This is a genomic window from Kosakonia oryzae (assembly GCF_001658025.2).
In the GTDB taxonomy this organism is placed as follows: domain Bacteria; phylum Pseudomonadota; class Gammaproteobacteria; order Enterobacterales; family Enterobacteriaceae; genus Kosakonia; species Kosakonia oryzae.
The window spans coordinates 4,879,520-4,937,190 of the sequence record NZ_CP014007.2 but is presented as its reverse complement, the minus strand read 5'-3'; the positions used below and the strand labels follow the sequence as shown (position 1 = coordinate 4,937,190).

General features: G+C 54.5%; 55 protein-coding genes, 4 tRNA genes and 1 pseudogene (1 of these 60 cut by a window edge). 39 read left to right on the top strand and 21 right to left on the bottom strand.

The features are described 5' to 3' along the window. The 7 genes from AWR26_RS23430 to aspA all read right to left on the bottom strand — a co-directional run. Positions 1–868, bottom strand: partial view of a type VI secretion system Vgr family protein gene (locus AWR26_RS23430; RefSeq protein WP_064568727.1) — the 5' end (the start) only. It extends 1,415 nt beyond the left edge of the window; 868 of the gene's 2,283 nt are visible here — the first part of the coding sequence; its start codon is at positions 866–868; the stop codon falls past the left edge of the window. Positions 869–1,331: 463 nt separating this feature from the next. Further along, positions 1,332–1,407, bottom strand: a tRNA-Phe gene (locus AWR26_RS23425). 105 nt (positions 1,408–1,512) lie between these two features. Beyond that, the gene (locus AWR26_RS23420) at positions 1,513–2,088 is read right to left on the bottom strand and encodes a transcriptional regulator (RefSeq protein ID WP_064568726.1); all 576 of its coding nucleotides are present in this window, start codon (positions 2,086–2,088) and stop codon (positions 1,513–1,515) included. Positions 2,089–2,135: 47 nt separating this feature from the next. Continuing rightward, complete coding sequence (locus AWR26_RS23415; RefSeq protein WP_064568725.1) at positions 2,136–3,839, bottom strand: protein-disulfide reductase DsbD; 1,704 nt, start codon at positions 3,837–3,839, stop codon at positions 2,136–2,138. Next, the gene (gene cutA / locus AWR26_RS23410; RefSeq protein WP_064568724.1) at positions 3,815–4,138 is read right to left on the bottom strand and encodes a divalent cation tolerance protein CutA; all 324 of its coding nucleotides are present in this window, start codon (positions 4,136–4,138) and stop codon (positions 3,815–3,817) included. Before cutA ends, AWR26_RS23415 begins: the two co-directional genes overlap by 25 nt. Before the next feature lie 85 nt (positions 4,139–4,223). Next, the gene (locus tag AWR26_RS23405; protein WP_064568723.1) at positions 4,224–5,525 is read right to left on the bottom strand and encodes an anaerobic C4-dicarboxylate transporter; all 1,302 of its coding nucleotides are present in this window, start codon (positions 5,523–5,525) and stop codon (positions 4,224–4,226) included. 113 nt (positions 5,526–5,638) lie between these two features. After that, entirely contained in the window at positions 5,639–7,075 is a 1,437-nt protein-coding gene (gene aspA, locus AWR26_RS23400; protein ID WP_007372704.1) for an aspartate ammonia-lyase, read from the bottom strand. Positions 7,076–7,413: 338 nt separating this feature from the next. On the opposite strand from aspA, the gene AWR26_RS23395 reads away from it, so the two are divergent. Further along, positions 7,414–7,884, top strand: a complete 471-nt coding sequence (locus AWR26_RS23395) for an FxsA family protein (RefSeq protein ID WP_035886948.1) — start codon at positions 7,414–7,416, stop codon at positions 7,882–7,884. 30 nt (positions 7,885–7,914) lie between these two features. Here AWR26_RS23395 and yjeH read toward each other — a convergent pair whose 3' ends face one another. Then, complete coding sequence (gene yjeH / locus AWR26_RS23390) at positions 7,915–9,171, bottom strand: L-methionine/branched-chain amino acid transporter (RefSeq protein ID WP_064568722.1); 1,257 nt, start codon at positions 9,169–9,171, stop codon at positions 7,915–7,917. A gap of 253 nt (positions 9,172–9,424) precedes the next feature. On the opposite strand from yjeH, the gene AWR26_RS23385 reads away from it, so the two are divergent. Continuing rightward, on the top strand, positions 9,425–9,718 hold the full coding sequence (locus tag AWR26_RS23385) for a co-chaperone GroES (RefSeq protein ID WP_064568721.1): 294 nt from the start codon (positions 9,425–9,427) through the stop codon (positions 9,716–9,718). Between the two features lie 39 nt (positions 9,719–9,757). Further along, positions 9,758–11,404 carry a chaperonin GroEL gene (gene groL, locus AWR26_RS23380; RefSeq protein ID WP_064568720.1) on the top strand — a complete coding sequence of 549 codons (1,647 nt, stop codon included), beginning with the start codon at positions 9,758–9,760 and terminating at the stop codon, positions 11,402–11,404. A gap of 109 nt (positions 11,405–11,513) precedes the next feature. Here the strand turns inward: groL and AWR26_RS23375 are convergent, their stop codons facing one another. Then, positions 11,514–12,071 (bottom strand): winged helix-turn-helix domain-containing protein, encoded by a 558-nt coding sequence (locus AWR26_RS23375; protein ID WP_167351159.1) that lies wholly within the window; start codon positions 12,069–12,071, stop codon positions 11,514–11,516. A gap of 651 nt (positions 12,072–12,722) precedes the next feature. On the opposite strand from AWR26_RS23375, the gene AWR26_RS23370 reads away from it, so the two are divergent. Both AWR26_RS23370 and AWR26_RS23365 read left to right on the top strand, forming a co-directional pair. Next, the gene (locus AWR26_RS23370) at positions 12,723–13,079 is read left to right on the top strand and encodes a DUF4156 domain-containing protein (protein ID WP_064568718.1); all 357 of its coding nucleotides are present in this window, start codon (positions 12,723–12,725) and stop codon (positions 13,077–13,079) included. Positions 13,080–13,492: 413 nt separating this feature from the next. Further along, positions 13,493–15,001, top strand: a complete 1,509-nt coding sequence (locus AWR26_RS23365; protein ID WP_407658736.1) for a methyl-accepting chemotaxis protein — start codon at positions 13,493–13,495, stop codon at positions 14,999–15,001. A gap of 56 nt (positions 15,002–15,057) precedes the next feature. Here AWR26_RS23365 and epmB read toward each other — a convergent pair whose 3' ends face one another. Beyond that, on the bottom strand, positions 15,058–16,086 hold the full coding sequence (epmB, locus tag AWR26_RS23360; protein WP_064568717.1) for an EF-P beta-lysylation protein EpmB: 1,029 nt from the start codon (positions 16,084–16,086) through the stop codon (positions 15,058–15,060). A 41-nt stretch (positions 16,087–16,127) separates the two neighbouring features. On the opposite strand from epmB, the gene efp reads away from it, so the two are divergent. The 3 genes from efp to ecnB all read left to right on the top strand — a co-directional run bounded on the left by efp (position 16,128) and on the right by ecnB (position 17,138). Further along, on the top strand, positions 16,128–16,694 hold the full coding sequence (gene efp / locus AWR26_RS23355) for an elongation factor P (protein ID WP_007372714.1): 567 nt from the start codon (positions 16,128–16,130) through the stop codon (positions 16,692–16,694). A 58-nt stretch (positions 16,695–16,752) separates the two neighbouring features. Next, positions 16,753–16,884, top strand: coding sequence for an entericidin A/B family lipoprotein (locus AWR26_RS23350; RefSeq protein WP_064568716.1), 132 nt, complete (start codon positions 16,753–16,755; stop codon positions 16,882–16,884). A gap of 107 nt (positions 16,885–16,991) precedes the next feature. Beyond that, the gene (gene ecnB / locus AWR26_RS23345; RefSeq protein ID WP_014168289.1) at positions 16,992–17,138 is read left to right on the top strand and encodes a lipoprotein toxin entericidin B; all 147 of its coding nucleotides are present in this window, start codon (positions 16,992–16,994) and stop codon (positions 17,136–17,138) included. 29 nt (positions 17,139–17,167) lie between these two features. Here ecnB and AWR26_RS23340 read toward each other — a convergent pair whose 3' ends face one another. Then, positions 17,168–17,770, bottom strand: coding sequence for a helix-turn-helix transcriptional regulator (locus AWR26_RS23340; RefSeq protein ID WP_064568715.1), 603 nt, complete (start codon positions 17,768–17,770; stop codon positions 17,168–17,170). Positions 17,771–18,033: 263 nt separating this feature from the next. On the opposite strand from AWR26_RS23340, the gene sugE reads away from it, so the two are divergent. After that, positions 18,034–18,351 carry a quaternary ammonium compound efflux SMR transporter SugE gene (gene sugE, locus AWR26_RS23335; protein ID WP_043955485.1) on the top strand — a complete coding sequence of 106 codons (318 nt, stop codon included), beginning with the start codon at positions 18,034–18,036 and terminating at the stop codon, positions 18,349–18,351. Here sugE and AWR26_RS23330 read toward each other — a convergent pair. From AWR26_RS23330 to frdA, 5 genes are all read right to left on the bottom strand, one after another. Beyond that, positions 18,348–18,878 carry a lipocalin family protein gene (locus AWR26_RS23330; protein WP_064568714.1) on the bottom strand — a complete coding sequence of 177 codons (531 nt, stop codon included), beginning with the start codon at positions 18,876–18,878 and terminating at the stop codon, positions 18,348–18,350. The two genes, sugE and AWR26_RS23330, sit on opposite strands and share 4 nt — an antisense overlap. An 86-nt stretch (positions 18,879–18,964) precedes the next feature. Further along, positions 18,965–19,324 carry a fumarate reductase subunit FrdD gene (frdD, locus tag AWR26_RS23325; RefSeq protein WP_064568713.1) on the bottom strand — a complete coding sequence of 120 codons (360 nt, stop codon included), beginning with the start codon at positions 19,322–19,324 and terminating at the stop codon, positions 18,965–18,967. A gap of 10 nt (positions 19,325–19,334) precedes the next feature. Continuing rightward, complete coding sequence (frdC, locus tag AWR26_RS23320) at positions 19,335–19,730, bottom strand: fumarate reductase subunit FrdC (RefSeq protein ID WP_043955479.1); 396 nt, start codon at positions 19,728–19,730, stop codon at positions 19,335–19,337. A 10-nt stretch (positions 19,731–19,740) separates the two neighbouring features. Then, positions 19,741–20,475, bottom strand: coding sequence for a succinate dehydrogenase/fumarate reductase iron-sulfur subunit (locus AWR26_RS23315; protein ID WP_007372723.1), 735 nt, complete (start codon positions 20,473–20,475; stop codon positions 19,741–19,743). Then, a complete protein-coding gene (frdA, locus tag AWR26_RS23310) occupies positions 20,468–22,258 on the bottom strand; it encodes a fumarate reductase (quinol) flavoprotein subunit (RefSeq protein WP_064568712.1) in 1,791 nt (596 codons plus the stop codon). Before frdA ends, AWR26_RS23315 begins: the two co-directional genes overlap by 8 nt. A gap of 306 nt (positions 22,259–22,564) precedes the next feature. Here frdA and epmA point away from each other — a divergent pair, with 306 nt between their 5' ends. Continuing rightward, entirely contained in the window at positions 22,565–23,542 is a 978-nt protein-coding gene (gene epmA, locus AWR26_RS23305) for an elongation factor P--(R)-beta-lysine ligase (RefSeq protein WP_064568711.1), read from the top strand. Between the two features lie 53 nt (positions 23,543–23,595). Here epmA and mscM read toward each other — a convergent pair whose 3' ends face one another. The 3 genes from mscM to rsgA form a co-directional block, all read right to left on the bottom strand. Then, entirely contained in the window at positions 23,596–26,928 is a 3,333-nt protein-coding gene (mscM, locus tag AWR26_RS23300; protein ID WP_064568710.1) for a miniconductance mechanosensitive channel MscM, read from the bottom strand. Between the two features lie 23 nt (positions 26,929–26,951). Then, positions 26,952–27,920: an archaetidylserine decarboxylase gene (gene asd / locus AWR26_RS23295; protein ID WP_064568709.1), complete on the bottom strand. Its 969-nt coding sequence runs from the start codon at positions 27,918–27,920 to the stop codon at positions 26,952–26,954. 99 nt (positions 27,921–28,019) lie between these two features. Then, a complete protein-coding gene (rsgA, locus tag AWR26_RS23290; RefSeq protein ID WP_064568708.1) occupies positions 28,020–29,075 on the bottom strand; it encodes a small ribosomal subunit biogenesis GTPase RsgA in 1,056 nt (351 codons plus the stop codon). A 94-nt stretch (positions 29,076–29,169) separates the two neighbouring features. Between rsgA and orn the strand changes: the two genes are divergently transcribed. The 4 genes from orn (at position 29,170) to AWR26_RS23270 (ending at position 30,333) form a co-directional block, all read left to right on the top strand. Further along, positions 29,170–29,715 carry an oligoribonuclease gene (gene orn / locus AWR26_RS23285; RefSeq protein ID WP_064568707.1) on the top strand — a complete coding sequence of 182 codons (546 nt, stop codon included), beginning with the start codon at positions 29,170–29,172 and terminating at the stop codon, positions 29,713–29,715. Positions 29,716–29,969: 254 nt separating this feature from the next. After that, positions 29,970–30,045 (top strand) — tRNA-Gly (locus tag AWR26_RS23280). A gap of 63 nt (positions 30,046–30,108) precedes the next feature. Further along, a tRNA-Gly gene (locus AWR26_RS23275) sits at positions 30,109–30,184 on the top strand. Positions 30,185–30,257: 73 nt separating this feature from the next. Beyond that, positions 30,258–30,333, top strand: a tRNA-Gly gene (locus tag AWR26_RS23270). Between the two features lie 269 nt (positions 30,334–30,602). Here the strand turns inward: AWR26_RS23270 and queG are convergent. Next, positions 30,603–31,742 (bottom strand): tRNA epoxyqueuosine(34) reductase QueG, encoded by a 1,140-nt coding sequence (queG, locus tag AWR26_RS23265; RefSeq protein WP_064568706.1) that lies wholly within the window; start codon positions 31,740–31,742, stop codon positions 30,603–30,605. 14 nt (positions 31,743–31,756) lie between these two features. Between queG and nnr the strand changes: the two genes are divergently transcribed. The 25 genes and pseudogenes from nnr (at position 31,757) to AWR26_RS23140 (ending at position 56,224) form a co-directional block, all read left to right on the top strand. Then, positions 31,757–33,268, top strand: a complete 1,512-nt coding sequence (gene nnr, locus AWR26_RS23260) for a bifunctional ADP-dependent NAD(P)H-hydrate dehydratase/NAD(P)H-hydrate epimerase (protein WP_064568705.1) — start codon at positions 31,757–31,759, stop codon at positions 33,266–33,268. Beyond that, positions 33,261–33,722, top strand: a complete 462-nt coding sequence (gene tsaE / locus AWR26_RS23255; protein ID WP_007372735.1) for a tRNA (adenosine(37)-N6)-threonylcarbamoyltransferase complex ATPase subunit type 1 TsaE — start codon at positions 33,261–33,263, stop codon at positions 33,720–33,722. Before nnr ends, tsaE begins: the two co-directional genes overlap by 8 nt. 16 nt (positions 33,723–33,738) lie before the next feature. Next, entirely contained in the window at positions 33,739–35,061 is a 1,323-nt protein-coding gene (gene amiB / locus AWR26_RS23250) for an N-acetylmuramoyl-L-alanine amidase AmiB (RefSeq protein ID WP_064568704.1), read from the top strand. An 11-nt stretch (positions 35,062–35,072) separates the two neighbouring features. Beyond that, complete coding sequence (gene mutL, locus AWR26_RS23245; RefSeq protein ID WP_064568703.1) at positions 35,073–36,932, top strand: DNA mismatch repair endonuclease MutL; 1,860 nt, start codon at positions 35,073–35,075, stop codon at positions 36,930–36,932. Continuing rightward, positions 36,925–37,875 carry a tRNA (adenosine(37)-N6)-dimethylallyltransferase MiaA gene (miaA, locus tag AWR26_RS23240; protein ID WP_043955464.1) on the top strand — a complete coding sequence of 317 codons (951 nt, stop codon included), beginning with the start codon at positions 36,925–36,927 and terminating at the stop codon, positions 37,873–37,875. Before mutL ends, miaA begins: the two co-directional genes overlap by 8 nt. A 96-nt stretch (positions 37,876–37,971) precedes the next feature. Continuing rightward, positions 37,972–38,277 carry an RNA chaperone Hfq gene (gene hfq / locus AWR26_RS23235; RefSeq protein WP_007372739.1) on the top strand — a complete coding sequence of 102 codons (306 nt, stop codon included), beginning with the start codon at positions 37,972–37,974 and terminating at the stop codon, positions 38,275–38,277. A gap of 75 nt (positions 38,278–38,352) precedes the next feature. Further along, positions 38,353–39,633, top strand: coding sequence for a ribosome rescue GTPase HflX (gene hflX, locus AWR26_RS23230; RefSeq protein WP_064568702.1), 1,281 nt, complete (start codon positions 38,353–38,355; stop codon positions 39,631–39,633). A gap of 84 nt (positions 39,634–39,717) precedes the next feature. Continuing rightward, on the top strand, positions 39,718–40,974 hold the full coding sequence (hflK, locus tag AWR26_RS23225; protein WP_064568701.1) for an FtsH protease activity modulator HflK: 1,257 nt from the start codon (positions 39,718–39,720) through the stop codon (positions 40,972–40,974). A gap of 2 nt (positions 40,975–40,976) precedes the next feature. Next, a complete protein-coding gene (gene hflC / locus AWR26_RS23220; RefSeq protein ID WP_007372742.1) occupies positions 40,977–41,981 on the top strand; it encodes a protease modulator HflC in 1,005 nt (334 codons plus the stop codon). A 73-nt stretch (positions 41,982–42,054) separates the two neighbouring features. Next, the gene (locus tag AWR26_RS23215; RefSeq protein ID WP_035886960.1) at positions 42,055–42,252 is read left to right on the top strand and encodes a DUF2065 domain-containing protein; all 198 of its coding nucleotides are present in this window, start codon (positions 42,055–42,057) and stop codon (positions 42,250–42,252) included. 102 nt (positions 42,253–42,354) lie between these two features. Further along, complete coding sequence (gene purA / locus AWR26_RS23210) at positions 42,355–43,653, top strand: adenylosuccinate synthase (protein WP_043955460.1); 1,299 nt, start codon at positions 42,355–42,357, stop codon at positions 43,651–43,653. A gap of 151 nt (positions 43,654–43,804) precedes the next feature. Then, positions 43,805–44,230 carry a nitric oxide-sensing transcriptional repressor NsrR gene (gene nsrR, locus AWR26_RS23205; protein WP_043955458.1) on the top strand — a complete coding sequence of 142 codons (426 nt, stop codon included), beginning with the start codon at positions 43,805–43,807 and terminating at the stop codon, positions 44,228–44,230. A 38-nt stretch (positions 44,231–44,268) separates the two neighbouring features. Continuing rightward, positions 44,269–46,713, top strand: coding sequence for a ribonuclease R (gene rnr / locus AWR26_RS23200; protein ID WP_064568700.1), 2,445 nt, complete (start codon positions 44,269–44,271; stop codon positions 46,711–46,713). Between the two features lie 185 nt (positions 46,714–46,898). Next, positions 46,899–47,915, top strand: a complete 1,017-nt coding sequence (cuyA, locus tag AWR26_RS23195) for a D-cysteate sulfo-lyase (RefSeq protein WP_064568699.1) — start codon at positions 46,899–46,901, stop codon at positions 47,913–47,915. Then, on the top strand, positions 47,908–48,660 hold the full coding sequence (gene cuyB / locus AWR26_RS23190; protein ID WP_064568698.1) for a cysteate racemase: 753 nt from the start codon (positions 47,908–47,910) through the stop codon (positions 48,658–48,660). The genes cuyA and cuyB overlap by 8 nt, the downstream gene beginning before the upstream one ends. A gap of 56 nt (positions 48,661–48,716) precedes the next feature. Continuing rightward, positions 48,717–49,721 carry a taurine ABC transporter substrate-binding protein gene (locus AWR26_RS23185; RefSeq protein WP_064568697.1) on the top strand — a complete coding sequence of 335 codons (1,005 nt, stop codon included), beginning with the start codon at positions 48,717–48,719 and terminating at the stop codon, positions 49,719–49,721. Continuing rightward, a complete protein-coding gene (locus AWR26_RS23180) occupies positions 49,718–50,488 on the top strand; it encodes an ABC transporter permease (protein ID WP_064568696.1) in 771 nt (256 codons plus the stop codon). Before AWR26_RS23185 ends, AWR26_RS23180 begins: the two co-directional genes overlap by 4 nt. Continuing rightward, positions 50,488–51,267 (top strand): ABC transporter ATP-binding protein, encoded by a 780-nt coding sequence (locus AWR26_RS23175; RefSeq protein WP_007372751.1) that lies wholly within the window; start codon positions 50,488–50,490, stop codon positions 51,265–51,267. Before AWR26_RS23180 ends, AWR26_RS23175 begins: the two co-directional genes overlap by 1 nt. 99 nt (positions 51,268–51,366) lie before the next feature. Then, a complete protein-coding gene (rlmB, locus tag AWR26_RS23170; protein ID WP_035886963.1) occupies positions 51,367–52,101 on the top strand; it encodes a 23S rRNA (guanosine(2251)-2'-O)-methyltransferase RlmB in 735 nt (244 codons plus the stop codon). Positions 52,102–52,221: 120 nt separating this feature from the next. Beyond that, positions 52,222–52,623, top strand: coding sequence for a YjfI family protein (locus AWR26_RS23165; RefSeq protein ID WP_064568695.1), 402 nt, complete (start codon positions 52,222–52,224; stop codon positions 52,621–52,623). Between the two features lie 20 nt (positions 52,624–52,643). After that, a complete protein-coding gene (locus AWR26_RS23160; protein ID WP_064568694.1) occupies positions 52,644–53,342 on the top strand; it encodes a PspA/IM30 family protein in 699 nt (232 codons plus the stop codon). Then, positions 53,342–54,000, top strand: a pseudogene (locus AWR26_RS23155) (DUF2491 family protein). Before AWR26_RS23160 ends, AWR26_RS23155 begins: the two are co-directional and overlap by 1 nt. A 14-nt stretch (positions 54,001–54,014) precedes the next feature. Continuing rightward, complete coding sequence (locus AWR26_RS23150; protein WP_064569094.1) at positions 54,015–54,413, top strand: DUF350 domain-containing protein; 399 nt, start codon at positions 54,015–54,017, stop codon at positions 54,411–54,413. Between the two features lie 9 nt (positions 54,414–54,422). Beyond that, complete coding sequence (locus AWR26_RS23145; RefSeq protein WP_007372757.1) at positions 54,423–55,058, top strand: DUF1190 domain-containing protein; 636 nt, start codon at positions 54,423–54,425, stop codon at positions 55,056–55,058. Between the two features lie 2 nt (positions 55,059–55,060). Further along, on the top strand, positions 55,061–56,224 hold the full coding sequence (locus tag AWR26_RS23140; protein WP_064568693.1) for a glutathionylspermidine synthase family protein: 1,164 nt from the start codon (positions 55,061–55,063) through the stop codon (positions 56,222–56,224). A 34-nt stretch (positions 56,225–56,258) separates the two neighbouring features. Here AWR26_RS23140 and AWR26_RS23135 read toward each other — a convergent pair whose 3' ends face one another. After that, positions 56,259–57,548 (bottom strand): MFS transporter, encoded by a 1,290-nt coding sequence (locus AWR26_RS23135; protein WP_064569093.1) that lies wholly within the window; start codon positions 57,546–57,548, stop codon positions 56,259–56,261. Between the last annotated feature and the right edge of the window lie 123 nt (positions 57,549–57,671).

Sequence of the window (57,671 nt, the reverse complement as noted above, 5' to 3'; positions counted from 1 at the left end):
TCAGTTCGCGTTCGTGATGAATTCGCGCATAGAATGCGCCGCTCTCAGTGGCGGGCTCCGGATCAGTACCGTCACCGTCTTCCAGGTATGTTTCACCGTAACGGTAATGCTCACCTGCTGTCACCGCATCACTGCGCACGGAGACTCTGGCATACATAGGCGTGGTGGCGGTACGGTAGTTTGCATACACCCCGCCTGGTACCACGTTGTGCCATGTGCGCACTCCCCAGACACACTCTTCCGCCGAAAGACCCGGGGGCTCCCGGTATGGCAGTCTGACATCAAACACATACTGAAGCTGGGTATCACCAAAAATAACAACGTCCAGTTCTGTTGTGTCGTTCATTTCAAAACGGAACCAGATGCCCACTTCGGCCAGCAGTCGCTGGATAAATTCGAGGTCAGTTTCGCGCCATTGAGTGATGACTTCACGGCACGGATAGGCACGGGATAGGCGGAATTCAAAATCCGGCCCCTCCAGCCCGTGAGTACGCAGCACCTGTTCCACCACCTCCGGTACCGACAGATTCTGAAAAACGGCACAGTGGCGGGAGTGGGAGAGCAGGGCAAGGCGGGATTCAAGAGTAATGGCGTAATGAGACTGGTCGGCGCTGGTGGAGAGCCATTCGAAAGCGGTAATCATACCGTGAACGGCTTTACGTCCGTTCATGTCGAAGCTGGCATATTTCATCAGAACACTTTCACCCTGCACGGTCTGCGGCGTGGTGAACTCGATATGCCACGAGAAAGGCTGGCTCAGGGCCTCCCGGCCTCTGAATCTCAGCACATCAGCAGTAACCGTGCTGTCATTAATATCCAGCCTGTAGAGCGATAAAGATTTATTCAGGGCGAGTGCAGTTAAATCCATTAACGGGACACCTTCCGGGGTGAAGAGCAAGCCACAGCCTGTTAACACGCAAAATAAATGTGGGTTATTGTCTTTTATATGCACCACCAGACAATGATTTTTTGATTAACACTCTGAAAATCAGAATATTGCCGCCTGTAAAACGATGGTAGCGAGACCGGAGGGGCAGGACATCACTAAAGGGCAATGCCAAGACTGGATGGAATAATTGAGTTGTAGCATCTGCGGTCATCACGCCCACAAATCTACCGGAACCCCAGCAAGCAAAAACCCGCCTTTTGGGCGGGTTCTCTGAAGAAGTGGTGCCCGGACTCGGACTAACGCCGTCAGGCGTTGAACAGCGCGCTTGTCGCGCTGGCCCCGAAGGGGTGAGCCGCTTGCGGCGAATAATCGAACGAAGTTCGATGGAGAGTCCGGAAGCAGAAAAGCAAAAACCCAGCCATAGGCTGGGTTCTTTAAATAGTGGTGCCCGGACTCGGAATCGAACCAAGGACACGGGGATTTTCAATCCCCTGCTCTACCGACTGAGCTATCCGGGCAACGGGGCGCATTAAACCCTAATCGTCTTAAGGCGTCAACCTTATTTCTAAAAATGCTATCCAGTTGCTCAAGTTTGCGGCAATCAGCGCGATTGCGCAGCGAAATCAGGTTAACGCGCCGCCCTGGCGGCAGCAGGCGAAACGCAGAATATCTTCTGCCAGCCGCTGCGCCGTATCGACATCGGCCTGGCTGCGCTTAACCAGCATCCGGCTCAGACACCCTTCCAGCACCAGTTCCATCTGCTTCGCCACCATCGCCGGATCGTCAACTTCCAGCTGCGTCAGCACCTGGTGCGTAAAGTCGTAAGCATCGCGCTTTTGCTGATCCGCCAGTTGATGGATTGGGTGTCCAGGATCGGGAAAGAACGTACATGCGGCGATAAACAAACAGCCGGGATAGCGGTTGTTGCTGACGCATTCAGTCAACGCGCCGTAGCGCGCCAGCAGCTTCTGCTCATGAGTCAGCGTCTCATCCAGCAACAGCTGTCTGCGCCAGGCATCAATCTGCTGGCTCAGATAACGCAGCGCATCATAGAGCAGGGCTTCTTTATCCGGCCAGAAGCGGCGCAGCTCATTGAGGGGATAGTCGATGCGATCGGCAACCATTTCAAGGGTGGTTTCGGCAATCCCTTTTAGCTCAAGTAATTGCAAAGTCTGGCTCAAAACGTCTTCGCGTTGCACGGTGTTCTCCTCCGTTATCTGAAGCGAGCTCCCCCAAACAGTGTTGTTTATAGGGTGCGATTGCGCAAATGCGCGGCAAAGGTTGCCGCATCCATAAAACCGGTCACCCGGTCGGCGGGCTGTTCGACGCCTTGCGCGTCGAAAAAGAGGATCGTCGGCAGACCAAGCACATTCAACTGGCGCAGCAGCGCGGCATCCTGCGCGTTGTTCGCCGTCACGTTGGCCTGCAATAACACGCTCTCTTTCAGCGCCGCCTGCACTTGCGGGTCACTGAAGGTGTACTTCTCGAACTCTTTACAGGCTACGCACCAATCCGCATAAAGATCCAGCATTACCGGGCGACCTTTTGCCTGCGCCAGCGCCTTGTTCAGATCATCCACGGTCTGGATCGCGGTAAACGCCAGCGGCGAATGCGTCTGTACAGTGGGCGCGCCAAACGCCCAGTCCTGCAACGGACGAGCACACACCAGCGCAGCGCCGAGCAGGGCAATTTGCACGACACGTATTACCGGGCGCGTCACGTTGAGGCTGGAAATGAACGCCCAGGAAAAAAACGCCAGACCCAGCAGCGACCAGAGCCGTAATCCCCATGTATCACCCAGTACGCGCTCCAGCAGAAAGACGGGCAGGGCGAGGATGACAAAACCAAAGGCGATTTTGACCTGCTCCATCCATGGCCCGCTTTTCGGCAGCAGCCGGTTGCCAAACACCGTGACCAGTATCAGGGGTAAACCCATGCCCAGCGCATACAGATAAAGGGTGCCGCCGCCGAGCCACAAATTACCACTCTGGGCAATATAGAGCAGAATGGCGCTCAGCGGCGCGGTAGTGCAGGGTGAACAAATCAGCCCGGCGATTGCGCCCATGGCGAACACGCCGCCAGGCGATCCGCCCTGCTGGCGGTTACTCCACAGCGTTAAACGGGTTTGCAGTGCGGACGGCAGTTGCAGGGTAAACAGGCCGAACATCGACAGCGCCAACAGGCTAAAGAGCACAGAGAGCCCAATCAGCACGTAAGGATGTTGTAATGCCGCCTGAAACGATAATCCGGCAGCGGCGACAATCAGCCCCAGCGCGGTGTACGTCAGCGCCATTCCCTGTACGTAGATAAACGCCAGCAGCAGCGCACGCGGGGTGGACAGGCGCTGTTTGCCGCCCAGCACAATGCCGGAAATCAGCGGATACATCGGCAACACACAAGGGGTAAACGCGATGCCAATACCGATAAGCAGCGCCCAGAGTGCGGAAAAAGGCAGTGAGGCTGCAGGCGTGTCGTTTGCGGTAACCGGCTTTTCGGCGGGCGCTGGCGCAGTGGATTGTGCGGCGGCAACCTCCATCAACGGCACGACTTTGGTTTCCGGCGGATAGCAGAACCCGGCATCGGCGCAGCCCTGATAAGTCACCGTCAGCGTCGCGCCTTTCGTCGCCTGCGTAACGTCAAGCGGCAGCGTGAGTTGCTGGCGGTAGATCTCGGTTTTGCCGTAGAACTCATCTTCATGCATCTCCCCGTCTGGCAATGCCAGCGTGCCAATGCGGGCCTGATTCGGGGTGACGCGAATCTGTTGGCGGTAAAGGTAGTAACCCTCTTTCACCTGCCAGTTGAGCGTAAGATTGTGCTGATGTTGCTGAAAATCAAAAACAAACGCTTGATCGGCAGGGACAAAACTGGAGCGACCAGGCGCGTCGAATAATCCGGCAAAAGCGGTTGTGCTGCACAGCAGCAGGATCAGCGTAAAGATGCGTTGAGCCATGAGAGGTAATCGTAATCTCCGTGGGTAACGGGCAAAGCCAGTAATTCCGGGGTCTGGTACGGGTGGTGCGATTTAATACAGGCGAAAAGATCTTCCAGATGCGCGACGTCAGTTTTCAGCAGGAGCTGAACTTCGTACTCCTGCTCCAGTTTACCTTCCCAGTAATAGAGCGATGTCGCGCCCGGCAGAAGAGTGACACAGGCGGCAAGCTTATCGGCCAGCACTTTGGCGGCCAGATCCTGGGCAGTGGCTTCATCCGGGGCAGTGCAGAGTACAACAACGGCATCAGGCGTGTTCATCGTCAACCTCGTAGCAGCGAAAGTACCGACTATACCACGCGAAGGAAAAGGATCGGGCCGCAAGGCGACCCGATTTTAAGGACTTTTACAACAGGATACCGCCAAAGATGAAGCCCAGAATGACGCACAGGGCAATAGCGATCACGCCTGGGATGAGGAACGGGTGGTTAAACACGAACTTGCCGATGCGCGTTGAACCGGTATCGTCCATCTCAACCGCCGCCAGCAGCGTGGGGTAAGTGGGCAGCACAAACAGCGCGGAAACTGCCGCGAACGATGCAACGGCGGTCAGCGGCGAAACACCCAGCAGCAGCGCGGCGGGCATCAGTGCTTTAGTGGTTGCCGCCTGCGAGTAGAGCAGTGTCGCGGCGAAAAACAGTACCACGGCCAGCAGCCACGGATAGTTATGCAATAAGTCACCGGCCACCACCTGGATATCTTCAATATGGTGCTTCACAAACGTATCACCCAGCCAGGCAACGCCCAACACGCAGATACAGGCGCTCATACCCGATTTAAATGTACTGGCGTTCAGCACTTCGCCGGTGTCGATTTTGCAGGTCAGGCAAATCAGCGTGGCGATGGTCAGCATAAACACCACAATCGCTTCGTTACGCGGCAGTACCGGATGAGCAATCAGCCCTACGGTTGGGCTGATTGCAGTGGCGTACAGCATCACCGCCACGATGCCAATCAGGAACAGCAGCACCGAACGCTTAGCGTGGGGTTTCAGTTCAAATACCTGGCTACCGCGCAGCTTCACTTCACCTTTCGCCAGACGCTCCTGGTATACCGGATCGTCTTTCAGCTCGCAGCCGAGGAAATTACACACCACGGCGGTGATCATCACGGCAATCAGCGTGACAGGAATACAGATCGCCAGCAGCGTCAGGTAACTGACGCCCAGCGGTTCGAGGATACCGGCAAAAAAGACCACCGCGGCAGAAATAGGCGAGGCCGTAATGGCGATTTGTGAGGCGACTACGGCAATCGACAGCGGACGCGATGGGCGAATACCTTGCTCTTTCGCCACTTCGGTAATCACCGGCAGCGTCGAGAAGGCGGTGTGCCCGGTTCCGGCAAGGATTGTCATAAACCAGGTGACCAGCGGCGCAAGAAAGGTGATGTACTTCGGGTGGCTACGCAGCATGCGTTCAGCCAGGCTCACCAGGTAATCCATGCCGCCCGCCACTTGCATTGCGGCGATAGCGGCAATAACGGCCATGATGATTTCGATGACGTCGAAGGGAATGGCGCCAGGCGGGATTTGGAAGAACAGGGTCAGGACAAGAACGCCAAGGCCACCCGCAAACCCAATACCGATACCGCCAAGCCGGGCGCCGAGGTAGATGGCTAATAAGACGAGGACAAGCTCTGCTGCAAACATAATTGGCTTCCTTGTTTAACTAAGTGATATCGAATCGTTATATTTTAGTTACTATCCATAAGAAAAAAGGCACGTCGCGAGTGACGTGCCTTTTATGTATTTACGTGCTGAATTTATTGTTCACTTTCATCGGTATAACGTTTTGCTTTATAGGCCGGATGCATTAAGTTTTGCGCGGAAAATATATCATCCAGTTCCGCTTCGGTCAGCAGTCCGCGCTCCAAAACCACTTCCCGCACGCTTTTCCCCGTTTCGGCGCAAATCTTGCCGACGATATCGCCGTTGTGATGGCCGATAAACGGGTTGAGGTAGGTCACGATGCCGATAGAGTTATAAACATAACCTTCACACACTTCTTTGTTGGCCGTGATGCCGTTGACGCATTTTTCCAGCAGGTTGTAGCAGGCGTTGGTGAGAATATGGATCGACTCAAACATGGCCTGGCCAATTACCGGCTCCATCACGTTCAACTGCAACTGGCCCGCTTCGGAGGCCATGGTGACGGTGGTATCGTTGCCGATCACTTTAAAGCACACCTGATTCACCACTTCCGGCACTACCGGGTTGACTTTGGCTGGCATGATAGACGAACCCGCCTGCAACTCCGGCAGGTTGATCTCATTCAGCCCGGCGCGCGGCCCGGAGGAGAGCAGACGCAGGTCATTACAAATTTTGGAGAGTTTCACCGCCAGACGTTTCAGTGAACTGTGTACCATCACGTACGCGCCGCAGTCGGAGGTGGCTTCAATCAGATCTTCCGCCGGAACGACCGGCAGGTTACTCACTTCCGCCAGTTTCTGCACCGCCAGTTGCTGATAGCCGTCCGGCGTGTTGAGGCGAGTACCGATGGCGGTAGCGCCGAGGTTCACTTCCAGCAGCAGTTCTGCGGTGCGCAGCAGGTTTTTGGTCTCTTCATTCAGCAGCACATTGAAGGCGTGGAATTCCTGACCGAGGGTCATCGGTACCGCGTCCTGCAACTGGGTACGGCCCATTTTCAGGATATCCTTGAACTCCACGGCTTTGTTTTCAAAACCTTCACCGAGTTGTTTGATGGCATCAATCAACTTAACGATGGAGGCATAGACCGCGATGCGGAACCCGGTAGGGTAGGCATCGTTCGTGGACTGGCATTTGTTGACATGATCGTTCGGGTTGAGGAACTGGTAGTCGCCTTTCTGGTGGCCCATCAGTTCAAGCCCAATGTTGGCCAGCACTTCGTTGGTGTTCATGTTGACGGAAGTACCCGCGCCGCCCTGATAAACATCTACCGGGAATTGATCCATGCATTTGCCATTGTTCAGGACCTCATCACATGCGGCAACGATAGCGTTCGCGATATTTTTAGGAATGGTTTGCAGCTCTTTGTTCGCCAGGGCAGCCGCTTTTTTTACCATTACCATGCCACGGACAAATTCAGGGATGTCACTGATTTTGCTGTTGCTGATATAAAAGTTTTCAATCGCTCTCAGAGTATGCACGCCATAATAGGCATCCGCTGGCACTTCCCTGGTACCCAACAAATCTTCTTCGATACGAATGTTGTTTAACATGTGAACCTTCTTTTGCAAGCTACGAATGAATACACCAAACACACAGTATTTATGTGGATATGTGTCTTTTTCGACCGACGATTATGCCCTTAATCGGCCGGATACCCGAGATTATATGCTGGCTATGACCAAATGCCGTAATCTCGATCACTTATTATCCTTGTGAATGCATCATTATTAATAATATGTGAAATGTGTCACCGCTTCGTAACAGACAAAACTTTACATCGCGGCGGAAATTGAATTTTTTCGATCTGCCGCCATCTCAGGACTATGCGATTCGCAAACCCTTACTGACAGACGCCACAGGGCGTCTGTTTTTTTCACAGGAGAAGCCAGTGCGCTGGATACCGTTTATTGCTTTTTTCTTATACGTCTACATCGAGATATCGATCTTTATTCAGGTTGCCCATGTTTTTGGCGTCCTGATGACGCTCATTCTGGTGCTCTTTACCTCAGTGATAGGCATGTCGCTGGTGCGTAACCAGGGCTTTAAGAATTTCATGCTGATGCAGCAAAAAATGGCGGCGGGTGAAAGCCCGGCGGCGGAGATGATCAAAAGCGTATCGCTGATCATTTCCGGTCTGTTGCTGCTGCTGCCGGGGTTCTTTACCGATTTCCTCGGCCTGTTGCTGCTGTTGCCGCCGGTGCAAAAACACCTGACGCTGAAGCTGATGCCGCATCTGCGCTTTTCGCGGATGCCAGGCGGCGGTTTTTCGGCAGGAGGCGATGCGGGCCAGACCTTTGAAGGCGAATATCAGCGCAAAGACGATCAGCGTAATCGGCTGGATAATAAAGACGACCGCTAATGTTGATGCCCGGCACCGCCGGGCTTTTTTTTATGGCTGTATCGAGCGGATCGTGGTGGTGCGGCGCTTCGGCAGCAACAACCACAGCACGGCCAGCATGATCACCGCGTACAAACTCTTCCAGCCCGGGATTACCAGCAGTAACAGGCACAGCGCGCTGCCGACTATCGCCAGCGCTTTATAGCGCCCTTTCAGCAAGCGGCAACCTGCCAGCATGCACAGCAGGTAGATCATGATGAAAATGCCGTTGGCATAGATAATCAGCGTATCCAGATTAATGCTGAAAGCGTAGATGGCGATGGTGCACACCATGCAGCAGAACAGCACGGCGTTGAGCGCATTCACTGGCAACTGGCGTTTAGAGAGCTTTGCCAGCGCGCTCTCGGGTTTATATGCCGCCTGCGACCACACCAGCCGGGCGAAGCTCTGGATATAAATGTTCAGGCTGGCGAAGCAGGCCAGATAGCCAATAATGCAGGCTATCCACAACGCCTGTTTACCGAACAGTTCAACGACGATCGCCGGAAGCGATGCTGCTGCGCCAAGGGTGCGCCAGACATCAAAGTGCAGCACCACCACGGTACAGGCCCAGTAGACTGAACCCGCCAGCAGCAGGCCAATCATCAGCGCACGCGGGAAATCCCGCTCCGGGTTTTTGAATTCCGAAGCCAGATGGGCGAAAGCCTCCAGGCCGACAAAACACCAGAACATTACCGCCAGCGATGCCGACATGGCGGAAACCGACACTTGCGGCAGAGGCGGGAAAGGAATGTCGCGGAAAGTGATGCCGCCACGCCACCAGATAGCGACGATTAACGCCACAATCAGCCCGGCGATAAGCGACTGTAAATTGGCGCTGGAACCTGCGCCGCGCGTACCGATAAACCAGATCAGCGCCAGCGTGCCAAGTTCAGCCATCAGTAATAGCGGCCCTTGCCAGCCAAACATGCCTTGCCAGAAGCCCGCCGCAATATGCAGGGCTGCCGGCAGACCGACCGGGATCACCGAGAGAAACAGCCAGCCGGTAACCCGCTCAAGCCGTGGGCCGAACGCCAGACCGACAAAGTGGGCGACGCCGCCCGCGCTGGGGAAATGACGGCCAAGCGCCGCAAACACAATCGCTACCGGAAACACCAGTAAAATGAGCACTGGCCATGCCCACAGGCTGCTGTTGCCAGCGGCCAGCGCTGCCAGCGCGGGTACGGCGAATACGCCGGTGCCGAGTAAAGACGTTGATAACAATCCAATGCCCTGCGCCAGCCCCAGCTCCTGTTTTAATCCACTCATTGTCTTCGTCTGTCGAATGTCGGTTGCGCCGATGTTATCACAATCGGTTTTACTTATGGCTGCGCCAGCGCCTGCCAGCAAGGGTGGGAATCAGCCTGGTTTAGCGGGTGAGTCAGATTTCATAAATTTTTTTTGTTGTTCCCCCTTGAAGGGTGAAACAGCTAACCCCATCTCTCAGGTCACCAGCCGGAGAACCGTTTGCGGCCCGGCGCCATCCATAACTGATAAAGACTTTCTCAAAGGAGAGCTATCAATGAGTATTCGTCCGTTACATGATCGTGTGATCGTCAAACGTAAAGAAGTTGAATCCAAATCTGCTGGCGGCATCGTTCTGACCGGTTCTGCTGCAGGTAAATCAACTCGTGGCGAAATCATCGCTGTCGGTAAGGGCCGCATCCTGGAAAACGGTACTGTTCAACCACTGGACGTGAAAGTGGGCGATACCGTGATTTTCAACGAAGGTTACGGTGTGAAAACTGAAAAAATCGACAACGAAGAAGTGCTGATCATGTCCGAAAGTGACATCCTGGCAATTGTTGAAGCGTAACAACGCGCGCGAACCTGAACGAATTTAAGGAAAGAGAAAATGGCAGCTAAAGACGTAAAATTCGGTAACGACGCCCGTGTAAAAATGCTGCGCGGCGTAAACGTTCTGGCAGATGCAGTGAAAGTTACCCTCGGCCCGAAAGGCCGTAATGTGGTTCTGGATAAATCTTTCGGTGCACCGACCATCACCAAAGATGGTGTTTCCGTAGCACGTGAAATCGAACTGGAAGACAAGTTCGAAAACATGGGCGCGCAGATGGTGAAAGAAGTGGCCTCCAAAGCGAACGACGCTGCGGGCGACGGTACCACCACTGCAACCGTTCTGGCGCAGGCAATCATCACTGAAGGTCTGAAAGCCGTTGCTGCGGGCATGAACCCGATGGATCTGAAACGTGGTATCGATAAAGCTGTTGCTGCTGCGGTTGACGAGCTGAAAGCACTGTCCGTACCGTGCTCTGACTCTAAAGCTATCGCTCAGGTAGGTACTATCTCCGCAAACTCCGACGAAACCGTGGGTAAACTGATTGCGGAAGCGATGGATAAAGTGGGTAAAGAAGGCGTGATCACCGTTGAAGACGGTACTGGCCTGCAGGACGAACTGGACGTGGTTGAAGGTATGCAGTTCGACCGCGGTTACCTGTCTCCTTACTTCATCAACAAGCCGGAAACTGGTGCCGTAGAACTGGAAAGCCCGTTCATCCTGCTGGCTGATAAAAAAGTCTCCAACATCCGCGAAATGCTGCCGGTTCTGGAAGCCGTTGCGAAAGCAGGCAAACCGCTGGTAATCATCGCTGAAGACGTTGAAGGCGAAGCGCTGGCAACGCTGGTGGTTAACACCATGCGCGGCATCGTGAAAGTTGCTGCAGTTAAAGCGCCGGGCTTCGGCGATCGTCGTAAAGCTATGCTGCAGGACATTGCAACCCTGACCGGTGGTACCGTGATTTCTGAAGAAATCGGTATGGAACTGGAAAAAGCGACCCTGGAAGATCTGGGTCAGGCTAAACGCGTTGTGATCAACAAAGACACCACTACCATCATCGATGGCGTGGGTGAAGAAGCTGCAATTCAGGGTCGCGTAACCCAGATTCGTCAGCAGATCGAAGAAGCGACTTCCGATTACGACCGTGAAAAACTGCAGGAACGCGTAGCTAAACTGGCTGGCGGCGTTGCCGTTATCAAAGTTGGCGCAGCAACTGAAGTTGAAATGAAAGAGAAAAAAGCACGCGTTGAAGATGCGCTGCACGCGACCCGTGCTGCCGTTGAAGAAGGCGTGGTTGCTGGTGGCGGCGTTGCGCTCATCCGTGTAGCAAGCAAAATTGCCGATCTGAAAGGCCAGAACGAAGACCAGAACGTCGGTATCAAAGTTGCGCTGCGCGCAATGGAAGCACCGCTGCGTCAGATCGTGCTGAACTGCGGTGAAGAACCGTCTGTAGTGGCGAACACCGTTAAAGCTGGCGACGGCAACTACGGTTACAACGCTGCGACCGAAGAGTACGGCAACATGATCGACATGGGTATCCTGGATCCGACCAAAGTGACCCGTTCTGCTCTGCAGTATGCGGCGTCCGTTGCTGGCCTGATGATCACTACCGAATGCATGGTAACCGACCTGCCGAAAAGCGATGCGCCTGATTTAGGTGCGGCTGGCGGTATGGGCGGCATGGGCGGTATGGGCGGCATGATGTAATTGCTGCCTGACGCGCGAGCAGGGCGACCTGTCGCGGGTTCAACGAAAAAGAGCGGGCATTGCCCGCTCTTTTTTTTGCTTTCTGCTTTGCTCATGAATGTGCATGAAACTATACCAGTAACACTAACTCTGCAGGCGTCTGCACGTTCTGGTGCCAGCTCGCGCCAGGCTGAAGACCTGTGGAAAAATTGCAAATACCTGTGCGGCTCTGCCAGACGCCAGCAAATAGCATGAAAAGCACTATCAGTAGCAACAATAACCCTAACTTTTTACAGTTTCTGCATATTAGCGGTGCGTCTGCCCTTACCCCACTATTGGCGAATTCTTTATTAGCAACAATATGTATATCCGTACTCAGTAAAAATCCTGTCTTAGGAATGGTTTTAATAACTTGAACTCCTAAGCCAAAATTAGATAACATTCTACGTAACAGCGAAATATATTGATTTAGCGTATTGTTTGACGAATGCTGGCCATATTTACCCCAAACTGCTTTCAAAATATCATTGCGCGTTAAGATTTTTCCTTGATTCTCAATTAAAAACGTCAACAACCTACTGCTGGCGCGAGTCAGCGTTAAATGGCTTTTTTCGCTTTCAACTTCGTTATTCCAGATAGTGCCATCGGCAGGCCTGAAATGGATTTTGTGATTAATGATAAATATCATAGTCATACCTTGCATGGCGATGCTTATTATGGTTTTAGTTATCCTGCATTAATGAGTTAATTAAGGGTTGTTGTTACCACAAGATATTATAGCGCTCGTGATCTTCTTTTAATGAATGTCTCATTTGCGATTCCGTTCAACGAATTTTTTTGGATGTTACCATACTGTCTATATAATATATATTGTCAATGGTTTTGGTGGTTATTTACCCAGGCGGAGGAGTTAATCAGATTATTATGAGCTCCAGGGTTTTAACGTGTTACGGTTTGCAGATTCAGACGATACGCTTGATATTCTTTTCTTCGTTACCCGGCATATTATTTCATTGCCAATTATCGGTTGGTATATAATCGCTTAACACGTTGTATTCAGCCCCGGGTACTGTTTGAGTCGATGAGAGCTGACGGTGAAAAAACAGGCAGAACGCCGTACGCGAAACCTACACCTCAATCAGCGCGGCTGCGTTGAAGCGCAGCCAGCCTCTCAGAACGTTGTTCCCTCTCCAGCCTAATCGTTGCAATACGCTTTCCTGGCACTATTTTCCGCGATTTGTGCGGCTTATGCTGAGGATGTTTTTCTTTTAGTCATCTTTTTAGTATAAGGTTTACACACGGGCGGCATGCGTCCAGCTCATTGATTATGGGGAATAACATGTACGTAAAACGTTTGGCTGGGATTATGGGCGGCGTGCTGCTGTTAGCGGGTTGCAGCAGCAGCAACAGTGAACTAAGCACTGCAGGGCAAGGTGTGCGCTTTGTGGAAGATAAACCGGGCGCGCAGTGCCAGTATCTTGGTACCGCCACTGGCTCGCAGAGCAACTGGCTCGCTGGCCAGCATGGCGAAGAGGGCGGCTCAATGCGCGCTGCGGCGAATGCGCTGCGCAACCAGGCGGCTGCAATGGGTGGCAACGTTCTTTATAACGTTTCCAGCCCGACACAGGGTTTCTTATCCAGTTTTGTCCCGACCGCCAGCGAAATGAACGCGCAGGTCTATAAATGCCCTAACTAAGTTGTTGCTGCGGGCTCCCGCTCATGCTGGCGGGAGTTCGTTAATCGCTTCACTCCTTTATTTATTCCTCTTCTCCTGATTCTTTTTTCATAACTTTTGTTATTTCACCCACCTTGAATATTAAGTTTTCTTAAGGTTAAACACTATTTCGTGTTTCTTTGCTGAGAAGATACCGCGATCACTAAAGTATGCGGTTTTATTGTCGATATAGTTGGCTGGACGTAAAAATAAAAGGATTTTAAAACGGGGTGCTTTTGATGGGTTTGATGGGGGTCGGAAAGTCGATGAATATTACAAAAAAGTTGTTGCTTGCATTTTCGTTATTAATCTTAAGCTTAATTGGAACAAACCTTATCGCTGTTTTTTCGCTATCAAAAATTAGTAACGCGCAAGATTATTTCCAGGCAAATATTTTGCCGAGCCTCGACACCATGAACAAAGAGATGCTGAAGGTCACCAACATCCGTAGCCAGCTTTATCTACACGGCCTGACGCAAGACGCTGATGGTATGAATGAAGTCCAACAAAAAGCGTTAAAAATGTATGATGAATTATACGCCATGCATCAACATTACCTGAAGGAACTTATTTCCGATCAACATGATCTTGATTTGTCGAATAAAACGTTAGGTGATTTAGAAAAATTCCGTGCGGTAATGGATCAATATTTTAAAATATCAAATGCTAACGATCGTGATGGCGTGGTTAAAGCCATGCATTCTGGAGGACTGGTTGCGAGTAATATTACTCAATTAGTCAATGATTTTGACGAGCAAATTGCCTATAACACCTCGTTGGTGGCTGCGGCCAACAGTAATAATAGTGCGTTGATTTCTCGCGCGATGACGTTATCTCTGATTGCCACACTGGCGGCGACGATTATTCTGGGACTGTTTGGTTTATTCACCGTGTTAAATATCAAACGTCGTCTGAATGCGATGAAAGACGGGATGGTCAGCATCAGCGAAAAACTGGATCTCAGCCATTCATTACCAACGGGGCGTCTGGACGAGATTGGCCGGGCCGTTGGGGCATTCAATCTGCTGATTGAACGGGTCGCGGAATCACTGAGCATGGTGCGCAGCGCCTCTGGCTCGGTGAATACCGCCGCCAATGAGATTGCGCTCGGCAACAATGAACTCTCTGCACGTACCGAGCAGCAATCGGCCGCCGTGGTGGAAACGGCGGCGAGCATGGAAGAGCTGAGTTCAACGGTGAAACAGAACGCGCAGAACGCGCATCAGGCCAGCCAGTTAGCTACGACAGCGGCAGATACGGCGGTAAAAGGCGGCACCGTTGTTGGCGTGGCGGTGAACCGCATGAAGGATATTATCGAAAGCTCGAAGCGCATTTCCGAAATCACCTCTGTGATTAATGGCATTGCGTTTCAGACCAACATTCTGGCGCTTAACGCAGCCGTTGAAGCAGCCAGAGCGGGCGAGCAGGGGCGCGGTTTTGCGGTGGTAGCAGGAGAAGTGCGAAACCTGGCGCAGCGCAGTGCCCAGGCGGCCAAAGAGATTGAAGCCCTGATCCATGAGTCGGTTAACTATGTCGAAGAAGGTTCCCGGCAGGTCGATCTGGCGGGGGAAACGATGAGCGGCATTGTACATTCCGTGCAGCAGGTTAAAGATTTAATGCAGGAGATCGCCGCCGCGTCCGATGAGCAAAACCGTGGCATCTCGCAGATTGCCCAGGCGATGTCGGAAATGGATACCACCACGCAGCAGAACGCCGCCCTGGTACAGGAGTCTTCTGCCGCCGCCGGTAGCCTGGAAGAGCAAGCCAGCAAACTGCAACAGCTGGTTGATGTGTTCCGCTTGCCAGGACAGCAACTGGAGAAAGTGAAAAAGTCGGTTGGGAAAATGCATCAACCAAAACAAGCTGTTGCTACTACGGGACAGGATGGTTGGGAGACGTTTTAAACGGCAATTTTCAAACGGCAATGACGAGCCTGCATAGGCTCGTCATTATTTACGGCTTAGCTCTGGCGTAATTGCAGATCCAGCGGCGTCTTACTGGGTTCGCCGCCAATCTCGCGGGCAAGTTTCGGCACCATATAGCCGGAAACCAGCGTCAGAAGCTCGCGCATAATCAAACGTGCTTCGTCATCGCTCACCATAAAGTGCGCTGCTCCCTGAACTTTATCCAGCACATGCAGATAGTAGGGCATCACCCCCGCATCAAATAACGCATTACTCAACTCCGCCAGCGTTTGCGCATTATTATTCACGCCACGTAGCAGCACGCTTTGATTCAGTAAAGTGACGCCCGCCTGCCGCAGTGCGGCCATCGCCGTGCGGAACTCATCGCCGATCTCCTGGGCGTGGTTAATATGATTGACCAGCAAAATTTGCAGAGATGAACGGGCGAAACGCGCGACCAGCGTATCAGTGATGCGCGCCGGGATCACAATCGGCAGGCGGCTGTGAATACGCAGGCGTTTAATGTGCGGAATGGCTTCCAGCTGTTCCAGCAGCCAGTCCAGCTCATGATCTTTCGCCATCAGCGGATCGCCGCCGGAAAAGATGATTTCATCCAGCTCCGGATGCGCTGCAATATAGTCCAGCGCGCCTTGCCAGTTACGCTTGTTGCCCTGATTTTCCGCGTAGGGGAAGTGGCGACGGAAGCAGTAGCGGCAGTTCACGGCGCAGCCGCCTTTCACCAGCAGCAGGGCGCGATTACGGTATTTATGCAGTAATCCAGGCACCACGCTACTCTGCTCTTCCAGCGGATCGGTGGTGAAACCCGGCGCGGCGATAAATTCCTGCGGTGCGGTGATCACCTGGCGCAATAGCGGATCATTGGGATTGCCAGGCTGCATGCGCGCGGCGAAGGATCGCGGTACGCGTAGAGGAAACAGGCGTTTTGCCTCACGGCCTGCGGTTAAATTTTCATCCGTGTCTATCTTTAAAAGACGTAACAGTTCGTCCGGATCGGTTATTACATCGGCAAGTTGCATTAACCAATCTTCTCTGGACGGGGTATTTAGGGTTACAATATGCGCCATTTTGTGGCTAAGCTACCAGTTAACAATTTTCAGAGGGCCTTATGGCGACTTACTATAGCAACGATTTTCGTGCTGGTCTTAAAATCATGTTGGACGGCGAACCTTACGCGGTTGAAGCCAGCGAATTCGTTAAACCAGGTAAAGGCCAGGCATTTGCGCGCGTTAAGCTGCGTCGCCTGCTGACCGGTACTCGCGTAGAAAAAACTTTCAAATCTACTGACTCTGCCGAAGGCGCAGACGTTGTCGATATGAACCTGACTTACCTGTACAACGACGGTGAGTTCTGGCACTTCATGAACAACGAAACTTTCGAACAGCTTTCCGCTGACGCCAAAGCGATTGGCGACAACGCAAAATGGCTGCTGGACCAGGCTGAATGCATCGTGACCCTGTGGAACGGCCAGCCTATCTCCGTCACTCCGCCGAACTTTGTTGAGCTGGAAATCGTTGAAACCGATCCAGGTCTGAAAGGCGACACCGCAGGTACCGGCGGCAAACCGGCTACCCTGAGCACTGGCGCAGTGGTTAAAGTTCCGCTGTTCGTGCAGATCGGTGAAGTTATCAAAGTGGATACCCGCTCCGGCGAATACGTATCTCGCGTGAAGTAATGTCCGCGGCTTCGGCGTAGCATCATGCTACGCCGTTGAACATAACAGGGCAGGAATGATGAAACGCCTTACCAAAATCCTTTCACTTATGCTTATCAGCAGCGCTTTGCTGTCGGGCTGCAATACTGCGCGCGGCATGGGCGAAGATATTCAAAGCCTGGGCCACGCGATTTCTCACGCGGTCAGCTAAAAACTTCACATCTTCTTAAAAATCTTCCCGTTCCGGTCTCATTGCGGAATTTTGTCTATGCTTAAGTGGCTATACACGAATAATATTGGTCACAAAAGGAAGATATTATGGTTAAGAAGACAATTGCTGCGATCTTTTCTGTATTGGTCCTTTCATCCGTTCTGACAGCGTGTAACACCACGCGTGGCGTCGGTCAGGATATCTCTGAAGGCGGCAGCGCAATTTCCGGCGCAGCAAGCAAAGCGCAGCAGTAATCCTTGCCGGTACGGCATACGCCGTACCGCTAATTTGAATTTTCCGGCAGTGAAAGGAACGGCGTAAACCGATTTCCCATCCCGAGTTTCATGCGAATATTACGCTTGTAGGTATAAACGGTTTTGCCGTTAATACTGAGCCTGGCAGCGATGCTTTGGTTACTTTTCCCTTCCATCCATAGCGTGAGCACTTTTTCTTCCTGTTTAGTCAGTAATGGCGTCGCCATTTGTGGAATTGAACGCGTCGGGCGCGCCAGCACAATGTCATCAATGACCTGCGCCAGTTTCTCCAGCGGTTCTGTTTTTTGCAGCGTTGCGCAAATTTTAAATTGCGCATAGAACCCGGAAAGTTGCGCATCGGTACCCGATTCCAGCAGCAGTACCTGGTTTGCGTCGCTGCAGACGGAAAATAGCGAAGCAAGCTGTTGAATATGATGGATTTCATTTTTGAAACCATGAAGGTCGGCAATCACCAGATCGGGCTGCCACTGCACAATATGTTCTTTCGCCAGCATTAAATTATGCAACCCGGTGACGAGGAACGAGGCGGGGAACAAATCGGGTTGATTGAGCCAGGACTCCACCCCAACGCGGGTGAAGTAACAACGGTCAATCACGAGAATCTTGAACATATTTTTCTTCGCAGTCAGAGGGTGGCGCACAACTTCCTGTATTCAGGAAAGTGATTCATCATAGGGGGTACATAAGGTGGGTAAATGCTGGAATTCCGCAGCGAACAGTGGCTATTTCTTGCTTTAACTTGCGGAATGTAAACAGGCACAATCAAGTTGAAATTTTAAACTGTAGCGGGCAGAATTTGCCTCTCTTCACATCTCTGGCGGGACGACCTGTCAGTTGCGTTTTTTTCGGGGACGGCCCCGCATCGGAGCCAATTATGTCCTGGTTAATTCTTCTTATCGCCGGTCTTCTTGAAGTGGTTTGGGCTGTCGGCCTGAAATACACCCACGGCTTTACGCGTCTTGCCCCCAGTATCATCACCGTTACAGCGATGATCGCCAGTATTGTGCTGCTGTCATGGGCAATGAAAACCCTGCCGGTCGGTACCGCTTATGCTATCTGGACCGGGATCGGCGCGGTGGGCGCTGCGGTTGCAGGGATTGTGTTGCTTGGCGAATCTGCAAGCCTGGCGCGTATTCTCAGCCTGTGTCTGATTGTCGCCGGAATCATTGGCTTAAAGCTCAGCACACATTAGTAAGACTGATTAATCCAGAGTAGTTTTTCCACAGCAAAACCTTGCCGGCTGGCGATATCCAGCATCTGCTGTTTGACCTCTGCCGGTAGGGTTGGTGTGCGCGACAGCAGCCATAAATAGTCGCGATCCGGCCCGCAAACCAGCGCGTAGCGGTATTCATCGTCAAGGGTAATGATGTTGTAACCGCCATAGAAAGGACCGAAGAAAGAGACCTTCAGCGCGGCGATATTCGGATTGCCGGTGAAATAGGCCACGCCGGTGGACTGTTGCCACATGTCGCGTTGCGGATTATAGCCGCGGTTTATCACTGTCAGGCCGCCGTCGTTGCGCAAACTGTAGGTGGCGGTGACTTTCTCCAGACCGCTCTCGAAGCGGTGGTCCAGACGGGCGATTTCGTACCATCTTCCGAGATAACGCTGGGTATTGAAGTTTTGCACAACGGTGACGCCATCAGGCGGGGTGGGGGAACTACAGGCGGAGAGCAGTAACGCAGCGGTAACCGTGACGATCATCAGCAGCATGCGCATGGGATTTTTCCTTCCAGATCTTTTCTTTAGGGTATAGACGCTGGCAGGAAATTTGCTCTCCCGCTTGCGCAGGAGAGCGACTGGTATCAAATAAAAATGACGCCGATCAGTGTGACCACGGTCAGAATCGCTGCGAGACCGTAGAACACCCATTTACCGTTCGGTACGTGAATTTTCAAATCATGCATCATATGGTGAATACGGTGCAGACCGCACCACACCGGCAGGACAATCATCAAAAACAGGAACACGCGTCCAACGAAGCTTTGCGCAAACGCCAGTACGCGCTCATAACCCAGCGCTTCACCAGGGTAGAAGCTCAGCGGCAGCAGAATGCCGACCAGCAGCACGATGACCGGCGCGACAATGGCGCTCCACATACCGCCTGCGCCGAACAAGCCCCAGAATACGGGTTCGTCAGAACGTTTTGGATTCGGGTTAATCACGTTGGCCTCCTTACCAGAAAAGAGCCACAAACAGCACCACCACAGTGACTACCGCAGTCACCACCCAAAGCCCTTTCACTACCGGCTCTGGCCCCATTTTTTCGCCTTTGACGATGATAAGCTGCGCTTTCGGCGCCAGATCAAACCAGGTTTTGGTGTGCAGCAGCGCGGCGGCGAGCGTCACCAGATTGAGGATCACCACAATCGGGTTTTGCAGAAAATGCACGAAACCTTGCCAGCTTTCCGGCCCATGTTTTAGCGCAAACAGACCAAAGATCAGTTCGATACTGAACCAGACCGCAGGTACCGCCGTTCCTTCACGCAGCATGTAGAAGCGATAAAACGGCAGAGTTTTCCACCAGCTTGACGGCATGGGACGAACCCAGGCTTTACGTTTAGTCGTCATAATGCACTCCTTAGCGTGGTTTCAGGGTGGCGATAAGAAAGTCTTTCGAGCTTTCCACCTTGCCCTGCTGAATGGCCGCAGCCGGATCGACATGTTTCGGACACACTTCCGAACAGTAGCCGACAAACGTACAGCTCCACACGCCGTTCTGGCTGTTGAGTTGCCCCATGCGCTCTTTTTTGCCGTGATCGCGGCTATCAAGGTTATAGCGATGCGCCAGCGTAATTGCCGCCGGGCCGATAAACTCAGGATTCAGGCCAAACTGCGGGCAGGCAGCGTAGCACAGGCCGCAGTTAATGCAGCCGGAGAACTGATGGTACTTCGCCATCTGCGCCGGGGTTTGCTTGCCTGGCCCCTGATCCGGCGTGCGCGTATTGCCGATAATGTAAGGCTTAATCGCTTCGAGACTTTCGATAAAGTGGGTCATATCGACCACCAGATCGCGCTCAACCGGGAAGTTTGCCAGCGCCTCGACTTTCAGGCCTTTCTCGTAATCGCGCAGAAAGGTTTTACACGCCAGTTTCGGGACCTTGTTGACCATCATGCCGCAGGAGCCGCAAATCGCCATACGGCACGACCAGCGGTAGCTCAGGTCCGGCGCAAGGTTATCTTTGATATAGTTCAGCGCGTCGAGCAGAGAAGTGGCTTCATCGTAAGGTACGTCATAGAAGGCACTGTGAGGTGCATCGTCCACTTCCGGGTTGTAACGCACCACCTCCACTTTCAGATTCTTCATCTCAGACATTGTTCGTCTCCTTCTTCTCAGGCGATTCAGCTTCTGCACCGTATACGCGTTTCGCCGGTGGCAGCGTAGTGATCTTCACGTCGCTGTATTCCAGTCGGGTTGCGCCGTCGGCATCGCGGAAAGCCAGTGTGTGCTTGAGGAAGTTGACGTCATCGCGCTCAGTACATCCCTCATCCAGGCGCTGATGCGCCCCGCGGGATTCTTTACGCGCCAGCGCCGAGTGCGCCATACATTCGGCCACGTTCAGTCCGTGTCCCAGTTCGATGGTGTAGAGCACATCGGTGTTGAAGACGCTGGAAGTATCGGTAATGCGCACGCGTTTAAAACGCTCTTGCAGCTCGGCCAGCTTATCCACGGTTTTTTGCATTAATTCCGGCGTGCGGTAGATCCCGCAGCCTTCTTCCATGGATTCGCCCATTTCGTCGCGGATTTTCGCCCAGCTTTCGTTGCCGTCCTGATTGACCAGCGCTTTCAGACGCTGCTCGACATCTGCTGCCTGTGCGTTTAACGCAGCATCATTGGCCTGGCTCGCAGAGGCCGAACGTGCAATGGCGCGTTCACCGGCCAGGCGGCCAAACACCACCAGTTCCGCCAGCGAGTTAGAGCCGAGACGGTTGGCACCATGCAGGCCGACCGACGAGCATTCGCCCACTGCAAACAGCCCGGTGATGCGGGATTCGCAGTTTTGATCGGTTTCGATACCGCCCATGGTGTAGTGGGCCGTCGGGCGTACCGGAATCGGTTCTTTGATCGGATCGACGCCGACATAGGCTTTCGCCAGTTCGCAGATAAACGGCAGGCGCTCGCTGATTTTTTTCGCGCCAAGATGACGCAGGTCGAGGTAGACCACATCACCGCGCGGTGTCGAAATGGTGTTGCCTTTACGCCACTCATGCCAGAACGCTTGCGACACTTTGTCGCGCGGGCCGAGTTCCATATATTTGTTCTTCGGCTCGCCCAGTGGCGTTTCCGGCCCCATACCGTAATCCTGCAAATAACGGTAACCGTTTTTGTTCACCAGAATGCCGCCTTCGCCGCGACAACCTTCTGTCATCAGAATGCCGGAACCCGGCAGGCCGGTTGGATGGTACTGCACGAACTCCATGTCGCGCAGCGGAACACCGTGCGCCAGCGCCATGCCCATGCCGTCGCCGGTGACAATGCCGCCGTTGGTGTTGTAGCGGTAAACGCGGCCAGCGCCGCCCGTTGCCATCACTACGGCATTAGCGCGAATCTGTACCAGCGTGCCTTCCATCATATTCATGGCGACCAGCCCGCGGGCATGGTTGTCATCCACAAGGATATCCAGCACGAAATGTTCGTCGAAGCGTTGGATTTGTGGGAACTGAAGGGAGGTTTGAAACAGGGTATGCAGCATATGGAAGCCGGTTTTATCGGCGGCGAACCAGGTACGTTCGATTTTCATCCCACCGAAGCGCCGCACGTTGACCGAACCATCCGGGCGACGGCTCCACGGACAGCCCCACTGTTCAAGTTGGGTCATTTCTGTCGGGCAATGATGCACAAAATAGTCAACGACATCCTGTTCGCAAAGCCAGTCACCGCCAGCAACGGTATCGTGGAAATGGTATTCGAAGCTGTCATGATCCTGGGCGACGGCGGCAGAACCGCCTTCTGCGGCAACCGTGTGGCTGCGCATCGGATAAACTTTTGAAATCAATGCGATTTTGGCTTTCGGGTTGGCTTGCGCCGCCGCGATGGCGGTGCGTAATCCCGCTCCGCCTGCGCCTATCACAGCGATATCGGCTTGAAAGGTTTGCACGACATTCCTCCAGATTATTGTTGTTCCGCAACGATAAGCCAGACCGCTTAAGGCAGTTGCGAATATGTTCCACTGCTCCTTTTTGGGTAAGCAGCAGTATAACCGCAGAGATTCAAGGGAAATTTGATGCGTTCGATTTTTTTGCTGTTCTTTAAGGCAATGCATCATTCATATTGATAAATATCATCCTTGATTACTTCCTCTTTATTTATAGACGAGATAAATGAAATTTTTTTGCACAAAATTTGTCTCTGCGGATCGATGCGGGTAGACTTCGTGCCCTTGTCTGAATTTGGAGAACGTACCATGAGCGAAACGGCCACCTGGCAGCCGAGCGCATCCATCCCCAATTTATTAAAACGCGCGGCAATCATGGCGGAAATTCGGCGTTTTTTCGCCGATCGCGGCGTACTTGAGGTGGAGACGCCCTGCATGAGCCAGGCAACGGTAACGGACGTTCATCTGTTCCCATTTGAAACCCGTTTTGTTGGCCCCGGCCATTCTCAGGGCATCAATCTCTACCTGATGACCAGCCCGGAATACCATATGAAGCGTCTGCTGGCGGCGGGATGTGGCCCGGTATTCCAGTTGTGCAGAAGCTTCCGTAATGAAGAGATGGGCCGTCATCACAATCCTGAATTCACCATGCTTGAGTGGTATCGTCCGCACTACGACATGTACCGCCTGATGAACGAGGTGGACGATTTACTGCAACAGGTGCTGGAGTGCCCGGCAGCGGAATCGCTCTCTTATCAGCAGGCGTTCCAGCGTTATCTGGAAGTGGATCCGCTCTCTGCTGATAAAACGCAACTGCGCGAAGTGGCGGCAAAACTCGATCTGAGCAATATTGCGGAGACAGAAGAAGACCGCGATACGCTGCTACAACTGCTGTTTGCCATGGGCGTTGAGCCGCATATCGGCAAAGACCGACCGACTTTCGTGTATCACTTCCCGGCAAGCCAGGCCGCTCTGGCGCAGATCAGCACCGAAGATCACCGCGTGGCGGAGCGTTTTGAGGTTTATTTCAAAGGGATTGAGCTGGCGAATGGTTTCCACGAGCTGACTGACGCCCGCGAGCAGCAGCAGCGTTTTGAGCAGGATAACCGCAAGCGCGCGGCGCGCGGTCTGCCGCAGCAGCCGGTGGACAATAATTTGCTGGAAGCACTGAAAGCTGGGCTGCCGGATTGTTCTGGCGTGGCGCTGGGCGTTGATCGTCTGGTAATGCTGGCATTACAAGCGGAAAGCCTGGCTGAGGTTATTGCGTTTACCGTTGACCGGGCGTAATGAGCCGATGCGGTAACATGAAGAAAGGCGCCTGAGGCGCCTTTTTTGTTACGTTACAAACTTCCGGCCGGGCGGTTGCCTTTACCTGCAGAAGTCAGCGTTCGCGCCGTGCGTTTCCCGTCGAGGCTCTCCAGCCGCATCTGGAATGGCGGGAACGGCAAATCGATACCGTGTTCGCGGAAGCCCGCCAGAATTAACTGGTGGATTTCGTGGCGCAGCGGCATACGATGCCCCATCTCAGCGGCATAGATGCGCAGTTCAAACAGTTGAATGCCCTGTTGCAGATCGACCAGGAATACTTCCGGCGCCGGATTATCAATCACAAAAGAGCAGCGTTCGGCGGCGGTATAGAGGATCTGCGTCACCTCTTCACTGTTGGCGTCTGCGGGCGCAGGCACGGTTAAAACTACACGCGTGACGGAATCGGAGAGCGACCAGTTAATAAACTGCTCGGTAATAAACGCCTTGTTCGGCACGATGATCTCTTTACGATCCCAGTCGCTGATGGTGGTGGCGCGGGTGTTGATTTTCGTCACGCTGCCCGTCAGATCGCGGATCGTTACGGTATCGCCAATGCGGATCGGCTTCTCAAACAGAATGATCAGGCCAGAGATGAAGTTGGCGAAAATCTCCTGTAAGCCAAAGCCGAGACCGACACCCAACGCGGCGACCAGCCATTGCAGCTTGGCCCATTCGATGCCGATCATTGAGAAGCCGACCAGCCCACCGAACAGCATCAGCAAATATTTAGTGATAGTGGTAATGGCATAACCGGTGCCGGGCGACAGATCCAGATGTTGCAGCAGCGCCAGTTCCAGCAATGCCGGAAGGTTGCGCACCAGTTGCGTGGTGATGATAAACACGAGAATGGCGATCAGCACCGCGCCGAGCGTAATTGGCTCCAGGCTTTCCACTCCCTGCACCGTCGAAGTGACATCCCACAGCGGGATATTTTCCAGAAAACCAAAAGCGGAATGGATCTCCGACCACAGCACGATGACAGACAGCAGCGCAATCAACATCAAAATCGACCGCACCAGCCGCAGCGACTGGACGCTGATCGCATCCAGATCGACTTCCGGCTCATCGACATCGGCAGCACCTTCGGTGCTGGCGTGATGCGGCACTTCTTCCTCGCCCCGCGCACGCTGAGCGAGGATTTCCGCGCGGCGGTGGCGTGCGCGTTCAAACGCCAGGCGACGGCGCTGAATCAGCATCCAGCGGCGGATAATGTGGTAGACCACCAACAGGGCGAACCAGATGGCGACGGAGGTTTCCAGACGCGCGAGCAGCGCCTGCGCTGTGGCCAGATAGCCGACCGCGGCGGCGAGGATCGCCGTCAGCGGCGCGCAGAGCAGCAAATTCCACAACAGATGATTTGGCAAGTTATCGGCGCTGCCGCTTTTGTCCACATAGAGCGGGATCCCGGCGCGTTTCAGGCTCAGCGTCACCAGCGCCAGCGCGCCGCAGATGAGGATAAAGCACAGCCGCCCCAGCGAGCCGGAGAATTCTCGATCGTTGAGGTTATCGAACATAATCAGCGCCATGATCAGCGGTACGATAAAGCCAATGCTCATCAGGTAGTAACGCATGCCGCGCGCAACGCGATTGCGCGGCCAGCCAAAGTGGGCGACAAACAGGCCGGTTGGGCGGGCGAAGGTCGCGCAAATCATCACCACCCACAGCAGCGGCACGGTCGCCGTAACGCCATCGCCGATGGCGACCGCCAGCGGCCAGGGCCAGGCTTCCTGCAAACCGTAACCGAGCGTAGCCCACAGCACCGGAAGCGGTGATGCGACGAGGATCGACCAGAAAACGGTGCGCATGGTCAGCCAGAAGTGATCCTGCGTGACCTTGCCAACGCGGGCGCTTGAGCGCTCCAGAAAGCGGGTAAAGTGCCGACGTGAATAGATGCTGAAACCCACCAGCGCTAAGGCGCCAAACAGCGGGAACAGCGTCTCTTTGCTGGTCAGCATCATAATACTGGCTTTGCCAAGCTGGCTGAGGGTATCCAGCGACAATAAACGGCGCAGATCCTGCACAATCTCAATTGGCCATGTAAAGGTCAGCGGGCTGACATCCGCCGTCCAGAACAGATAGCGGTGCGTCGCTTCATTCACCTCTTTCAGCGCATCTTCGAGCTGGCTATTGGCCACTTTCAGCTTGGTGAGCTCGAGGATCAGCGTATCGCCGCCCTGAAGCAAAGAATTCAGCAGTTCGCGCTGCGTACGCAACTGGGCTTCCAGAATGCGGTTCTGCTCGGCGGTAAGCGCTTTGCCGTCAGCCTGGCGGATCTGTCGCAGTTGCGGCTGCTTATTCAGCAAATCCTCATAGCGCATCCGATGGACGCGCAGTTGTGCCATCTCGGTATCCAGTTGCTGCGGTTTTGGCATTTCCGGCAGGCGGGCAACCTGCGCGCGTAGCGCTTCACCCAGCATATTCGAGGCACCGAGCCACTGGGACTGCTCACGCAGCGTATTAAGGGCCTGACGAACCTGTAAAGTTTGCCCGGAGGCCTGCCGCTGCTGGGATGCAACCAGATCCATACGCTGCGCCTGTTGATTCAGCGCCTGCGAGAGTTCGCGGTTGATGCGGAACTGCTCGACGATACCGGCGGGCAAATTGGCGCTATTTTCTGCCAGCAGCTCAGTGCTCTCCAGCGCCTGTTCGGCTTCGCGCTGGCGCTGACTGTTGAGCTGGTTACGCAAGGCCTGTAGATATGCATCCAACTGCTGGCTCTGTTTCTGCGCCAGTTCGGAGCGCATCCGCGCCAGTTCCTGACGGTTATTGGCGGAAAGTTGCGCCAGATCCAACTCATCAACCAGCGCTTTCAGCTTCGCGGATTCTGCCTGCGCACCGAAGTTTTGTGCCTGTGCCAACGGTGTGTTGGTGTTTTGCGTGCCAAGTCGGCGCTCCACTTCGGTGACCTGACGGCGCGCCTCGGTCTGCTGTTGCGGGAGCTGGCTCAGGGAATCGCTGATCTCTCTGGCGCGTTCCTGCTCCTGCTGGGCAAGGCGGGTTTTTTCCAGCAGCTGGCTGCTGACTTGCAGGATCTCCTGATTCAGCGCGTCGCTGCTCATCCCTTCGGGAACCGATTTGGGTTCCTCGCGTAGGTTATCCAACTGCGCGCGCAGAGTGCGGGAAATCTTGGGGAAATTATCAATAACTTGTTGATATTGCTGGGCACGCTCGAGTGAACCTTTGCGTTCCTCAAGGGCGTTGAGCGCGGCCTGGAGCACCTCGATCGTTTCTGCCTGCTCCGGCGTGCTTTTCGCCGCCTTAACCTGCTCCAGTTCCTGGGTGATTTGTCTGGCATCGGGAGCCGTTGCTGCAACGGCCCCCTGGCTGAGGCACCAGGCCATCAGAAAAACGATAATCAGGCGCACATCAGTCTCCGTGGTGCGGGGGGTTAGCCCTGGTCTTTTTGGTCGTCAACCAGCGGGCTGGCATCGTGTTCTGCCTGGATTTCCGCTTCCGGCAGTGGTGCCGGTTCGGCATCTACCGGCGCGAAGGGCTCGGTAGAAACGGCCAGCGGCTGGCCGATTTTGGTTACCGACAGGCTTTGCAATTGCTCTGCCAGCGCCACTTTGCCCGGCGCAAACAGGTTGATGACGGTCGAGCCGAGTTTGAAGCGGCCCATCTCCTGGCCTTTCAGCAGCGCAACCGCGCCTTCGCTGTCGCCCGCAGGCCATGTCCAGCGTTTGATAATGCCTTCGCGCGGCGGCGTGATGGTGCCTGCCCACACGGTTTCGATACTGCCGACAATGGTCGCGCCGACAAGAATTTGCGCCATCGGGCCGAACTCGGTATCAAACAGGCAGATCACGCGTTCGTTACGGGCAAAGAGATTAGGGACATTTTGCGCCGTCAGATGGTTAACGGAGAAGAGATCGCCTGGCACGTAAATCATTTCGCGCAGGATGCCATTACACGGCATATGAACACGGTGATAATCGCGTGGAGAGAGATAGGTGGTGACAAAGCTGCCGTTGCGGAACAGGTCTGCCATCAGATAGTTGCCCGCCAGCAGCGCTTCCAGGCTGTAGTTATGACCTTTGGCCTGCAGAATTTTGTCATTCTCAATGGCGCCGAGCTGGCTGATAACACCGTCTGCGGGCATCACCAGCACGTTCGGATCGGTATCAAGCGGGCGCACGTCGTCGCGCAGCGGGCGCACAAAGAAATCGTTAAAGGTACGGTAGCTGGCGGTGTCCGGCTTCTGCGCCTCTTTCATATCGACCTTGTAGTATTTTACGAACAGATCGATAACCAGTTTGGTCAGCCAGCCTGCACGTTTGCTTGCGCCCCAGCCCGCCAGGCGAGTGAGCCACAGTTTAGGCAGAATGTATTGAAGCGAAAGTTTAAATGAGTTTAACAAGGTAGCCTCCAGGCCATTGTTTTTGTCGTTCCTGACCCGACGCCGGAGCGCCTGAGTCTTTGAAAAAGGGGACGATTTTAGCGACGCTTAGCTTAATTGTCAGTCGTCCGATTCAGAAAAGCTTTTACGCGTTTTTACTTGCGCCATGCTTTCAAGAATACGGTGATAATTGTCGAAGCGGCTTTCTGCAATCTCGCCATTTTCTACCGCCTCGCGGATGGCGCAACCGGGATCGGTATCGTGTTTGCAGTCGCGGTATTTACAGTGACCGATATAGTCATGGAATTCGACAAACCCGTTAGTGATTTGTTCCGGTTCGAGATGCCAGAGGCCAAACTCACGAACGCCCGGAGAATCAATCACATCGCCGCCGTGCGGGAAGTGGTAGAGACGCGCTGCGGTAGTGGTGTGCTGCCCCAGGCCGGAAACATCAGAAACGTCGTTAGTAAGTATTTGCTCTTCCTGGAAACCGAGCAGCGCATTGAGCAGGCTTGATTTCCCGACGCCGGACTGCCCGGCAAAGATGCTTACACGGTCGGTTAGCGCTTCAACGAGCGGTGCCAGGCCATCTTGCGTGTGGCTGGAGACCATCAGCACCTGGTAGCCAATATTGCGGTAGATATCCATCTGCTCATTGACGAATGCCATTCCTTCGTCATCCAGCAGATCGATTTTGTTCAGGACGATCAGCGGAGCAACCTGCAACGCTTCGCAGGCTACCAGATAACGATCGATAATATTGAGTGACAGTTCCGGCAGGATCGCGGAGACCACTACGATTTGATCGATGTTGGCGGCGATGGGTTTTACGCCATCATAAAAATCAGGGCGCGTCAGCACCGAGGTGCGTTCGTGCACCGCTTCAACGATGCCCTTGACGGTGACGCCTTCTGCGGCTTCTTTACCTGGACGCCAGACAACGCGGTCGCCGGTGACCAGCGAGCGAATAGTGCGGCGAATGTTACAGCGATGCACCTTGCCGTCGGCAGATTCCACATCGGCGTGCATGCCAAAGCGGCTGATCACCACCCCTTCGGACGCTTCGCCGAACAGGTTGTCATCGTAGTCAGCTTTCTCCGCAGACGTTTTCAGTCGGCGCTGGTGGTTCGCTTTTACGCGGCGCTGCTGTCCTTTGGAGAGTTTATTTTTACTCAATCGTGCTGGCTCCTGGTCGCCCTGGATGGGCAAAACCTCTATGATACACGCAATTTTAGATGAATATAGTTACGTGATAAGGGTGGAAAATAGCATGAGCGCAAATGAAAACAACCTCATTTGGATCGATCTGGAGATGACGGGGTTAGATCCCGAGCGCGATCGCATTATTGAGATCGCCACGCTGGTAACCGATGCGAATCTGAACATCCTGGCGGAAGGGCCGGTGATTGCGGTACATCAATCCGACGCGCAGTTGGCGTTAATGGATGAGTGGAACGTGCGTACTCATACCGGTAGCGGTCTGGTTGATCGCGTTAAGGCCAGCCAGCTCGACGATCGTGCTGCGGAACTGGCGACTATCGAATTCCTTAAAGAGTGGGTGCCGGCGGGCAAATCCCCCATTTGTGGCAATAGCATTGGCCAGGATCGCCGCTTTCTGTTTAAGTACATGCCCGAGCTGGAAGCGTATTTCCACTACCGTTATCTGGATGTCAGCACGCTGAAAGAGCTGGCGCGTCGCTGGAAGCCGGAAGTCCTGGAAGGCCTGAAAAAAAAGAATACCCACCAGGCGCTGGATGATATTCGTGAGTCGGTGGCTGAACTGGCGTACTATCGCGAGCATTTTATTAAGCTTTAAGACAATGAAGGCGCGGGGCCGATTTTTTTTCAGTTGCCCCGCAAGCCAGTGCTGGCGCGGGTTTGCTGGAAAAATGCGCACTTTGTTGATTAAAGCAGCACTTGAACAAAAAAAGCGAAAATTTGCTGTCGGGGGCTTGCAGCAGGAATGATTTCTCGTATAATGCGCCTCCCGTGAAGACACAGAAATGTGCAACACGGCATCACGAAATTTTAGCGGAAATTGTTCGCAATTAGCTGAAAAATCGATGATAAGCGGGAATAGCTCAGTTGGTAGAGCACGACCTTGCCAAGGTCGGGGTCGCGAGTTCGAGTCTCGTTTCCCGCTCCAAAATTTGAAATGCACCATCCAGATTTACTGGTTTCGGCATTGAAGCTGAATCCGGATAAATATGCGGGAATAGCTCAGTTGGTAGAGCACGACCTTGCCAAGGTCGGGGTCGCGAGTTCGAGTCTCGTTTCCCGCTCCAAATTTGAAATGCCGAAAGGCACGCACCATCCAGATTTACTGGTCACGGCAAGCAAGCCTGTCCAGATAAGTATGCGGGAATAGCTCAGTTGGTAGAGCACGACCTTGCCAAGGTCGGGGTCGCGAGTTCGAGTCTCGTTTCCCGCTCCAAATCTTCATCTATAAAAAATTATCCACAGCGGGATTCCTCGTTGGGGGCGTTTTTTTATTGTCCTGTCAAATTATTGTGAACAGAGTTATCCACAGGCATAACTTTCATTCGCAACATTATCATTGCTTCGCCAGGTGAACGATCTCGTTTCAACCGATTGAAAAATAAAAATAAAATAATATTTCAAACTGTTAATTCGATCGCTTGACGATTTTGTGAACGTTGAATCGTAATGTGTTTTTTATTTTATTCACAAGCTGTGGATGGTTCAGGCATCGCGCGGCAGCCCTTTTTCAACCACCCGTACCAGCCGCTGCTTTTTCGGGGATTGTACTTCCACCACGCAGGCATTTCGTTTCTCAATTTGCTGCGCAATCGCCCATTCTATGTGTTCGTCGAGAAGTGGGTGCTCACCCTGCCGCTGTCGGAGCACCTGGATAATAGCCTCCTCCCACGGCGCATTGCCCAGTGCGACGGCAATATTGCGTAGCCAGCGTAAATGACCAATACGGCGAATCGCCGAACCTTCCGTGACTTTCAAGAAGTGCGCTTCATTCCAGGCGAACAGTTCAATCAGTGCGGGCGCATGCAGCGCTTTGCGCGGGCTGAAATCCTCTTCGTTGGTTAGTTGCGAGTAGCGATTCCAGGGGCAAATCAGCTGGCAATCATCACAGCCGTAGATGCGGTTACCAATCAGCGGGCGAAACGCTTCCGGGATGGCGCCTTCCAGCTCAATCGTCAGATAAGAGATGCAGCGGCGGGCGTCGACCGTATAAGGCTCAACAATGGCGCCGGTCGGGCAAATCGTCATGCAAGCCACGCAGCGCCCACAACCTTCTTCCACTGGCGAATCAACGGGTAACGGGAGATCAATCAGCAGTTCGCCAAGGAAAAAGAACGAGCCTGCATCGCGGCTGAGGATAAGTGAGTGCTTACCTGTCCAGCCCAGCCCGGCTTTTTCCGCCAGCGGACGCTCAAGAATGGGCGCAGAATCAACAAAAGGTCTAAAATTCAGCGAAGCACAATGCTGCTGGATAAGTTCTCCGAGCTTTTTGAGCCGGTTGCGCAGCAGCTTATGATAATCGCGACCCAGCGCATAACGGCTGACATAGCCCAGCGTAGGGTTTTTCAGCGTGCTGGCGAAAGCAGCCTGTGCAGGAAGGTAATTCATGCGCACGCTAATGACGCGCAGCGTGCCGGGGAGAAGCTCGTGGGGGCGGGCGCGCATCATGCCGTGGCGCGCCATCCACTCCATTTCGCCGTGATATTGTTTGTCCAGCCACGCTTGCAGCTTCGGCTCGCTGGCGCTGAGATCGATATCCGTAATACCGACCTGCTGAAAACCCAGTTCAGAGCCCCACTGTTTGATTTGTTGCGCTAAGTCATTGAGATTGAGGGGCTGTGACATGACGGACCATAGAAATGAAGAAAAACGCAGCAAGTATACCACACTCTGTCTGGCCAACAGCTGAGATGAAACGCGTGGAACGCGAGGCGGCAGACAGCCTCGGCATCACACTCTATGAACTTATGCAGCGCGCAGGCGAAGCCGCGTTTGCCGTCGCGCGGGAACAATTTCCTGACACACGTAGCTGGCTGGTGCTTTGCGGGCACGGTAATAACGGCGGCGACGGCTATGTCGTTGCGCGTTTGGCAGCAGCAGCGGGCATTGCCGTAACACTGCTGGCGCTGGAGAGTAGCAAGCCGCTGCCGGAAGAGGCTGCAACCGCGCGTCAAGCCTGGCTTGATGCAGGAGGTGTCATTCATGCCGCGGATGTCGCCTGGCCGGACGATGTCGATTTAATTATCGATGCTTTGCTTGGTACGGGGCTTGACCGCGCGCCGCGCGACGATGTCTCCGCGTTGATTGAACAAGCTAACCTACATTCCGCGCCAGTGCTGGCGCTGGATATTCCCTCCGGCCTGAATGCGCAAACCGGCACGACACCGGGTGCAGTCATTGAGGCACAGCACACCGTGACGTTTATCGCGCTTAAACCGGGCTTGCTGACCGGCAAAGCGCGTGACGTCGTCGGCCAGTTGCATCACCATGCGCTGGGGCTTGAACCCTGGCTTAACGGCCAGCAAGCGCCGTTTTCCCGTTTTGATGAGAGCCAGTTAGCGCAGTGGTTACCACCGCGCCGTCCAACAGCGCATAAAGGCGATCATGGGCGGTTGGTGATTATTGGCGGCGATCACGGCACGGCTGGCGCCATCCGTATGGCTGGTGAAGCCGCGCTACGCGCAGGTGCGGGCCTGGTTCGCGTGCTGACGCGTAGTGAGAATATCCCGCCCATTATCACTGCCCGCCCGGAACTTATGGTCCATGAACTGACGGCGGCATCGCTGGATGAAAGCCTGGAGTGGGCGGATGTGGTGGTGATAGGGCCAGGGCTTGGGCAGCAAGAGTGGGGCAAAAAAGCGCTGCAAAAAGTGGAGAATTTTCGTAAGCCGATGCTGTGGGACGCCGATGCGTTGAACCTTCTGGCAATCAATCCCGATAAACGTCACAATCGCGTACTGACGCCGCATCCCGGCGAGGCTGCGCGTTTGCTTAACTGTAGCGTGGCGGAAATTGAAAGCGATCGCTTACTTTCTGCTCAACGTCTGGTAAAACGTTACGCTGGCGTGGTGGTGCTGAAAGGTGCGGGTACAGTGGTGGCGAGCGAGGCCGGTGAGGCAGGCATTGTTGATGCCGGAAACGCCGGAATGGCGAGCGGTGGCATGGGCGACGTGCTGTCGGGCATTATTGGCGCGCTGCTCGGTCAGAAACTCAGTTTGTATGATGCGGCTTGCGCCGGATGCGTTGCGCATGGCGCAGCGGCCGACAGACGAGCGGCACAATATGGTCAGCGCGGTATGCTGGCTACCGATCTTTTTATGACGCTTTTGCGTGTTGTTAACCCGGATGTAGTTGATACAAAAGATGATTAATCGAGTTATTCCTTTACCTGACGAGCAATCGACACTGGATCTCGGCAACCGCGTGGCGCAGGCCTGCGATGGCGCGACGGTGATTTATCTGTATGGCGATCTCGGTGCGGGTAAAACCACCTTTAGCCGGGGCTTTTTGCAGGCTTTAGGCCATCACGGGAATGTCAAAAGCCCGACTTATACGCTGGTGGAGCCTTACACCCTCGATAAGCTGATGGTGTATCACTTCGATCTCTACCGCCTTGCGGACCCGGAGGAGCTGGAGTTTATGGGGATCCGCGATTATTTTGCCAACGACGCGATTTGCCTGGTCGAGTGGCCGCAACAAGGTGCGGGTGTACTGCCTGACCCGGATGTCGAAATCCATTTAGATTACCAGGCGCAGGGGCGTGAGGCGCGCATTCGTGCTGTTTCCTCATCTGGCGAGTCGTTGCTGGCGCGTATGGCCGGTTAACAGGAAGGGTGACGGGATGATCTCTCGCGTGAAAGGTTGGTTGGCGGCAGTTCTTGTGCTGGCGTGCGCTCACGTTGGCGCAGCAAGTTTAGCCGATATTCAGGTGTCCAATGGCGACAGACAGGCGCGTATCACCTTCAGTTTTATGGGCGATCCTGAGTATGCGTTCTCGCAGCAGGATAAGCGCAGCGTGGCGCTGGATATCAAACAGACCGGTGTTATTCAGGGGTTGCCGTTGCAGTTCAGCGGCAACAACTTGGTGAAAAGTATTCGCGCAGGTACGGCAAAAGATAACCAGTCGATCCGCCTGGTAGTGGATCTGACGCAGAACGGCAAAACCCGTGCGGTGAAACAGCAAAACGGCGCAGGTTATAAGGTGGTATTTACCATCGATGCTGATGTCCCACCGCCGCCGCCAGTGGTGGCGAAGCGCGTCGAGACGCCAGTTATTACCCCGCGCCCGGCGCAGCCTGGACGCAATCCGTTTAAATCAGACAATGACCGCATTACCAGCGTTACCAGCAGCAACACCGTGACGCGTCCGGCGGCGCAATCGCGCATGGTATCCGGCGACAAAGTGGTGATTGCGATTGACGCCGGGCACGGCGGCCAGGATCCTGGCGCAATTGGTTCCGGCGGTACGGAGGAGAAAAACGTCACCATCTCCATTGCCCGTAAATTGCGTGCGCTGCTGAATGACGATCCCATGTTCAAACCGGTGATGACCCGCGACGGCGACTATTTTATCTCCGTAATGGGGCGTTCCGACGTGGCGCGTAAGCAGAACGCCAACTTTCTTGTCTCGATCCATGCCGATGCTGCGCCAAACCGTGATGCTACCGGTGCGTCGGTCTGGGTGCTGTCGAACCGTCGCGCCAACAGCGAGATGGCGGGCTGGCTTGAGCAGCATGAGAAACAATCTGAATTGCTGGGCGGCGCGGGCGACATGCTGGCGAACAGCCAATCTGACCCCTACCTCAGCCAGGCGGTGCTTGATTTACAGTTCGGCCATTCTCAGCGCGTAGGTTATGATGTCGCCACGAACATACTGGGCCAGCTCCAGCGCGTGGGATCGTTACATAAACGCCGTCCGGAACATGCCAGCCTTGGCGTGCTGCGCTCGCCGGATATTCCGTCGGTACTGGTCGAAACCGGTTTTATCAGCAACAGCGGCGAAGAGCGTTTGCTGGCCAGCGATGCGTACCAGCAGCAAATCGCCGAAGCGATTTACGGTGGCCTGCGTAACTATTTTCTCGCTCATCCATTGCAATCCGCGCCGCAGGGCGGAGGTGGGCAAACAGCCAGTGCCGCAGCGCCTGCAAGCGGTCTGCTTAACTAAGGATATTTTTCATGCCGATACAGGTTCTACCGCCGCAGCTTGCGAACCAGATCGCCGCTGGCGAAGTGGTTGAACGTCCTGCGTCGGTGGTAAAAGAGCTGGTGGAAAACAGCCTTGATGCCGGAGCAACGCGTATCGATATCGATATCGAACGCGGCGGTGCGAAGCTTATTCGCATCCGTGATAATGGCTGCGGCATCAAGAAAGACGAGCTGGCGCTTGCGCTGGCTCGCCATGCCACCAGTAAAATCGCCTCGCTTGATGATCTGGAAGCGATCATCAGCCTCGGTTTTCGCGGCGAAGCGCTGGCCAGTATCAGTTCAGTCTCCCGTTTAACGCTCACTTCCCGTACCGCCGATCAGCAAGAAGCGTGGCAAGCCTACGCGGAAGGCCGCGATATGGATGTAACGGTAAAACCTGCTGCGCATCCTGTCGGCACCACGCTGGAAGTGTTGGATCTGTTCTATAACACGCCGGCGCGGCGTAAATTTATGCGTACGGAAAAAACCGAGTTTGGTCATATTGATGAAGTGATCCGTCGCATTGCACTTGCGCGTTTTGACGTCACTATCAATCTGAATCACAACGGGAAAATGGTTCGCCAGTACCGGGCAGTTGCCGAAGGTGCAGCAAAAGAGCGTCGGCTTGGCGCGATATGCGGCACGGCATTTCTGGAACAGGCGCTGGAGATTGCATGGCAGCACGGCGATTTATCTCTGCATGGCTGGGTGGCCGATCCTAAAAGCACCAGCAGCGCGTTTGCTGAAATTCAGTATTGCTACGTAAATGGTCGCATGATGCGCGACCGGTTAATTAATCACGCTATTCGGCAGGCATGTGAAGATAAGCTGGGTGCCGATCAGCAGCCTGCTTTTGTGCTTTATCTGAAAATTGACCCGCACCAGGTGGATGTGAATGTGCATCCGGCAAAACATGAAGTACGCTTCCATCAATCGCGGCTGGTGCATGATTTCATCTATCAGGGCGTATTGAGCGTGCTGCAACAGCAGCTTGAAACGCCGCGTCAACTGGAAGAGGAACCTGCGCCGCGCCCATTGCCGGAGAACCGTGTCGCAGCCGGGCGTAACCAATTTGCTGTGCCGCCCATTGCCCGGGAACCCGAAGCGCCCCGTTATTCATCACCTGCTTCCGGTGCATCACGCGGAGGCAGCGGTGCTGCGGGTCAACCGTGGCCGAATGCGCAGCCGGGGTACCAGAAACAACAGGGGGCGCTCTATCGCCAGTTGCTGGAAACGCCTGCAGCTGAACGTAAAACCGAAAGCGTCACTTCTGTTGCTCCTGCACTGGAAGGGCATTGCCAGAGTTTTGGCCGCGTGCTGACTTTGATCGCGCCGCATTTTGCCTTGCTTGAGCGTGATGGCAACCTTGCGCTATTGGCGCTGCCGGTGGCGGAACGTTGGTTGCGGCTGGCGCAACTCTCCCCGGACAATGCGCCAGTATGCGGCCAGCCGCTGCTGATCCCGGTACGTTTAAAAATCTCCACTGAGGAGAGCACGGCGCTGAAGCGTGCGCAGCCGGTGCTGGCAGGAATGGGGATTGAATTGCTGCTGGATGGCCAGCATGTGACCATTCGTGCAGTGCCTTTACCCTTGCGCCAACAAAATTTACAAATCTTGATTCCTGCTCTGATAGGCTACCTGGCGCAGCAGACAAGCATTGATGCGGTGAATATAGCCCAGTGGCTGGCTCGCCATCTGGCGAGCGATCATTCGCAATGGAGTGTGGCGCAGGCGATTACCCTGCTGGCCGACGTCGAACGGCTTTGTCCGCATCTGGTGAAGACACCTCCAGATGGTTTATTACAACCTGTAGATCTACAAACGGCGATGAACGCCCTGAAACATGAGTGAAGCGAGTAAGGCTAGCCTGCCGAAGGCAATTTTTTTGATGGGGCCGACGGCCTCCGGCAAGACTGCGTTAGCCATTGAGTTACGTAAAGTTTTGCCAGTTGAGTTGATAAGCGTTGATTCTGCCCTTATCTATCAAGGGATGAATATCGGCACCGCCAAGCCGAGCGCGGAAGAGTTACGGGCCGCACCGCACCGGTTGCTGGACATTCTCGATCCTGCGCAGGCTTATTCCGCCGCTGATTTTCGCCGCGATGCACTGGCGGCGATGCAGGAGATCACCGAAGCAGGGCGCATTCCTCTGCTGGTGGGCGGCACAATGCTCTACTTTAAAGCGCTGCTGGAAGGGTTATCGCCCCTGCCATCAGCCGATGCAAAAGTCAGAGCGGAAATAGAAAAACAGGCGGCAGAGCGTGGATGGGAAGCGTTGCATCAGCAGTTACGGGAGATTGACCCCGTTGCCGCAGCGCGGATTCATCCAAATGATCCGCAAAGGCTTTCCCGGGCACTGGAAGTTTTTTTCATTTCGGGTAAAACTTTAACGGATCTGACGCAAACGTCAGGAGACGCTCTGCCTTACCAGGTGCATCAGTTCGCCATCGCCCCGGCGAGCCGTGAACTGCTCCATCAACGGATCGAGCAGCGTTTTCATCAGATGTTAGCTTCAGGTTTTGAAGCAGAAGTGCGGGCGCTTTTTGCTCGCGGAGATTTGCATACGGATATGCCTTCCATTCGTTGTGTGGGATACCGCCAGATGTGGTCGTATCTTGAAGGTGAAATCACATACGATGAAATGGTTTATCGAGGTATTTGCGCCACGAGGCAGTTAGCCAAGCGGCAGATAACCTGGTTGCGGGGCTGGGATGGCGTTCACTGGTTAGAGAGTGAAAAGCCAGAAAAGTCTTACCGTGACGTGTTACAGGTTGTTAGTGCTATCGCAGGGTGAATGTGTACAATTAAGTCGTATCGTGCGCGAATTTTTACGCAGTTTTCAGAACCTTCGGGTTCTAAGTACAAAACAAGCATATAAGGAAAAGATAGAATGGCTAAGGGGCAATCTTTACAAGATCCGTTCCTGAACGCACTGCGTCGGGAACGTGTTCCAGTTTCAATTTATTTGGTGAATGGTATTAAGCTGCAAGGGCAAATTGAGTCTTTCGATCAGTTCGTGATTCTGTTGAAGAACACGGTCAGCCAGATGGTCTATAAGCACGCGATTTCTACTGTTGTTCCATCTCGTCCGGTTTCTCATCACAGCAACAATGCGGGCGGCGGTACCAGCAGTAACTACCATCACGGTAGCAACGCGCAGGGCTCTGCACAGCAAGACGGCGAAGAAACCGAATAAGGTTGACGGCTGATTTTCCAGATCGGGGAGCCAGTTAAGCTGTGTTCCCCGCTGGTATTTTATGAGGGTTTACGCTTGTTTGACCGTTATGACGCCGGTGAGCAGGCGGTACTGGTACACATCTATTTTTCGCAAGACAAAGATATGGAAGATCTCCAGGAGTTTGAATCTCTGGTCTCTTCCGCCGGTGTCGAAGCAATGCAGGTGATTACCGGTAGCCGTAAAGCACCGCACCCCAAGTACTTTGTTGGTGAAGGTAAAGCAGTAGAAATTGCGGATGCCGTAAAAGCAGCGGGTGCTTCCGTCGTGCTGTTTGATCATGCGCTAACCCCTGCCCAGGAACGAAACCTGGAGAGACTGTGCGAATGTCGGGTTATCGATCGCACCGGTCTGATTTTAGATATTTTTGCCCAGCGTGCGCGCACGCACGAGGGGAAATTGCAGGTTGAGCTGGCGCAGTTGCGCCATCTGGCGACGCGTCTGGTGCGTGGCTGGACCCACCTTGAACGACAAAAAGGCGGGATTGGTTTGCGCGGTCCGGGTGAAACCCAGCTCGAAACCGACCGTCGTTTGTTGCGTAATCGAATTACCCAGATCCTCTCGCGTCTTGAAAAAGTTGAGAAGCAGCGCGAGCAGGGACGCCGCTCCCGCACGAAAGCCGATATTCCAACGGTTTCGCTGGTGGGCTATACCAACGCCGGTAAATCCACGTTGTTTAACCAGATTACCGAAGCGCAAGTCTACGCGGCGGATCAGCTATTTGCGACGCTGGATCCCACGCTTCGTCGTATTGACGTAGCAGATGTCGGCGAAACCGTGCTGGCCGATACGGTTGGGTTTATTCGTCATTTGCCGCACGATCTGGTGGCCGCATTTAAAGCGACTTTGCAGGAGACGCGTCAGGCGACGCTGCTGCTGCATGTTATTGACGCCGCCGATGTGCGCGTGCAAGAGAACATTGATGCAGTGAATACTGTGCTTGAAGAGATTGAAGCACACGAGATCCCAACGCTGTTGGTGATGAACAAGATCGATATGCTGGACGATTTTGAGCCGCGTATCGACCGGGATGAAGAGAATAAACCAATTCGCGTCTGGCTCTCTGCGCAGACGGGTGTTGGCGTAGCACTGTTATTCCAGGCTTTAACAGAGCGTCTTTCCGGTGAAGTCGCGCAGCATACGTTGCGTTTACCACCGCAGGCAGGGCGTCTGAGAAGTCGGTTTTACCAGCTTCAGGCGATAGAAAAAGAGTGGATGGAAGACGATGGCAGCGTAGGTATGCAGGTGCGTATGCCGATTGTCGACTGGCGTCGACTCTGTAAACAAGAACCGGCACTCGAAGAATACATCGTTTGACCGGCAGTCTGAAGATTTTTCCCCTTTGGGGGTGCCCGCGAGGCCGGGCATACACCGCACGATATATACATATGGAGCACATACATGGCGTGGAATCAGCCCGGTAACAACGGACAGGACCGCGACCCGTGGGGAAGCAGCAAACCAGGCGGCAACTCTGAGGGAAATGGAAACAAAGGCGGTCGCGATCAGGGGCCACCTGATCTGGATGATATTTTCCGCAAACTGAGTAAAAAGCTCGGTGGCCTGGGCGGCGGTAAAAGTACTGGCGGCGCGCCTGGTTCCTCTGGCCCTCGCGGTCAGGCGGGCGGACGCATTGTCGGCATCGTTGCCGCAGCAGCCGTGATTATCTGGGCTGCAACCGGGTTCTATACCATTAAAGAAGCAGAACGCGGCGTCGTTACACGCTTCGGTAAGTTCAGCCATCTGGTTGAACCGGGTCTGAACTGGAAGCCGACCTTTATCGATAGTGTGACGGCGGTAAACGTCGAATCGGTTCGTGAACTGGCGGCTTCCGGCGTGATGCTCACTTCTGATGAAAACGTCGTGCGCGTTGAAATGAACGTGCAGTACCGCGTGACCGATCCTGAACGCTACCTGTTCAGCGTCACCAGCGCCGACGACAGCCTGCGCCAGGCAACCGACAGCGCCCTGCGCGGTGTGATCGGTAAATATTCCATGGATCGTATTCTGACCGAAGGGCGTACCGTTATTCGTAGCGATACCCAGCGTGAGCTGGAAGAGACCATTCGTCCGTACAACATGGGTATTACCCTGCTCGACGTCAACTTCCAGGCTGCGCGTCCGCCGGAAGAGGTGAAGGCCGCGTTTGACGATGCGATTGCAGCACGTGAAAACGAGCAGCAGTACATCCGTGAAGCGGAAGCCTACAGCAACGAAGTACAGCCACGTGCAAACGGCCAGGCACAGCGTATTCTCGAAGAGGCGCGCGCTTATAAGACGCAGACCGTCCTGGAAGCGCAGGGTGAAGTGGCGCGTTTCGCGAAGATCCTGCCGGAATATAAAGCCGCGCCTGAAATTACCCGCGAGCGTCTGTATATCGAAACCATGGAAAAAGTGCTGAGCCATACCCGCAAAGTGCTGGTTAACGATAAAGGTGGCAACCTGATGGTGCTGCCGCTGGATCAGATGCTGAAAGGCGGCGCGAGCGCACCTGCGGCAAAGAGTGATAGCAGTGGCGCAAACAACCTGCTGCGCCTGCCGCCTGCGTCCAACTCTGGCAGCAGTGCGAATAGCGCCCCGGCACCATCTGCCGGAGACATCATGGACCAACGCCGCGTAAACGCGCAGCGTAACGACTACCAGCGTCAGGGGGAATAACGATGCGTAAGTCAGTTATCGCGATCATCATCATCGTGCTGGTAGTGCTCTACACCTCTATTTTTGTGGTGAAGGAAGGCGAGCGCGGAATTTCGCTGCGCTTTGGTAAAGTATTGCGCGACGACGAAAATAAACCGTTGGTTTATGAGCCAGGCCTGCACTTTAAGCTGCCGTTTATCGAATCGGTTAAACTGCTTGATGCGCGTATTCAGACCATGGATAACCAGGCCGATCGCTTTGTTACTAAAGAGAAGAAAGACCTGATTGTTGACTCTTATATCAAGTGGCGCATCAGCGATTTCAGCCGTTATTACCTGGCGACTGGCGGCGGCGACGTCTCCCAGGCCGAGGTGCTGCTGAAACGTAAGTTCTCTGACCGTCTGCGTTCTGAAATTGGTCGTCTGGATGTGAAAGACATCGTTACCGATTCTCGTGGCCGTCTGACGCTTGAAGTGCGTGATGCGCTGAACTCCGGTTCTGCGGGGACGGAAGACGAAGTGGCGACGCCAGCAGCCGATGACGCCATTGCTAAAGCCGCAGAGCGCGTACAGGCTGAAACCAACGGTAAAGTCCCGGTTATCAACCCGAACAGTATGGCGGCGTTGGGTATCGAAGTGATCGACGTGCGTATCAAGCAGATCAACCTACCGGCAGAAGTGTCGGATGCGATCTACAACCGTATGCGCGCCGAGCGTGAAGCGGTAGCCCGTCGTCACCGTTCGCAGGGCCAGGAAGAAGCGGAAAAACTGCGTGCTGCCGCGGATTACGAAGTGACGAAAACGCTGGCAGAATCTGAGCGTCAGGGGCGTATCCTCCGCGGTGAAGGTGATGCTGAAGCGGCAAAACTATTTGCCGATGCCTTTAGTCAGGACCCGGATTTCTATGCCTTTATCCGTAGTCTGCGCGCATACGAAAATAGCTTTGATAGCAACCAGGACGTGATGGTGCTCAGCCCGGACAGCGATTTCTTCCGTTATATGAAAACGCCGACTTCCGCGACGCGCTAATTTGCGCCTGCGGTTTTCATGGTAAAAACCACCGCCAAAATCCGGCGGTGGTTTTGTTTTTTAAGGATTAGACATGAATTCGACAATCTGGCTCGCCCTGGCGCTGGTTTTGGTCTTTGAAGGCCTTGGTCCGATGCTTTACCCACGTGCCTGGCGGCGTATGATTGCCTCGCTGAGCCTGCTTCCGGACCATCTTTTACGTCGTTTTGGCGGTGGGCTTGTGGTTGCCGGAGTGGTGATCTACTACATGTTGAGGAAAACGATTGGCTGAGTGAAAAGTGGGCGTCTTTGGTCAATTTTGCGCGGAAAAAGTGCTGAATCTGAAAAAAAGCGGTGGTAGAATCCATTTTTAAGCAAACGGTGATTTTGAAAAATGGGTAACAACGTCGTCGTACTGGGCACCCAATGGGGTGACGAAGGTAAAGGGAAGATTGTTGATCTTCTGACTGAACGGGCTAAATATGTTGTGCGCTACCAGGGCGGTCACAACGCAGGCCATACTCTCGTAATCAACGGTGAAAAAACCGTCCTCCATCTTATTCCATCAGGCATTCTTCGCGAAAACGTCACCAGCATTATCGGTAACGGCGTTGTGCTGTCTCCGGCGGCGCTGATGAAAGAGATGAAAGAACTGGAAGACCGTGGTATCCCGGTTCGTGAACGTCTGCTGCTTTCCGAAGCATGCCCGTTAATCCTTGATTATCACGTTGCACTCGACGTTGCGCGTGAAAAAGCGCGCGGCGCGAAAGCTATCGGCACCACCGGCCGCGGCATCGGCCCGGCTTACGAAGATAAAGTGGCTCGTCGCGGTCTGCGCGTGGGCGATCTGTTCGATAAAGCGACTTTCGCTGACAAACTGAAAGAAGTGATGGAATATCACAACTTCCAGCTGGTGAACTTCTACAAAGTGGAAGCCGTTGACTACCAGAAAGTGCTGGATGATGTGATGGCGATTGCCGACATCCTGACTGCGATGGTTGTGGATGTTTCCGACCTGCTGGGTCAGGCGCATCAACGTGGTGATTTCGTCATGTTTGAAGGCGCGCAGGGTACACTGCTGGATATCGATCACGGCACCTATCCGTACGTAACCTCTTCCAACACCACGGCTGGCGGCGTCGCTACCGGTTCTGGTCTTGGCCCGCGTTACGTTGATTACGTGCTGGGTATTATCAAAGCATACTCCACGCGTGTGGGCGCCGGTCCGTTCCCGACCGAGCTGTTCGACGATATTGGCGAGTTCCTGTGCAAACAGGGTAACGAATACGGTGCTACTACCGGCCGTCGCCGCCGTACCGGCTGGCTGGACGCGGTTGCGGTGCGCCGCGCCGTGCAGATCAACTCCCTCTCTGGTTTCTGCCTGACCAAGCTGGACGTGCTGGATGGCCTGAAAGAGGTGAAAATCTGCGTTGCTTACCGTATGCCGGATGGCCGCGAAGTGGCGACCACGCCGCTGGCTGCTGACAACTGGGAAGGTATCGAACCGATTTACGAAACCATGCCTGGCTGGTCTGAGTCTACTTTTGGTGTGAAAGATCGCAGCGGCCTGCCGCAGGCGGCGCTGAATTACATCAAACGTATTGAAGAACTTACTGGTGTGCCGATTGATATTATCTCAACTGGCCCGGATCGTACTGAAACCATGATCCTGCGCGATCCGTTCGACGCGTAATGTTGTTCCGGGGCGCGTTTTGCGCGTCCCGTCTCCTCGCTTTTTTTACCCTTCTGTTCAAATAAATTAGCGGCATGACGAGTGGCTGGTTTATCATCAATAGAGTCAATACCTGCGGGTATCTCATCTTTTCCTATTTACTGAGGTTGATGTGCAGTTAACGAGTTTTACCGATTACGGTTTACGCGCCCTGATCTATATGGCATCGCTACCCGATGGAAAAATGACCAGTATTACTGAAGTCACAGAAACATATGGCGTATCCCGTAATCATATGGTCAAAATAATCAACCAGTTAAGTCGTGAAGGCTATGTCGCGGCCGTAAGAGGGAAAAACGGTGGGATTCGGCTGGGGAAACCCGCGCAGGACATCCGCATTGGTGATGTCGTCCGTTCGCTGGAGCCGCTTGCGCTGGTCAATTGCAGCAGCGAATTTTGCCATATCACCACTGCATGTCGCCTGAAAAAGGCGCTTGCCAAAGCCGTGCAAAGTTTTCTCAAGGAGCTGGATAACTACACGTTGGCCGATTTGGTTGAAGAGAATCAACCGCTTTACAAATTATTGCTGGTGGAATGACGCAAATTTCCGCCAGAGCTGACTACGGAGGACCCGCAATGTCACAAGATCCTTTCCTCGAACGAGAATCTGAAAAATATACCAACCCCATTCCCAGCCGCGAATTTATCCTCGATCACTTAGCCAAACGCGAAAAACCAGCCAGCCGTGATGAACTGGCGGTTGAACTGAATATCGAAGGCGAAGAACAAAATGAAGCGTTGCGCCGTCGGTTGCGCGCCATGGAGCGCGACGGCCAACTGGTATTCACCCGCCGTCAGTGCTATGCCCTGCCGGAACGGCTGGATCTACTGAAAGGTGTGGTGATCGGCCACCGCGACGGCTATGGCTTCCTGCGCGTCGAAGGGCGTAAAGACGATCTTTACCTCTCCAGCGAGCAGATGAAAACCTGCATCCACGGCGACCAGGTGCTGGCACAGCCGCTGGGAGCCGATCGTAAAGGCCGCCGCGAAGCGCGCATCGTACGTATTCTGGTGCCCAAAACCGGGCAAATTGTTGGCCGTTACTTCACCGATGCCGGCGTTGGCTTTGTCGTTCCGGACGACAGCCGCATGAGCTTTGACATCCTGATCCCGCCGGAAGAAACCATGAGCGCGCGCATGGGCTTTGTGGTGGTGGTGGAGTTAACCCAGCGTCCGACACGCCGCACCAAAGCACTCGGCAAGATTGTTGAAGTGCTTGGCGACAACATGGGTACCGGCATGGCCGTCGATATGGCGCTGCGCACCCATGAAATTCCTTACCAGTGGCCGCCAGAAGTTGAAAAACAGGTTGCCGGGCTGAAAGAGCAAGTACCGGAAGAGGCAAAAGCGGGACGTGTGGATCTACGCGATCTGCCGCTGGTTACCATTGATGGCGAAGACGCCCGCGACTTCGACGATGCCGTTTATTGCGAGAAAAAACGCGGCGGTGGCTGGCGTTTGTGGGTGGCGATTGCCGATGTGAGCTATTACGTGCGACACGGAACAGCGCTCGACAACGAAGCGCGCAACCGTGGCACTTCGGTGTATTTCCCGTCGCAGGTCGTGCCTATGCTGCCGGAAGTGCTCTCAAACGGTCTCTGTTCGCTCAACCCGCAGGTGGATCGCCTGTGTATGGTCTGCGAAATGACCGTCTCGACGAAAGGCCGTTTAACCGGTTTTAAATTCTACGAAGCGGTGATGAGCTCCCATGCGCGTCTGACCTACACCAAAGTGTGGCATATGTTGCAGGGCGATCAGGAGCTGCGCGAGCAGTATGCGCCGCTGGTGAAACATATCGAAGAGCTGCATAACCTCTACAAAGTGCTCGACCAGGCGCGTGCTGAACGCGGCGGCATCTCGTTTGAGAGTGAAGAAGCGAAGTTTATCTTCAACGCCGAACGCCGCATTGAACGTATCGAACAGACTCAGCGTAACGATGCGCACAAACTGATTGAAGAGTGCATGATCCTCGCCAACATCTCGGCAGCGCGTTTTGTCGAGAAAGCTGGCGAACCGGCGCTGTTCCGTATTCACGATAAACCAACCAACGACGCAATCACCGCATTCCGTTCCGTGCTCGCCGAGCTGGGGCTGGAACTGCCGGGCGGCAACAAACCGGAGCCGCGCGATTATGCTGCGCTGCTGGAGTCGATTGCCGATCGTCCCGATCACGAGATGCTGCAAACCATGCTGCTGCGCTCGATGAAACAGGCGATTTACGATCCGGAAAACCGTGGCCACTTCGGGCTGGCGCTGCAATCCTATGCGCACTTTACCTCGCCGATCCGCCGTTATCCGGATTTGTCATTGCACCGCGCCATTAAGTACCTGCTGGCGAAAGAGCAGGGGCTGAAGGGCAACAGCACGGAAACCGGCGGTTGGCACTACAGCATGGAAGAGGTGCTGCAACTGGGCCAGCACTGTTCAATGACCGAACGCCGCGCGGATGAAGCCACCCGCGAAGTGTCGGACTGGCTGAAGTGCGATTTCATGCAGGATCAGGTGGGCAACATCTTCCCGGGCGTTATCGCCAGTGTCACCGGCTTCGGTTTCTTTGTGCGCCTGAACGATCTGTTTATCGATGGCCTGGTGCATGTCTCCTCGCTGGACAACGACTACTACCGTTTTGACCAGATTGGTCAGCGCCTGATTGGCGAATCCGGCGGGCAAACCTATCGCCTCGGCGATCGGGTAGAAGTGAAGGTTGAAGCCGTCAATATGGATGAGCGTAAGATCGACTTCTCGCTGATCTCCAGTGAACGCGCGCCGCGCAATGTCGGTAAAACCGAGCGTGAAAGAACGAAAAGAGGCGCTGCGGGTAAAAACGTTGGCGGTAAAAAGCCGCCGCGTCGGCAGATGGGGAAAAAGGTAAATTTTGAGCCGGACAGTGCCTTCCGCGGTGATGCCGCAGGCAAAGGTAAAAGCAAAGCGAAAAAAGCCAAAACCCCCTCGGCAAAAACGCAAAAAATAGCCGCTGCCACCAAAGCTAAACGCGCGGCGAAAAAGAAAGTTGACCAGTAATATCTGCGAAGCCCTTCCACTGTGAAGGGCTTTTTTTATGGCTTAGTTATTTCCTGCACATCGATATTTATTATTTATCGTTAGCCTGCGAACACAGATCTATATAGTAAATATCCATCTCGTATTTACCGAATTAAAACCGTGGCATTTCGCTTCGGTTTGTCTCTGTTTTCCAAGGAGCGATTATGCATCTGGCCCGTTTCCCCCGCCTGTCATTAGGTCATTTCCCGACGCCGTTAGAACCACTGGAGAATTTAAGTGCGTTGCTGGGCGGTCCCAAAATATGGATCAAACGCGATGACGCTACCGGTCTGGCGACGGGCGGCAATAAAACCCGCAAGCTGGAATTTTTGCTGGCGGATGCGCTGGCGAAAAACGCAGACGTCATTATTACCCAGGGCGCAACGCAGTCGAACCACGTCCGGCAAACCATTGCCGGGGCTGCGAAACTCGGGCTGGCAAGCAAAGTGCTTCTGGAAAAACGCGTTACCGATTTTGGTGAAGATTATCAGCGCTCTGGCAACATACTGCTGGATGAGTTGCTGGGCGGTGAAATTGTCGCCCATCTGCCGGGCGGCACGGATATGCAAAAAGCGATGGAAGAGTATGCCGAACAGCTGCGCGAACAGGGGCATCGCCCGTATGTCATCCCCGGTGGCGGCTCCAACGCCATCGGCGCGCTGGGTTACGTTGCTTGCGCAGAAGAACTGTTATTCCAGTCCTCACAGTTACGGCTACGCATCGATCATGTCGTTCACGCTACTGGCAGCACCGGGACGCAAGCCGGGCTGGTGGCCGGTTTCACTGCCACTAACAGCCACGTGCCGGTGCTGGGCATCAGCGTCCGCGCGCCTAAAGCGAAGCAGGAAGAGAATGTCTGGAATCTGGCGTCACGTACGCGCGAACTGTTGGGCGTGACGGGCGATCTGCCGCGTGAAGCGGTAGCCGCCAATAGCGACTACGTGGGTGATGGCTATGGTTTGCCGACAGAAGGCATGCTGGAAGCGCTGACGCTGTTTGCCCGCCATGAAGGCATTTTGCTCGACCCGGTCTATTCCGGTAAAGGTGCCGCCGGGCTTATTGATCTGATTCGCAAAGGCTACTTCACGCATGACGAGAATGTCGTGTTTATCCACACCGGCGGCTCTGCCGGGCTATTCGGTTACCGCCAGGTGCTGGAGGCGCACGCCCGCCATGGCTAAACCCTTCTTACTGGGCGTGCTGGGCGGCATGGGGCCGCTCGCCACGCTCGATTTTCAGCACAAGCTGTTACAGGCGACGCCTGCCGATAGCGACCAGCAGCAACTGCCGTCGGTGGTGTGGAACGTGCCGCAAATCGCCGATCGGCAAAAAGCGCTGGCCGGGCTGGGGCCTTCGCCGCTGCCTCAACTGCTTCAGGGAATTGAAAAGCTTAATCAGGCGGGCGCCAGCCATATCGCTATTCCCTGCAACACCGCGCATCACTGGTATGACGAACTCAGCCGCGCCAGCAACGCGCCGCTGTTGCACATTGTGGATGCCACAATGGCGTCGCTGGCGAATTTAGCTCACAAACCTCAGCGAGTTGGGTTGATTGCCACGCAAGGCACGCTGGATGCGGGTTGGTATCAGCAGCGCCTGGCGCAACAGGGAATTGAGGTACTGCTGCCGAATGACGATGAACTGCAACAGTGGTTTGTGCCGGGCTGTTATGCCGTGAAGCGCGGCGCACTGCACGAGGGCGGTGAATTGCTGGCAAAGCAGGCAAAGGCGTTACTGGCGCGCGGTGCGCAACAGTTGATTCTGGCTTGTACCGAAGTACCGGTTGCGCTGGAAGCGATTGCCGCACCATTTCTCGCGCAGACCTGCGATCCGTCACAAGCGCTGGCGCAGCAGTGCGCGCAAATATGGCTCGATTATCACCATTCTTATTCCACGCATATCCAACGCAATAATTCGAATAAATAAAAGCGCCGCCTGTCGATATAGTGGTTCGGCGCTAATAACATCCAGGATTAAATAACATGAAAAAAAGTCTCTGCTTATTACTGGCAGCAGGTAGCTTATGGCTAAATACCAGCGTTGCCGCTACACCAGCCGAAGTGCGCGTCGCGTATAGCGGCGGTTCCCAGGTATTAATGTTGGCGAAAGCCGATGGTTCTCTGGATAAAGCCTTAAATACGAAAGTTCAGTGGGTGCAATTCGCCTCCGGCGCGGATGCGCTCAGTTATTTCGCCAGCAATGCTATCGATATTGCCAATTTCGGCTCCAGCCCGGCCACGGCCGGTATTGTGCGTAAATTACCCGTGGAAATTATCGGGGTTTCCGGCGTGATTGCCAGCTACGAACGTTTAATTGGCAAAGATGGCATTAAAACGCTGCGTGATATCGAAGGGAAACGCGTAGCTTATCCGCCAAATTCGACGGCGCAATATGCGCTGGAAGCAGCGATCAGCGTTAATAAACTCGACCGCAGCAAAATTACTTTGCTGCCGCTGCGTCCGGCGGAAATGGTGGCGGCCTGGAAACGCGGCGATATCGATGCCGGTTACGTCTGGGCGCCGTTTGCCCAGGAGCTGGAATCCTCCGGCGGCCATCAGGTCTTTGCCACCAAAGATCTGCAAAAAGAGGGCTACCTGATCTACAACAACTACGTGGTTCGCAAAGCCTTTGCTGAGCAGTATCCGCAAGCGGTGACGGCCTTCCTGCGCGTACACCAGCAGAAAGTCGATGAGTTCAAAAAGGATCCTGAACGCGCCGCCGCGATTGTGGCAAAAGAGGTCGGCGCACCGGTCACTACCGCTGCCAATACCCTCGGCGGGCTGGAGTATCCAACGCTAAGCGAGCAAGGCACCGCTGCGTGGCTGGGTAACGGCACGCAAACCAGCGCGAGCGGCATCGGCAAAGCGCTGAGCAAAACCTCGAACTTCCTCGCCGGAATTGGCGAAATCCGCAAACGCGATATCCCGGCGAACTGGGATAGCGCCATCGACTCGCGCTACATCCGCGAGGCAGCAGCCGCAAAATGAAACTGCGTCAACATATCGTCATCAGCGTGCTGTCGGTGGCGGTCTTCTTTGTGATTTGGCAAGTGGCGGCCACCCGGCAATGGGTGGATCCGCTGTTGTTACCTTCGCTGACCGACATTGGGCTGACCGCCGAAGAGTTGCTGGCGGACGGTTACCGCCAGGTGCCGCTGTGGCAGCACGTCGCCGTCAGCCTGGCGCGGGCGCTGAGCGCCTTTGCAGTGGCGATTGCCATCGGGATCCCGCTGGGTTTGCTGATGGGCTTATCCGATGGACTTTCCGCTGTGCTTAACCCGTTTGTGCAGTTCCTGCGCCCGCTACCGAAGATTGCGCTGATCCCGCTGGCGGTGGTCTGGCTGGGGATTGGCGAAGCGTCGAAATTCTTCCTGATCTTTATCGCTACCTTTTTAAGCGTGGTCGTTGGTGCCAGCGCGGCGGTGGAACGCATCGGTCGCGCACGCATTCGCGTCGCGCAAACGCTGGGCGCATCGAAAGGGCAGATTTTTTTGCGCGTGGTGCTGCCGGATGCGCTGCCAGAGCTGTTCACCACAGTGCGTCTTTCCATTGGCATTGGCTGGACATCGCTGATCGCCGCCGAAATGGTCGCCGCCAGTTCCGGCCTCGGCTGGATGGTGATCAACGCCAGCTCTTATTTACGTACGGACATTGTCATGCTTGGCATTCTGCTGCTGGGCGGCATTGGTTACTTACTGGATTTATTACTGTTAGGGCTACAACGCTGGTTGGTGCCCTGGGCGGGGAAAGAGTGATGACGGCACAAATCGCGCTGGAAAATGTTTCGCTGACGTTTGCGGCAAAACCGCAACCGTTCACGGTGCTGGAAGATATTTCGCTGGCGCTGGCTCCGGGGGAATTTGTTGTGCTGCTTGGCCCCTCCGGCTGTGGTAAATCCACCATTCTCAACCTGGTTGCCGGGTTTACCCGGCCCGATAGCGGGCAGGTTCTGGCGGCCGGAAAAACGGTGAGCCAACCAGGCCCATCGCGCGGCATGATCTTCCAGCAGCCGAACCTGTTTCCGTGGTTATCGGTGCTGGATAACGTGACGTTCGGCCCACGGCTCGGCAAATACCGCAAAGAAGAGATTAACGCCCAGGCGCTGGACTGGCTGGCCCGAGTGGGGCTGAAAGGTTTTGAACACCATGCGCCGTGGCAGCTTTCCGGCGGCATGAAACAACGTGTCGCGCTGGCGCGCGCCTGGTTGCCCGGTCCGGATGTGTTGCTGCTCGATGAACCGTTTGGTGCGCTGGACGCGCAAACCCGGCTGATGATGCAGGAACTGCTGCGCAGCGCCTGGCTGGAAACGCGCACCACGCTGCTGTTCGTGACGCACGATGTAGATGAAGCGCTGTTTCTCGCCGACCGCATTCTGATCATGTCTGCGCGCCCCGGCAAAATCGTCGAAGAGATTTCTCTGCCGTTTGGCCGCGATCGCGATATCGAAACCCTCGCTGGCGATCCGCACTATGGTGAGATCAAGCAGCACGTGCTGCATCGCGTACGGCTGGAGGCAAAACGGCACTTAAGTTAGCGAGGTACTTTCTGCAGCGCGTGTCGGTTATAATGAGCGCAGGTGATGAGAATCACAGCCCACATAACACGGCGAAACTGCCCCAAACGAGTACCATCAATGAGTGAAATGATTTACGGCATCCATGCGGTGCAGGCACTGCTGGAGCGCGCCCCGGAGCGTTTTCAGGAAGTCTTTATTCTGAAAGGCCGCGAAGACAAACGTCTGCTGCCGCTGATCCATGCTCTGGAAGCGCAGGGCGTGGTGATCCAGGTGGCGAATCGCCAGTATCTGGATGAGAAAAGCGAAGGCGCGGTGCATCAGGGGATCATTGCACGGGTGAAACCAGGGCGTCAGTATCAGGAGAACGATCTGCCGGATCTGATTGCCAGCCTCGATCAACCGTTCCTGCTGATCCTTGATGGCGTTACCGATCCGCATAACCTTGGCGCATGCTTGCGCAGTGCCGATGCGGCAGGCGTTCACGCGGTGATTGTGCCGAAAGACAAATCCGCCCAGTTGAATGCGACCGCGAAAAAAGTGGCCTGCGGCGCAGCGGAAAGTGTTCCGCTGATCCGCGTCACCAACCTCGCGCGTACTATGCGCCAGTTGCAAGAAGAGAATATCTGGATTGTTGGCACCGCCGGTGAAGCGGACCACACTCTGTTTCAGAGCAAAATGACCGGACCGATGGCGCTGGTAATGGGCGCGGAAGGTGAAGGTATGCGCCGCCTGACCCGCGAACACTGTGATGAGCTGATCAGCATTCCGATGGCGGGCAGCGTTTCATCGTTGAACGTCTCGGTGGCAACCGGTATCTGCCTGTTTGAAGCTGTGCGCCAGCGCACGCTTTAAATCCGCAACACATCAAAAACCACCCTTATTTGGGTGGTTTTTTTTGCCCTGAATCCAGGTAAGATTTCACGGCAGGTTTTCTCTTAATTTTATTACAATAAAATAATCGGGATAGATATCATGGCATGGACAGTAGAGTCGCTTAGCGCGGCATTATTACAATCCACGGCGCTGGATTTAAATATTCAACACGAAGCCGATGCGTTAATTATTAAACTGGATGATTACGGCGATTTGCAATTAAACGTGCTGCTGACTTCCCGGCAAATCGTTATCGAAACCTACATTTGTCCTTTAAGTGAAATTAAGCACCAGGATGCGTTTAACGCTTTTCTGCTGCGCAACCAAAAACTTTTACCGTTATCGTCTGTTGGCATCTCTGCAGTCAGCGGCGAAGAGTATTATGTCGCGTTCGGCGCGCTGTCACTCAACTCTTCGCTTGACGATATCCTGCTGGAAATCACCACGCTTGCGGAAAACGCGCTGGATCTTGCCGAATTAACCGATGATTTTACCCAATAACGTTGTCAGGGAGTGAGGATATGGGAATTTTAAAAAGCCTGTTTACGCTGGGTAAATCGTTTATTGCTCAGGCGGAAGAGTCGATCGAAGAAACGCAGGGCGTGCGCATGCTCGAACAGCATATCCGCGATGCCCGCGCAGAGCTGGATAAGGCGGGGAAATCCCGTGTCGATCTGCTGGCGCGCGTGAAGCTGAGCCACGACAAACTGGCCGATCTGCGTGACCGTAAAGCCAGCCTGGAAGCCCGCGCGCTGGAAGCGATGGCAAAAAATGTGGATGCCGCATTGCTCAATGAAGTGGCGACCGAGATTGCCCGTCTGGAGAACACGATTACCGCGGAAGAGCAGGTGCTGAGCAACCTTGAAACTTCGCGCGATACCGTAGAAAAAGCGGTGACCGCCACGGCACAGCGTATCGAACAGTTTGAGCAGCAACTGGAAGTGATCAAAGCGACCGACGCGATGCAGCGCGCGGAGCAGGCCGTCACCACCTCCACCGTTGGCGCGTCAAACAATGTCGCCACGGCAGCGGAATCCCTGAAGCGCCTGCAAGCGCGTCAGGCTGAGCGCCAGGCCCGACTGGATGCGGCAACACAGCTTGAGAAAGTGGCCGATGGGCGCGATCTCGACGAAAAACTGGCGCAGGCGGGGATCGGCGGCAGCGATAAAACCTCGGCGCAGGATGTGCTGGCGCGACTGCAACAGCAACAGAAAGCGTAATGTTCTCGTTGCTGAAAAACCTGTTGGGGCGGGCTGATGCGTCAGCCCCGGCGAAAGGTCCGCTTGGTTTGCATCTGCATGCCGGTTTTACCATTGATACGCTGCTGTTTCGCCTGTGCGAAGAGGAACTGCTCGTCACGCTGCCCGGCGAGGAGTACACCGTTGGCGCCTGCGGCAGCTTCGATCTTGGCGCAGGATGCATGATCCATCGCTACTACACGACGGGCGATGAGTTTCTGCAAATCAGCACCTCGGGCGGACTGGCAAGCCACAATATCGATGATATTAAGCTGTTTGTGTATGAAGAGAGCGTGGGTGTTTCCGGCGAACAGGCGTGGCGCGAAATGCTGAGCGCAAAGGCGATGGGCAAAACCACGCTTCGCTGGCGCGATTGCCAGTGGCAGCGCGTGTTTAACGCCGAAGAGCGCGGCGATATCGAGCCGATTTATACGCTCGAAACCGTGACCAATCAGGCTGGCGCACGCTGGGAAGTGCATAACTTTATGATGGCTTACCAGCGGGAAGTCACCAGCGATATATTTGAATACCTGCTATTGAATGGCGAAGAGACATTCAATGCGCGCAACCAGCCGGAATGGATCTACTCGCGTGCGCTGGGGTGGATATTCCCCTGACATCATTAAAGGTCATAGGTTAATTATGAATTTGGACTTGCATATTCTGGGCTCGCTGCTGGCATTTTGTGCCTATTTTTTTATTGGCATTGCGATGGTGCTCTGCTTTCTTTTTATTTATACACGGATTACGCCACACGATGAGTGGCGATTAATTAAAGAGAATAATGTCGCGGCATCGTTAGCGTTCAGCGGTTCACTGTTGGGCTATATTATTCCGCTCTCCAGCGCAGCCATTAATTCAGTGAGTATTCCGGATTATTTAATCTGGGGCATTATTGCGCTGGTGGTGCAATTACTTGTCTACGGTGGTGTGCGCCTTTATATGCCAAAACTGAGCGACAAGATTATTCACAGCAATACAGCCGCCGGGTTATTTATGGGCGCGGCTGCGCTGGCAGGCGGAATTTTTAACGCCGCCTGCATGACATGGTAATGGAACATCATGGCCAGAAAGAGAAACTACCGGCAGAAGAATGACATCCTGTCGCCCGCGCAGAGCCGCATCCAGCGCCCGATTTTTAGTGCGCCAAAAGAGCGTAAAAGCGGGCAATACCTGACGCTGGCAATTATGGGCGGCGCCGCCTTTTTTGTTTTAAAAGGCTGCAATGACCACAAAGATGACAACGATGGCGACGGCGTGTATTACACCTCGCAGCAGGATTGCGTTGATGACGGCAACAGTGCGCAGGTATGCAGCGATGCGTGGAATAACGCGCGTGCGAGTTTCGAGCAAGAGATCCCGCGTAATATGTCGCAGCCCTGGTGCGTGCAGCAATACGACAACTGCTATTACGACAATATTGGCCAGCGCTGGATGCCGGTGCTTAGCGGTTTTCTGTTGAGCAAAGCGGTGCGTAAAGACCGCGATGAGCAATACAGCTACAGCAGCGGCGGTTCTACTTACTCTTCCCGCCCGGTCTGGCGTAATCATCAGGGCGACTATAGCTGGCGCTCCGGTAGCGATACCAGCCACAGCAGCGTAAGCGCCCATTATGGCTACACCACCAAAAAGGCGACCACCTTTTCCCGCGGCGGGTTTGGGCGCTCTTCCAGCGCACGCGGAAGCTGGGGAGGATAAGCATGCTGCGTCATGATGTTGCTGTTCGTCCGGGGCTTGAGCGGATCGCCCGCGACCACGGTTTTGACTTCCATATTATTGATAACGAAGTTTACTGGGATGAGAGCCGGGCCTACCGTTTTACGCTGCGGCAAATTGAAGAGCAGATCGAAAAGCCGACCGCCGAACTGCATCAAATGTGCCTTGAGGTGGTGGATCGCGCCGTGGCGGATGAGGCCATTCTCCGCCAGTTGGCGATCCCGCCGCTCTACTGGGATGCAATTGCCGCGAGCTGGCGCAGCCGCGATCCTTCGCTTTACGGGCGCATGGATTTTGTCTGGTGCGGTAAGGAACCGGTCAAGCTGCTGGAATATAACGCCGATACGCCAACCTCGCTGTATGAGTCTGCGTACTTCCAGTGGTTATGGATGGAGGATGCGCGGCGTAACGGTACTATTGCGCGCGATGCCGATCAGTACAATGCCATTCAGGATAAGTTGATCGCCCGCTTCGGCGAGATCCAGAGCCGTCATCCGCTCTACTTTTGTTGCTGTAAAGAGACGGAAGAGGATCGCGGCACCGTGCTTTATCTGGAGGATTGCGCCCGCCAGGCCGGTCTTGATACACGCTTTATTTATATCGACGATATTGGCCTCGGTCTTGGCGGCGTGTTGACGGATCTGGACGATAACGTCATTCGCCAGGCGTTTAAGCTCTATCCGCTGGAATGGATGATGCGCGACGAGAATGGCCCGCTGCTGTGTAAACGCCGCGAGCAGTGGCTGGAACCCTTATGGAAAAGCATCCTCAGCAATAAGGGGCTGTTGCCGCTGCTGTGGCGTTATTTCCCTCATCATCCGAATCTTCTGCCCGCGTGGTTTGACGGTGAAAAACCACAAACTGCGGCGGGAGCCAGCTATGTACGCAAACCGCTTTTTTCACGCGAAGGCGGCAATGTCACCATCTTCGACGGCGCACATAACGTTATTGACCATGAAGAGGGCGACTACGGCGAAGAGCCGATGATCTATCAGGCCTTTCAGTCGCTGCCGCGCTTTGGCGACAGCTACACGCTGATTGGCAGCTGGCTGGTGGATGATGAAGCGGTTGGCATGGGGATCCGCGAAGACAGTACGCTGATCACCAAAGATACCTCGCGGTTTGTACCGCATTATATCGCCGGGTAAACCAAAGCCCGGCAGCGCCACGCCTCCGGGCTTTTCACTCTTCCAGTGAGCGCAAATGGTCATTTTTGTTGAGTGTCATTAGCGCCGTCATACTCACCACGGCGGTAGCCATCACATAGTACGCCGGGATATCGACATTGCCGGTCTCTTTGATAAGGCCGGTGATAATTAACCCCGCACAGCCGGAAAAGAGCGCGTTCGATAGCGAATAGGCCAGACCCAGACCGGTATAACGTACGCGGGTGGGGAACATCTCCGCCAGCATTGCCGGGCCTGGACCGGCCAGCATGCCAACCAGACCACCGGCAACCAGCACCACCAGCGCTTTTATCGCTAATGTGCTGGATTCCGCCTGCAAAATTTTTAGCAGCGGCAGCGCCAGAATTAACAGCAACGCGGTGGCAAGCACCATCACGGCGCGTCGCCCGATGCGATCGCTCAGTATGCCGGACGGAATAATGGTTAACGCAAAGCCAATGTTGGAGATCACCGCAATCAGCAGCGCCTGGTTAAAACCGGTATGCAGCGCCGACTGCAAATACGCGGGCATGATCACCAGATAGGTATAACCGGCGGCAGACCACACCATCACCCGGCCAATCCCGATGACAATGGCTTTTAGCGTATCGGTGAAGTGCGCCCGTTCGGCAACCGGTTGTTTTTGCTGTTGCACGAAGCTCGGCGTCTCTTCCATGCTGACCCGTAACCACAGCGCGACGACGCCCATCGGCAAGGCGAGGAAAAAGGGGATGCGCCAACCCCAGTCATGCAGCGCGTCTGGCGTCAGCAGCGCGGAAAGCAGCGCTACAACGCCTGCGCCGGCCAGCAGACCTACTGCGACGGTAAAAGATTGCCATGCGCCATACAGCCCGCGTTTGCCGCGCGGCGCGAACTCCGTCATCAGCGACACCGCGCCGCCGTACTCTCCACCGGCAAATAAGCCCTGCAAAATTCGCAAACCGGTGATGATAAGCGGTGCGGCGAGGCCGATGCTGGCATACACCGGAACGAGACCGATCGCGGCAGTGGCGAGCGTCATCATCACCAGTACGATAATCAGCGTCGGTTTACGACCGATACGATCGCCGATACGTCCGAACACCACGGCACCCAGCGGGCGGAAGAAAAAGGCGATGGCAAACGAGGCGTAGGTGAGGATTAAGCTGGTCAGCCCCGTTTCCCCCGAGAGCTGAAAGAAATTTTTGGCGATGACGGTAGCGAGAAAACCGTAAACCGCAAATTCATACCACTCGATAAAATTACCAATCGAGCCTGCCATTAAAGCGCGCTTATGCGCATTGGGTGCAACGTGAGGTGCCGGCATCATTATTCTCTTCTGCAAGGTGAGAATAAATTATTCACCACGAACATCGATGGCGAAATATATTATTCTTATATTATGTGAGCCGTTTCACGAATGAGCGTTGCAAGATCGCGGCCTTGTGAA

Coding starts and splice junctions, on each gene's coding strand:
- tsaE (WP_007372735.1), top strand. CDS start 33,261: ATGATTAATCGAGTTATTCCTTTACCTGACGAGCAATCGACACTGGAT.
- hflC (WP_007372742.1), top strand. CDS start 40,977: ATGCGTAAGTCAGTTATCGCGATCATCATCATCGTGCTGGTAGTGCTC.
- AWR26_RS23350 (WP_064568716.1), top strand. CDS start 16,753: ATGAAACGCCTTACCAAAATCCTTTCACTTATGCTTATCAGCAGCGCT.
- rlmB (WP_035886963.1), top strand. CDS start 51,367: ATGAGTGAAATGATTTACGGCATCCATGCGGTGCAGGCACTGCTGGAG.
- AWR26_RS23175 (WP_007372751.1), top strand. CDS start 50,488: ATGACGGCACAAATCGCGCTGGAAAATGTTTCGCTGACGTTTGCGGCA.
- cuyA (WP_064568699.1), top strand. CDS start 46,899: ATGCATCTGGCCCGTTTCCCCCGCCTGTCATTAGGTCATTTCCCGACG.
- miaA (WP_043955464.1), top strand. CDS start 36,925: ATGAGTGAAGCGAGTAAGGCTAGCCTGCCGAAGGCAATTTTTTTGATG.
- AWR26_RS23185 (WP_064568697.1), top strand. CDS start 48,717: ATGAAAAAAAGTCTCTGCTTATTACTGGCAGCAGGTAGCTTATGGCTA.
- cutA (WP_064568724.1), bottom strand. CDS start 4,138: ATGAACACGCCTGATGCCGTTGTTGTACTCTGCACTGCCCCGGATGAA.
- nnr (WP_064568705.1), top strand. CDS start 31,757: ATGAAGAAAAACGCAGCAAGTATACCACACTCTGTCTGGCCAACAGCT.
- AWR26_RS23315 (WP_007372723.1), bottom strand. CDS start 20,475: ATGTCTGAGATGAAGAATCTGAAAGTGGAGGTGGTGCGTTACAACCCG.
- AWR26_RS23370 (WP_064568718.1), top strand. CDS start 12,723: ATGTACGTAAAACGTTTGGCTGGGATTATGGGCGGCGTGCTGCTGTTA.
- AWR26_RS23135 (WP_064569093.1), bottom strand. CDS start 57,548: ATGCCGGCACCTCACGTTGCACCCAATGCGCATAAGCGCGCTTTAATG.
- AWR26_RS23180 (WP_064568696.1), top strand. CDS start 49,718: ATGAAACTGCGTCAACATATCGTCATCAGCGTGCTGTCGGTGGCGGTC.
- efp (WP_007372714.1), top strand. CDS start 16,128: ATGGCGACTTACTATAGCAACGATTTTCGTGCTGGTCTTAAAATCATG.
- AWR26_RS23375 (WP_167351159.1), bottom strand. CDS start 12,071: ATGATATTTATCATTAATCACAAAATCCATTTCAGGCCTGCCGATGGC.
- AWR26_RS23340 (WP_064568715.1), bottom strand. CDS start 17,770: ATGTTCAAGATTCTCGTGATTGACCGTTGTTACTTCACCCGCGTTGGG.
- AWR26_RS23165 (WP_064568695.1), top strand. CDS start 52,222: ATGGCATGGACAGTAGAGTCGCTTAGCGCGGCATTATTACAATCCACG.
- AWR26_RS23215 (WP_035886960.1), top strand. CDS start 42,055: ATGAATTCGACAATCTGGCTCGCCCTGGCGCTGGTTTTGGTCTTTGAA.
- frdC (WP_043955479.1), bottom strand. CDS start 19,730: ATGACGACTAAACGTAAAGCCTGGGTTCGTCCCATGCCGTCAAGCTGG.
- AWR26_RS23405 (WP_064568723.1), bottom strand. CDS start 5,525: ATGTTTGCAGCAGAGCTTGTCCTCGTCTTATTAGCCATCTACCTCGGC.
- ecnB (WP_014168289.1), top strand. CDS start 16,992: ATGGTTAAGAAGACAATTGCTGCGATCTTTTCTGTATTGGTCCTTTCA.
- queG (WP_064568706.1), bottom strand. CDS start 31,742: ATGTCACAGCCCCTCAATCTCAATGACTTAGCGCAACAAATCAAACAG.
- epmB (WP_064568717.1), bottom strand. CDS start 16,086: ATGGCGCATATTGTAACCCTAAATACCCCGTCCAGAGAAGATTGGTTA.
- hflK (WP_064568701.1), top strand. CDS start 39,718: ATGGCGTGGAATCAGCCCGGTAACAACGGACAGGACCGCGACCCGTGG.
- mutL (WP_064568703.1), top strand. CDS start 35,073: ATGCCGATACAGGTTCTACCGCCGCAGCTTGCGAACCAGATCGCCGCT.
- purA (WP_043955460.1), top strand. CDS start 42,355: ATGGGTAACAACGTCGTCGTACTGGGCACCCAATGGGGTGACGAAGGT.
- AWR26_RS23140 (WP_064568693.1), top strand. CDS start 55,061: ATGCTGCGTCATGATGTTGCTGTTCGTCCGGGGCTTGAGCGGATCGCC.
- epmA (WP_064568711.1), top strand. CDS start 22,565: ATGAGCGAAACGGCCACCTGGCAGCCGAGCGCATCCATCCCCAATTTA.
- sugE (WP_043955485.1), top strand. CDS start 18,034: ATGTCCTGGTTAATTCTTCTTATCGCCGGTCTTCTTGAAGTGGTTTGG.
- hfq (WP_007372739.1), top strand. CDS start 37,972: ATGGCTAAGGGGCAATCTTTACAAGATCCGTTCCTGAACGCACTGCGT.
- AWR26_RS23145 (WP_007372757.1), top strand. CDS start 54,423: ATGGCCAGAAAGAGAAACTACCGGCAGAAGAATGACATCCTGTCGCCC.
- AWR26_RS23160 (WP_064568694.1), top strand. CDS start 52,644: ATGGGAATTTTAAAAAGCCTGTTTACGCTGGGTAAATCGTTTATTGCT.
- aspA (WP_007372704.1), bottom strand. CDS start 7,075: ATGTTAAACAACATTCGTATCGAAGAAGATTTGTTGGGTACCAGGGAA.
- yjeH (WP_064568722.1), bottom strand. CDS start 9,171: ATGAGTGGATTAAAACAGGAGCTGGGGCTGGCGCAGGGCATTGGATTG.
- rnr (WP_064568700.1), top strand. CDS start 44,269: ATGTCACAAGATCCTTTCCTCGAACGAGAATCTGAAAAATATACCAAC.
- orn (WP_064568707.1), top strand. CDS start 29,170: ATGAGCGCAAATGAAAACAACCTCATTTGGATCGATCTGGAGATGACG.
- cuyB (WP_064568698.1), top strand. CDS start 47,908: ATGGCTAAACCCTTCTTACTGGGCGTGCTGGGCGGCATGGGGCCGCTC.
- groL (WP_064568720.1), top strand. CDS start 9,758: ATGGCAGCTAAAGACGTAAAATTCGGTAACGACGCCCGTGTAAAAATG.
- AWR26_RS23415 (WP_064568725.1), bottom strand. CDS start 3,839: ATGGCTCAACGCATCTTTACGCTGATCCTGCTGCTGTGCAGCACAACC.
- AWR26_RS23385 (WP_064568721.1), top strand. CDS start 9,425: ATGAGTATTCGTCCGTTACATGATCGTGTGATCGTCAAACGTAAAGAA.
- AWR26_RS23330 (WP_064568714.1), bottom strand. CDS start 18,878: ATGCGCATGCTGCTGATGATCGTCACGGTTACCGCTGCGTTACTGCTC.
- amiB (WP_064568704.1), top strand. CDS start 33,739: ATGATCTCTCGCGTGAAAGGTTGGTTGGCGGCAGTTCTTGTGCTGGCG.